53 protein-coding genes and 1 pseudogene (1 of these 54 cut by a window edge) are annotated in these 56547 nt (G+C 68.4%); 30 read left to right on the top strand and 24 right to left on the bottom strand.

Annotation, left to right across the window (positions count from 1 at the left end):
- Positions 1 to 192: 192 nt before the first annotated feature.
- Positions 193 to 690 (bottom strand): cupin domain-containing protein, encoded by a 498-nt coding sequence (locus AAG816_RS09220; protein ID WP_341989309.1) that lies wholly within the window; start codon positions 688 to 690, stop codon positions 193 to 195.
- A 185-nt stretch (positions 691 to 875) separates the two neighbouring features.
- Between AAG816_RS09220 and ettA the strand changes: the two genes are divergently transcribed.
- From ettA to AAG816_RS09205, 3 genes are all read left to right on the top strand, one after another.
- Positions 876 to 2531 (top strand): energy-dependent translational throttle protein EttA, encoded by a 1656-nt coding sequence (gene ettA, locus AAG816_RS09215; protein WP_341989308.1) that lies wholly within the window; start codon positions 876 to 878, stop codon positions 2529 to 2531.
- A gap of 61 nt (positions 2532 to 2592) precedes the next feature.
- Entirely contained in the window at positions 2593 to 3366 is a 774-nt protein-coding gene (gene tam, locus AAG816_RS09210) for a trans-aconitate 2-methyltransferase (protein ID WP_341989307.1), read from the top strand.
- Between the two features lie 131 nt (positions 3367 to 3497).
- Positions 3498 to 3821, top strand: a complete 324-nt coding sequence (locus tag AAG816_RS09205; RefSeq protein WP_341989306.1) for a hypothetical protein — start codon at positions 3498 to 3500, stop codon at positions 3819 to 3821.
- A 91-nt stretch (positions 3822 to 3912) separates the two neighbouring features.
- Here AAG816_RS09205 and AAG816_RS09200 read toward each other — a convergent pair whose 3' ends face one another.
- The 6 genes from AAG816_RS09200 to AAG816_RS09175 all read right to left on the bottom strand — a co-directional run bounded on the left by AAG816_RS09200 (position 3913) and on the right by AAG816_RS09175 (position 11946).
- Positions 3913 to 4692 carry a MetQ/NlpA family ABC transporter substrate-binding protein gene (locus tag AAG816_RS09200; protein ID WP_341989305.1) on the bottom strand — a complete coding sequence of 260 codons (780 nt, stop codon included), beginning with the start codon at positions 4690 to 4692 and terminating at the stop codon, positions 3913 to 3915.
- Between the two features lie 44 nt (positions 4693 to 4736).
- A complete protein-coding gene (locus AAG816_RS09195; RefSeq protein ID WP_341989304.1) occupies positions 4737 to 5414 on the bottom strand; it encodes a methionine ABC transporter permease in 678 nt (225 codons plus the stop codon).
- On the bottom strand, positions 5404 to 6456 hold the full coding sequence (locus AAG816_RS09190) for a methionine ABC transporter ATP-binding protein (protein ID WP_341989303.1): 1053 nt from the start codon (positions 6454 to 6456) through the stop codon (positions 5404 to 5406). The genes AAG816_RS09195 and AAG816_RS09190 overlap by 11 nt, the downstream gene beginning before the upstream one ends.
- Positions 6457 to 6887: 431 nt before the next feature.
- Positions 6888 to 10025, bottom strand: a complete 3138-nt coding sequence (locus AAG816_RS09185) for an efflux RND transporter permease subunit (protein ID WP_341989302.1) — start codon at positions 10023 to 10025, stop codon at positions 6888 to 6890.
- The gene (locus AAG816_RS09180) at positions 10025 to 11236 is read right to left on the bottom strand and encodes an efflux RND transporter periplasmic adaptor subunit (RefSeq protein ID WP_341989301.1); all 1212 of its coding nucleotides are present in this window, start codon (positions 11234 to 11236) and stop codon (positions 10025 to 10027) included. The genes AAG816_RS09185 and AAG816_RS09180 overlap by 1 nt, the downstream gene beginning before the upstream one ends.
- A 92-nt stretch (positions 11237 to 11328) precedes the next feature.
- On the bottom strand, positions 11329 to 11946 hold the full coding sequence (locus tag AAG816_RS09175; RefSeq protein WP_341989300.1) for a helix-turn-helix domain-containing protein: 618 nt from the start codon (positions 11944 to 11946) through the stop codon (positions 11329 to 11331).
- Between the two features lie 228 nt (positions 11947 to 12174).
- Here AAG816_RS09175 and AAG816_RS09170 point away from each other — a divergent pair, with 228 nt between their 5' ends.
- The gene (locus AAG816_RS09170; RefSeq protein ID WP_341989299.1) at positions 12175 to 12639 is read left to right on the top strand and encodes a DUF3574 domain-containing protein; all 465 of its coding nucleotides are present in this window, start codon (positions 12175 to 12177) and stop codon (positions 12637 to 12639) included.
- A 102-nt stretch (positions 12640 to 12741) separates the two neighbouring features.
- Positions 12742 to 13452: a sulfate transporter family protein gene (locus AAG816_RS09165; RefSeq protein ID WP_341989298.1), complete on the top strand. Its 711-nt coding sequence runs from the start codon at positions 12742 to 12744 to the stop codon at positions 13450 to 13452.
- A 26-nt stretch (positions 13453 to 13478) separates the two neighbouring features.
- Here AAG816_RS09165 and nth read toward each other — a convergent pair whose 3' ends face one another.
- Positions 13479 to 14156, bottom strand: a complete 678-nt coding sequence (nth, locus tag AAG816_RS09160) for an endonuclease III (RefSeq protein ID WP_341989325.1) — start codon at positions 14154 to 14156, stop codon at positions 13479 to 13481.
- 333 nt (positions 14157 to 14489) lie between these two features.
- On the opposite strand from nth, the gene AAG816_RS09155 reads away from it, so the two are divergent.
- Entirely contained in the window at positions 14490 to 15011 is a 522-nt protein-coding gene (locus tag AAG816_RS09155) for a DUF2244 domain-containing protein (RefSeq protein WP_341989297.1), read from the top strand.
- A 216-nt stretch (positions 15012 to 15227) separates the two neighbouring features.
- Positions 15228 to 16118: a bifunctional helix-turn-helix domain-containing protein/methylated-DNA--[protein]-cysteine S-methyltransferase gene (locus AAG816_RS09150; RefSeq protein WP_341989324.1), complete on the top strand. Its 891-nt coding sequence runs from the start codon at positions 15228 to 15230 to the stop codon at positions 16116 to 16118.
- Between the two features lie 262 nt (positions 16119 to 16380).
- Here the strand turns inward: AAG816_RS09150 and AAG816_RS09145 are convergent, their stop codons facing one another.
- The 4 genes from AAG816_RS09145 to AAG816_RS09130 all read right to left on the bottom strand — a co-directional run bounded on the left by AAG816_RS09145 (position 16381) and on the right by AAG816_RS09130 (position 21109).
- Positions 16381 to 17400, bottom strand: a complete 1020-nt coding sequence (locus tag AAG816_RS09145) for an esterase-like activity of phytase family protein (protein ID WP_341989296.1) — start codon at positions 17398 to 17400, stop codon at positions 16381 to 16383.
- On the bottom strand, positions 17400 to 19295 hold the full coding sequence (gene cobT, locus AAG816_RS09140) for a cobaltochelatase subunit CobT (RefSeq protein WP_341989295.1): 1896 nt from the start codon (positions 19293 to 19295) through the stop codon (positions 17400 to 17402). The genes AAG816_RS09145 and cobT overlap by 1 nt, the downstream gene beginning before the upstream one ends.
- Positions 19296 to 19402: 107 nt before the next feature.
- Entirely contained in the window at positions 19403 to 20386 is a 984-nt protein-coding gene (gene cobS / locus AAG816_RS09135; protein WP_341989294.1) for a cobaltochelatase subunit CobS, read from the bottom strand.
- Positions 20387 to 20506: 120 nt separating this feature from the next.
- Positions 20507 to 21109: a J domain-containing protein gene (locus AAG816_RS09130; RefSeq protein WP_341989293.1), complete on the bottom strand. Its 603-nt coding sequence runs from the start codon at positions 21107 to 21109 to the stop codon at positions 20507 to 20509.
- Positions 21110 to 21449: 340 nt separating this feature from the next.
- On the opposite strand from AAG816_RS09130, the gene AAG816_RS09125 reads away from it, so the two are divergent.
- Both AAG816_RS09125 and chrA read left to right on the top strand, forming a co-directional pair.
- Entirely contained in the window at positions 21450 to 22268 is an 819-nt protein-coding gene (locus AAG816_RS09125) for a sulfurtransferase/chromate resistance protein (RefSeq protein WP_341989292.1), read from the top strand.
- An 11-nt stretch (positions 22269 to 22279) separates the two neighbouring features.
- Positions 22280 to 23725, top strand: a complete 1446-nt coding sequence (chrA, locus tag AAG816_RS09120; RefSeq protein ID WP_341989291.1) for a chromate efflux transporter — start codon at positions 22280 to 22282, stop codon at positions 23723 to 23725.
- Positions 23726 to 23727: 2 nt separating this feature from the next.
- On the opposite strand, the gene AAG816_RS09115 is transcribed toward chrA, so the two are convergent.
- The 4 genes from AAG816_RS09115 to AAG816_RS09100 form a co-directional block, all read right to left on the bottom strand.
- Entirely contained in the window at positions 23728 to 24687 is a 960-nt protein-coding gene (locus AAG816_RS09115) for a DMT family transporter (protein WP_341989290.1), read from the bottom strand.
- Between the two features lie 105 nt (positions 24688 to 24792).
- Entirely contained in the window at positions 24793 to 25581 is a 789-nt protein-coding gene (locus AAG816_RS09110; protein ID WP_341989289.1) for an ABC transporter permease, read from the bottom strand.
- Positions 25578 to 26402: an ABC transporter ATP-binding protein gene (locus AAG816_RS09105; protein WP_341989288.1), complete on the bottom strand. Its 825-nt coding sequence runs from the start codon at positions 26400 to 26402 to the stop codon at positions 25578 to 25580. The genes AAG816_RS09110 and AAG816_RS09105 overlap by 4 nt, the downstream gene beginning before the upstream one ends.
- A 32-nt stretch (positions 26403 to 26434) precedes the next feature.
- Entirely contained in the window at positions 26435 to 27472 is a 1038-nt protein-coding gene (locus tag AAG816_RS09100) for an ABC transporter substrate-binding protein (RefSeq protein WP_341989287.1), read from the bottom strand.
- 163 nt (positions 27473 to 27635) lie between these two features.
- Here AAG816_RS09100 and AAG816_RS09095 point away from each other — a divergent pair, with 163 nt between their 5' ends.
- Genes AAG816_RS09095 through AAG816_RS09060 form a run of 8 tightly spaced genes read left to right on the top strand, consistent with a single transcriptional unit; the run spans position 27636 to position 35486 of the window.
- Entirely contained in the window at positions 27636 to 29750 is a 2115-nt protein-coding gene (locus tag AAG816_RS09095) for a hydantoinase/oxoprolinase family protein (RefSeq protein WP_341989286.1), read from the top strand.
- A gap of 16 nt (positions 29751 to 29766) precedes the next feature.
- Positions 29767 to 31512 carry a hydantoinase B/oxoprolinase family protein gene (locus AAG816_RS09090; RefSeq protein WP_341989285.1) on the top strand — a complete coding sequence of 582 codons (1746 nt, stop codon included), beginning with the start codon at positions 29767 to 29769 and terminating at the stop codon, positions 31510 to 31512.
- The gene (locus AAG816_RS09085) at positions 31509 to 32369 is read left to right on the top strand and encodes a sugar phosphate isomerase/epimerase family protein (protein ID WP_341989284.1); all 861 of its coding nucleotides are present in this window, start codon (positions 31509 to 31511) and stop codon (positions 32367 to 32369) included. The genes AAG816_RS09090 and AAG816_RS09085 overlap by 4 nt, the downstream gene beginning before the upstream one ends.
- Positions 32366 to 33178, top strand: a complete 813-nt coding sequence (locus tag AAG816_RS09080; RefSeq protein ID WP_341989283.1) for a TetR/AcrR family transcriptional regulator — start codon at positions 32366 to 32368, stop codon at positions 33176 to 33178. Before AAG816_RS09085 ends, AAG816_RS09080 begins: the two co-directional genes overlap by 4 nt.
- Positions 33179 to 33195: 17 nt before the next feature.
- Complete coding sequence (locus AAG816_RS09075) at positions 33196 to 33999, top strand: aldolase (protein WP_341989282.1); 804 nt, start codon at positions 33196 to 33198, stop codon at positions 33997 to 33999.
- Between the two features lie 46 nt (positions 34000 to 34045).
- The gene (locus AAG816_RS09070; RefSeq protein ID WP_341989281.1) at positions 34046 to 34327 is read left to right on the top strand and encodes a BolA family protein; all 282 of its coding nucleotides are present in this window, start codon (positions 34046 to 34048) and stop codon (positions 34325 to 34327) included.
- A gap of 14 nt (positions 34328 to 34341) precedes the next feature.
- On the top strand, positions 34342 to 35070 hold the full coding sequence (gene queC / locus AAG816_RS09065; RefSeq protein ID WP_341989280.1) for a 7-cyano-7-deazaguanine synthase QueC: 729 nt from the start codon (positions 34342 to 34344) through the stop codon (positions 35068 to 35070).
- Positions 35067 to 35486, top strand: coding sequence for a hypothetical protein (locus AAG816_RS09060; RefSeq protein WP_341989279.1), 420 nt, complete (start codon positions 35067 to 35069; stop codon positions 35484 to 35486). Before queC ends, AAG816_RS09060 begins: the two co-directional genes overlap by 4 nt.
- Before the next feature lie 12 nt (positions 35487 to 35498).
- Here AAG816_RS09060 and AAG816_RS09055 read toward each other — a convergent pair whose 3' ends face one another.
- On the bottom strand, positions 35499 to 36035 hold the full coding sequence (locus tag AAG816_RS09055; RefSeq protein WP_341989278.1) for an N-acetyltransferase family protein: 537 nt from the start codon (positions 36033 to 36035) through the stop codon (positions 35499 to 35501).
- Between the two features lie 212 nt (positions 36036 to 36247).
- Between AAG816_RS09055 and AAG816_RS09050 the strand changes: the two genes are divergently transcribed.
- Positions 36248 to 37594 carry an APC family permease gene (locus AAG816_RS09050; protein WP_341989277.1) on the top strand — a complete coding sequence of 449 codons (1347 nt, stop codon included), beginning with the start codon at positions 36248 to 36250 and terminating at the stop codon, positions 37592 to 37594.
- Positions 37595 to 37713: 119 nt separating this feature from the next.
- On the opposite strand, the gene AAG816_RS09045 is transcribed toward AAG816_RS09050, so the two are convergent.
- Entirely contained in the window at positions 37714 to 38475 is a 762-nt protein-coding gene (locus AAG816_RS09045) for a Bax inhibitor-1/YccA family protein (RefSeq protein WP_341989276.1), read from the bottom strand.
- A 236-nt stretch (positions 38476 to 38711) separates the two neighbouring features.
- On the opposite strand from AAG816_RS09045, the gene AAG816_RS09040 reads away from it, so the two are divergent.
- Positions 38712 to 39518, top strand: coding sequence for a hypothetical protein (locus AAG816_RS09040; protein ID WP_341989275.1), 807 nt, complete (start codon positions 38712 to 38714; stop codon positions 39516 to 39518).
- A 62-nt stretch (positions 39519 to 39580) separates the two neighbouring features.
- Here the strand turns inward: AAG816_RS09040 and AAG816_RS09035 are convergent.
- The 3 genes and pseudogenes from AAG816_RS09035 to AAG816_RS09025 form a co-directional block, all read right to left on the bottom strand.
- Positions 39581 to 40357 (bottom strand): annotated as a pseudogene (locus AAG816_RS09035) (PAS domain-containing protein); the annotation flags it as partial.
- Positions 40358 to 40576: 219 nt separating this feature from the next.
- Positions 40577 to 40942, bottom strand: a complete 366-nt coding sequence (locus AAG816_RS09030) for a hypothetical protein (RefSeq protein WP_341989274.1) — start codon at positions 40940 to 40942, stop codon at positions 40577 to 40579.
- A gap of 11 nt (positions 40943 to 40953) precedes the next feature.
- Positions 40954 to 41289, bottom strand: coding sequence for a metalloregulator ArsR/SmtB family transcription factor (locus tag AAG816_RS09025; protein WP_341989273.1), 336 nt, complete (start codon positions 41287 to 41289; stop codon positions 40954 to 40956).
- A 261-nt stretch (positions 41290 to 41550) separates the two neighbouring features.
- Here AAG816_RS09025 and AAG816_RS09020 point away from each other — a divergent pair, with 261 nt between their 5' ends.
- From AAG816_RS09020 to AAG816_RS09010, 3 genes are all read left to right on the top strand, one after another.
- Entirely contained in the window at positions 41551 to 41844 is a 294-nt protein-coding gene (locus AAG816_RS09020; protein WP_341989272.1) for a hypothetical protein, read from the top strand.
- A gap of 30 nt (positions 41845 to 41874) precedes the next feature.
- Entirely contained in the window at positions 41875 to 42855 is a 981-nt protein-coding gene (locus tag AAG816_RS09015; RefSeq protein ID WP_341989271.1) for a hypothetical protein, read from the top strand.
- A 123-nt stretch (positions 42856 to 42978) separates the two neighbouring features.
- Positions 42979 to 43956 carry a helix-turn-helix transcriptional regulator gene (locus AAG816_RS09010; RefSeq protein ID WP_341989270.1) on the top strand — a complete coding sequence of 326 codons (978 nt, stop codon included), beginning with the start codon at positions 42979 to 42981 and terminating at the stop codon, positions 43954 to 43956.
- A gap of 49 nt (positions 43957 to 44005) precedes the next feature.
- On the opposite strand, the gene AAG816_RS09005 is transcribed toward AAG816_RS09010, so the two are convergent.
- Positions 44006 to 44617 carry an arylesterase gene (locus AAG816_RS09005; RefSeq protein WP_341989269.1) on the bottom strand — a complete coding sequence of 204 codons (612 nt, stop codon included), beginning with the start codon at positions 44615 to 44617 and terminating at the stop codon, positions 44006 to 44008.
- 160 nt (positions 44618 to 44777) lie between these two features.
- On the opposite strand from AAG816_RS09005, the gene AAG816_RS09000 reads away from it, so the two are divergent.
- On the top strand, positions 44778 to 45512 hold the full coding sequence (locus tag AAG816_RS09000; RefSeq protein WP_341989323.1) for an ABC transporter ATP-binding protein: 735 nt from the start codon (positions 44778 to 44780) through the stop codon (positions 45510 to 45512).
- Positions 45513 to 45529: 17 nt separating this feature from the next.
- A complete protein-coding gene (locus tag AAG816_RS08995; RefSeq protein WP_341989322.1) occupies positions 45530 to 48100 on the top strand; it encodes an FtsX-like permease family protein in 2571 nt (856 codons plus the stop codon).
- Positions 48101 to 48173: 73 nt separating this feature from the next.
- Here the strand turns inward: AAG816_RS08995 and AAG816_RS08990 are convergent, their stop codons facing one another.
- Positions 48174 to 48641: a cupin domain-containing protein gene (locus AAG816_RS08990; RefSeq protein WP_341989268.1), complete on the bottom strand. Its 468-nt coding sequence runs from the start codon at positions 48639 to 48641 to the stop codon at positions 48174 to 48176.
- A gap of 235 nt (positions 48642 to 48876) precedes the next feature.
- Positions 48877 to 49431, bottom strand: a complete 555-nt coding sequence (locus AAG816_RS08985; protein ID WP_341989267.1) for a MarR family winged helix-turn-helix transcriptional regulator — start codon at positions 49429 to 49431, stop codon at positions 48877 to 48879.
- Between the two features lie 136 nt (positions 49432 to 49567).
- On the opposite strand from AAG816_RS08985, the gene AAG816_RS08980 reads away from it, so the two are divergent.
- The 6 genes from AAG816_RS08980 to AAG816_RS08955 form a co-directional block, all read left to right on the top strand.
- Positions 49568 to 50875 carry an amidohydrolase/deacetylase family metallohydrolase gene (locus AAG816_RS08980; protein WP_341989266.1) on the top strand — a complete coding sequence of 436 codons (1308 nt, stop codon included), beginning with the start codon at positions 49568 to 49570 and terminating at the stop codon, positions 50873 to 50875.
- Entirely contained in the window at positions 50872 to 51732 is an 861-nt protein-coding gene (locus tag AAG816_RS08975; protein ID WP_341989265.1) for an alpha/beta hydrolase, read from the top strand. The genes AAG816_RS08980 and AAG816_RS08975 overlap by 4 nt, the downstream gene beginning before the upstream one ends.
- On the top strand, positions 51729 to 54095 hold the full coding sequence (locus tag AAG816_RS08970; RefSeq protein ID WP_341989264.1) for a xanthine dehydrogenase family protein molybdopterin-binding subunit: 2367 nt from the start codon (positions 51729 to 51731) through the stop codon (positions 54093 to 54095). The genes AAG816_RS08975 and AAG816_RS08970 overlap by 4 nt, the downstream gene beginning before the upstream one ends.
- Entirely contained in the window at positions 54092 to 54946 is an 855-nt protein-coding gene (locus AAG816_RS08965) for an FAD binding domain-containing protein (protein ID WP_341989263.1), read from the top strand. Before AAG816_RS08970 ends, AAG816_RS08965 begins: the two co-directional genes overlap by 4 nt.
- Positions 54943 to 56163, top strand: coding sequence for a 2Fe-2S iron-sulfur cluster-binding protein (locus AAG816_RS08960; RefSeq protein WP_341989262.1), 1221 nt, complete (start codon positions 54943 to 54945; stop codon positions 56161 to 56163). Before AAG816_RS08965 ends, AAG816_RS08960 begins: the two co-directional genes overlap by 4 nt.
- Positions 56164 to 56234: 71 nt before the next feature.
- Positions 56235 to 56547, top strand: partial view of an ABC transporter substrate-binding protein gene (locus tag AAG816_RS08955; protein ID WP_341989261.1) — the beginning only. The gene runs 842 nt beyond the window's last position; only the first 313 of its 1155 coding nucleotides appear in the window; its start codon is at positions 56235 to 56237; its stop codon lies beyond the right edge, outside the window.

The following is a 56547-nucleotide window of genomic DNA, read 5'->3' as shown; positions in this document are numbered from 1 at the left end:
ATTCGCGATTTCTCTCGGGGCAGGGGGCAAAACCCTTGTCCGGCAACAGATCTGCCTGTGGACAGCGGCGCGCCCCGGCGCCGGGGCGATCGGGCCACCGGTGGACGGCTCCGCCCCGCGCGTCCGAGCCGGGATTCGACTGGCCTGGGCACGTGCGCATCCGACCCCCGGGGGCGCGCCGGTGCCGCCGCCTCATGACGTGTGGATGGGGTCGATCCATTTCACCGTGGAGGGGGCCTCCACCGGCGTGATGTCCAGATTGACCACCACCGGCTCCTGCCCCGAGCGCACCAGCACGCATTCCAGCACCTCGTCCGGCGAGGCGTTGATTTCCTGGTGCGGCACATAGGGCGGCACATAGATGAAATCGCCCGGCCCGGCCTCGGCGGTGAATTCCAGATGGTCGCCCCAGCGCATGCGGGCGCGGCCCTTGACCACGAAGATCACGCTCTCCAGGTCGCCATGGTGATGGGCGCCGGTCTTGGCATCGGGGTGGATGTGCACCGTGCCGGCCCACAACTTCTCGGCGCCCGCGCGGGCGCGGTTGATGGCGGTGGCGCGGTTCATGCCGGGAGTCTGGGCGGTTTGCGGGTCGAGATTGTCGCCGGGCACCACTTTGACGCCGTGCTCCCGCCAATCGATGGCGCCGGGCGCCGGATGGGAATGATGGGGGTGATCGTGATCGTCCAAAGGTCTGACCTCCCGAATGGCGCGGGGTGAGCCGCGGTAGCCTCTTGCGTCCCGTGCCGGCGGGGGCGCGAGGCGGCTGCACGTTCAACCAAATGCGCCTTCGCCCAACCGCGCCTTGCCGCCCGCGACGGGGACGGCTAGAAACGGCGCCAAACTCACGCAGTCCTTCTCGGAGCCGGTGGCGCATGGCCTCCTATCAATACGCTTATCATATGCACAGCCTGACCAAGGCCTATCCCGGTGGGAAGAAGGTGCTGGACAATGTGCACCTGTCGTTCTTCCCCGACGCCAAGATCGGCGTGCTGGGCAACAACGGCTCGGGCAAGTCCACCTTGCTGCGCATCATGGCCGGCATGGACAAGGATTTCTCCGGCGAGGCGCGCCCGGCGGAAGGCATCCGGGTGGGCTATCTGCCCCAGGAGCCGCAGCTGGATCCCACCAAGTCCATCCGTGAAAACGTGATGGACGGCGTTGCGCCGCAGGTGGCGATCCTCACCCGCTACAATGACCTCGCCATGAATTATTCCGAGGAGACGGCGGACGAGATGACCCGCCTGCAGGACGAGATCGAGGCGCAGGGCCTGTGGGATCTCGACAGCAAGGTGGATCAGGCCATGGGCGCCCTGCGCTGCCCGCCGGATGATGCCGACGTCGCCTCGCTCTCCGGCGGCGAGCGCCGCCGCGTGGCGCTGTGCCGCCTGCTGCTGGAACAGCCGGAACTGCTGCTGCTGGACGAACCCACCAACCATCTGGATGCCGAGACCACGGCATGGCTGGAAGGGCATCTGCGCACTTATCCGGGCGCGATCCTGATCGTCACCCATGACCGCTACTTCCTGGACAATGTCACCGGCTGGATCCTGGAGCTGGATCGCGGCCGCGGCATTCCCTACGAGGGCAACTATTCGTCCTGGCTGGTGCAGAAGCAGAAGCGCCTGCAGCAGGAAGGCCGCGAGGATGAGAGCCGCGAGCGCGCCATCGCCCGCGAGCAGGAATGGATCGGCGCCTCGCCCAAGGCCCGCCAGGCCAAGAACAAGGCCCGTATCCAGCGCTATGAAGACCTGCTGGAGCGCGCCGCCAACCGGGTGCCCAGCGCTACCCAGATCGTCATTCCCGTGGCCGAGCGCCTGGGCCAGAATGTCATCGCCTTCGATCATCTGAGCAAGTCGTTCGGCGACCGCATGCTGATCGACGATCTGTCGTTCAAGCTGCCGCCCGGCGGCATCGTCGGCGTCATCGGGCCGAACGGCGCGGGCAAGACCACGCTGTTCCGCATGATCACCGGCCTGGAGACGCCGGACTCGGGCACCATCTCCGTGGGCGATTCGGTGAAGCTCGGTTACGTCGATCAGAGCCGCGATGCGCTCGATCCGAAGAAGACCGTTTGGGAGGAAATCTCCGGCGGCACCGACGTGATCTATGTGGGCAAGAAGGAAATCCCCTCCCGCGCTTATTGCGCGGCCTTCAACTTCAAGGGCGGCGACCAGCAGAAGAAGGTCGGCATGCTCTCGGGCGGCGAGCGCAACCGGGTGCATCTGGCCAAGGTGCTGCAGGAGGGCGGCAACGTGCTCCTCCTCGACGAGCCCACCAACGATCTGGACGTGGACACCCTGCGCGCCCTGGAAGAGGCGCTGGAAGATTATGCCGGCTGCGCCGTCATCATCTCCCATGATCGCTTCTTCCTGGATCGCATCGCCACCCACATGCTGTCGTTCGAAGGCGACAGCCACGTGGAGTGGTTCGAGGGCAACTTCGCCGATTACGAAGAAGACAAGAAGCGTCGCCTGGGCATTGATTCGACCATTCCCAAGCGGATTCAATATAAGAAGTTCTCGCGGTGAGCCGGGGCCGCCCGCGCGCAACGGCGCTCGGGCGGCCCCGATCCGCAGCAGGAGAGAGGCCATGGTTGCCGACTGGAATGCGCGCCTCTATCTGAAGTTCGAGGATGAACGCACCCGGCCGGCCCGAGACCTGGTGACCCAGATCCCGCTGGAAGCGGCCAAGCGCATCGTGGACCTGGGCTGCGGGCCGGGCAATTCCACCGAAATCCTGGCCGGACGCTATCCCGAGGCGGAGGCGATCGGCATCGATACCTCGCCGGACATGCTGGCCGTGGCGCGCAAGCGCATGCCGCACACCACCTTCATCGAGGCCGACGTGGCCAGCTACAGGCTGGATGAGCCGGCGGATGTGATCCTGGCCAATGCGGTGCTGCAATGGGTGCCGGACCATGCCGTCCTGTTTCCGCACCTCATCTCCCAACTGACCCCCGGCGGCGTGCTGGCGGTGCAGATGCCGGACAATCTCAATGAGCCCACCCATGTGGGCATGCGCGCGGTGGCGGCGCAGGGTCCTTGGGCCGACGCCCTGGCGGACGCGGCCAAGGCCCGCACCATCCTGCCGTCGTCCGCTTATTATTATGATCTGCTCAGCGTCCACGCGATGCAGGTGGACCTGTGGCGCACCACCTATCATCACCCGTTGGCCAGTCCGGCGGCGATCGTGGAATGGATGAAGGGCACCGGGCTGCGGCCATTCCTTGATCCTTTGGATGAGGCGCAGAAGCAGGACTTCCTGGCCGCCTACGAGGCGCGCCTGACGCAGGACTACCCGCCGCGGGCCGACGGCCGGGTGCTGCTGGCATTTCCGCGGCTGTTTCTGGTGGCCCGCCGCTGAAGGCCAATGGGCCGCTGGGGAAGGTGGCCAGGCGGTCAAAATTCATGCACGGCAAGGGTTCAGCTGTCGCTGCGACGACATAAAGCCTCTGTACACAATGGGGATTGCGCACCGCAACCAGGGTCGCTCCCATGTCCGGACCGCTCTCCTCCATGCCCGTTCACGGCCGTCATGAGCCGCTGAGCGAAGCCCTCGCGACACCAGGTGGCGAGGTTGTCCTCACCCTCAATCATTCCGTGGCGCTGGTGGTGTTCGACCTACTGGCGCGCATGGTCGATCATCAAGATGCCGAAGGCGTCCGCGAACTGCTGGATCATCCCGGCGAAGTGGCGGCGCTGTGGTCGCTGATGGCGGCGTTCGAGCAGGTGCTGAACGAGCCGCTGGAAGCGGACTATCGCCAGCTGATCATGTCCGCGCGGGACGATGTGGTGGCCCGCCTGGGCGCCGGCGCCTGACCACGGCGCTAGGCGCGGCGGCTCCCGCTTTGGGGGCGGTTTGCCGTCTTGAACGGAAGGGCGCGGCCGCCGCGGCCACGCCCCTGAGCACTCACCAGCTGGGCAGAACCGCGCCCTTGAAGGTGTCGAGGATGACCTGCTTCACCTCGGGGGACTGGTAGCTCTTCACCAGCACCGCCACCCACGGCTTGTCCTTGTCCTGGGTGCGCACGGCGATGACGTTCACATAGGGACCCTTGGGATTCTCGCGCAGGATCGGGTCCTTCACCGGGTCGAGGCCCGCTTCCTTGGCATAATTGGTGTTGATGCCGGCGGCGTCCACGTCGGGCAGCGAGCGCGGCAGCTGGGCGGCGTCGATCTCGACGATCTTCAGCTTCTTCGGATTGGCGGTGATGTCGGCGACGCTGGGCTTGAAGCCGACGCCGTCGCGCAGCTTGATGATGCCCTTGTCCTGGAGCAGCAGCAGCACGCGCCCGCCATTGGTGGGGTCGTTCGGGATGGCGATGGTGCCGCCCACGGGCACCTCGTCGAAGGTCTTGAACTTCTTGGAATAGATGCCGATGGGGAAGTTCACCGTGGTGCCCACGGAGACGATCTTGAACTTCCGGTCAGCCACCTGGTTGTCGAGATAGGGCTGGTGCTGGAAGGAGTTGGCCTGCAACTCGCCGGAATCCAGCGCCACGTTGGGCACCACATAGTCCGAGAATTCGGTGATCTGGATGTCGAGGCCCTGCTTGGCGGCGACGGGCTTCACCGCTTCCAGGATCTGGGCGTGGGGGCCGGGGGTGACGCCGATCTTGATGGTCTCGGCGCCGGCGGTGCCGGCGGCAAGGCTGAGGGCGAGGCCCACAGCGAGGGCACGAATGGACATGACGAGTCTCCGTTGAACTGAAACGCTAAAGTAGGGATCGCGCTCTAACCGCGATTGCGCTTGTCGAGGCGACGGGCCAGCAGGTCGCCGATGCTCTGCACGCCCTGCACCAGGACGATGAGCACGATCACCACCGCCGCCATCACGTCGGGCATGAAGCGCTGATAGCCGAAGCGGATGCCGAGATCGCCCAGGCCGCCGCCGCCCACGGCGCCCACCATGGCCGAATAGCCCAGCAGGCTGACCACGGCGAGGGTGAGGGCCAGCGTGATGGCCGGCAGCGCCTCCGGCAGCAGCACCTTGCGCACGATCTGCAACGGGCTGGCGCCCATGGCGCGGGCAGCTTCCACCAGTCCCTGGTCCACCTCGCGGATTGCCGCCTCGATCAGCCGGGCAATGAAGGGCGCTGCCGCCACCGTGAGCGGCACGATGGCCGCATTGGTGCCGATGGAGGTGCCGGCGATGAGCCGGGTGAAGGGGATGATCGCCACCACCAGGATGATGAAGGGTGTCGAGCGGGCGGCATTCACCACCAGGCCGAGGATATGGTTCAGCCACGGCGCGGCGAACAATTCGCCCGAGCGGCTGGTGGCCAGGAACACGCCCAGCGGCAGGCCGATCAGCGTGCCGATGAAGCCGGCGATGGCCACCATATAGAGGGTCTGGCGGGTGGCCTCGATCAAAAGGTCGATGATGGCCGGGGACAGGAAGTCAGGAAACATAGCCGATCACCTCCGTGGCGAGCCCGAGGCGCTCGATGGCCGCCGTCACCGCGCCGAGGGTGGCGGCATCGCCGGGCAGCGAGACCACGATGACGCCGAACGGCTCGCCGGCAATGTCGTCCACCTGGGCCTGGATGATGTTGAGATCGATGGACAAGAGCCGCGACACCCGCGACAGCACCGGGTCGGTGGCATGGGCGCCGGTGAACACGATGCGCAGCACCGCCTGCCCGCCGGGTATGGGGGCCGCCTGGATGCGATCCGCCAGATGCGGCGGCAGGTTGGCGCCGGTGATGGCGGAGATGAAGGAGCGGGTGGTGGGATGCTGCGGCCGGGCGAACAGCTCGAAGGTGCGGCCCTCCTCGACGATGCGCCCGCCGTCCAGCACCGCCACCCGGTCGGCCACCGCCTTGATCACCGCCATCTCGTGGGTGATCAGCAGCACGGTGAGCTTCAGCTCCGCATTCACCTTGCGCAGCAAAGCCAGGATCTGGTTGGTGGTCTCGGGGTCCAGCGCCGACGTGGCCTCGTCCGAGAGCAGCACGCGGGGGCGGGTGGCCAGCGCGCGGGCGATGCCCACCCGCTGCTTCTGGCCGCCGGAGAGTTCGGCGGGGTAGCGGTCGCGCTTGTCGGCGAGGCCCACCAGATCCAGCAGCGGCTCGACCCGGGCCTTGATCTCGCGGGCGGAGACGCCGGCGATCTCCAGCGGCAGCGCCACATTCTGATAGGCGGTGCGCCGGGCCAGCAGATTGAAGTGCTGGAAGATCATGCCGATGGAGCGCCGCGCCTCGCGCAGGCCGGGCTCGGACAAAGCGGTGATGTCGGTGCCGTCCACCACCACCCGGCCCGAGGTGGGCGCCTCCAGGCCGTTGACCAGCCGGATCAAGGTGGACTTTCCGGCGCCGGAGCGGCCGATCACGCCGACGATGGCGGCTTCCGGCACCGTGAGGTTGACGTCGGTGAGCGCCGGCACGGCGGCGGTGCCGGCGCGGGAGGGATAGGTCTTTTCCACGCCTTCAAAGCGGATCACGGCGTTGGTCACGGCCTGATTGTCTCCTCCCGGCCCGGCAAGGGGGGCCGGCGGGTCAACAATAGAGAGAGGAGCGTTCACGTTCACCTCCGGTGTGACACCGGTCTGGCTGGCAACGCACGACGTTCGTCTGAGCGGACTCAACGTATGCCGTTGCGCATAGCGGGAAAAAAGGAAAAGGGCGGATGCGAGTGCGGGTTGCACGGCGGCCATGTCCCCGAAACGGGGCAGAGCATCAACAGGAGCAGCGGCACATCATGGGCATCACCCGGAGGTTGTCGGGCCTCGATGACAGGACATTCGTTCGGTTTGACGAACAAGTCAAGATCGATGCGGTGATAATTTGAAGGCCATCTCCATTCTGTGATTTCCCATACGAGCAACGGCGCGAAGGGCTGCCCCGCCGCGCCGTTGCTCGTAACCGGTCGTGCTTGCGTCAGGCCTTATTCGGCCGCGCGGGGCAGGTGGGGATGTTTCGCCTCCGGCGCATGCTCCCCCGGCTCGTCGGTGGCGCCGATGAAGCGGCCGAACAGCCGGCCGGACAGGCGGCCGAGATCGTCCATCACCGTGAACACCGCCGGCACGAACACCAGCGACAGCACGGTGGAGGCGATCAGCCCGCCGATGACCGCGATGGCCATGGGCGCGCGGAACGATCCGCCTTCGCCCAGGGCCAAAGCTGAGGGCACCATGCCCGCCGCCATGGCGATGGTGGTCATGACGATGGGCTGCGCCCGCTTGCGCCCGGCCTCCATCAGCGCGTCGAACCGGCTATGGCCATGGGCGATGGATTCGATGGCGAAATCCACCAAGAGGATGGCGTTCTTGGTCACGATGCCCATGAGCATCAGGAAGCCGATCACCACCGGCAGCGACACCGAATTGCCGGTGAGCAGCAAGGCGATGAAGGCGCCGCCGATGGACAGCGGCAGCGAGATCAGGATGGTGATGGGCTGCAACACGTCGTGGAACAGCAGGATCAGCACCGCCAGCACCAGCATCACCCCGGCGCCGATGGCCATGGCAAAGCCGGAGAACACCTCGCCCATGATCTCGGCGTCACCGGATTCCTTCAGCGTCACCCCGGCCGGCAGGTTGCGGGCGGCGGGCAGGGCCTTGACCTGCTCCAGCGCCACGCCCAGCGGGGTCGCGCCCACCAGATCCGCCTCCACCGCGATGCGGCGGGCGCGGTCATAGCGATCCAGCGCGGTCGGTCCCTTGCCGAAATGCACCTCGGCCACCGTGGTCAACGGCACCGCGACCCCCGAGGCCGTGGGCACTTTCAGGGCATCGAAGGTGGACAGATGGGTGCGGGCGCGTTCGTCCAATTGGACGCGGATGTCGATCTGCCGGTCCTTGGCGGAGAATTTGGCGAGGTTGGCGGCGACGTCGCCGATGGTGGCGATGCGCACCGTATCGGCGATGGTATCCACCGAGACCCCCAGTTCCGCCGCCTCATCCAGCTTCGGCACGATGCGGATCTCCGGGCGGTCCAGGGAGGCGCTGGACACCACATTGGACAGCACCGGCACGCGGTCGCGCACCTGCTTCTCCAGTTCCAGCGCGGCTTTTTCCACCGCCGCCCCGTCGCTGCCGGACAGGATCACGGTGAAGCCGCGCTGGGTGTTCTGCCCGTCCTGGCTCCAGGTGTAGCGAATGTCCGGGATCGCCTTCAGGGCGGGCGACATGCGGCTCTCGAACGCCTTCTGGCTTTCGGTGCGCTCATCCCGTGGCTTGAGATTGATGACGATGGTGGCCTTGCGCACCTCGCCGGCGATCATGGCAAGGCCGCCCTGGCCGCCGCCGCCGGCGGTGGCATAGACGCTGGCCACTTCCGGTTGCTCCCGCATGGTGCGGGTGATGCGGTCGGCGACCTGCTGGGTTTCCTCGATGGTGGCCCCCGGCGGCAGCTCGATGGACACCATGGAGCGCGAGATGTCGTTGGTGGGCAGGAAGCCGGACGGCAGCAGGGTGGAGAGGAAGATGGTGCCGGCGAACACGCCGAAGCCCATGAGGATGGTGATGAAGCGGTGCCGCACCGACCAGCCGAGGATGCCGATATAATGGCGCATGATGAAGCCGTCGCCGCTCTCGCGATGGCCGGTGTCGCGCAGGAAATAGGCCGCCAGCAGGGGGGTGATCAGCCGCGCCACGGCCAGGGAGAACAGCACCGCGATGGCCACCGTGATGCCGAACTGCTTGAAATACTGGCCCGCGATGCCGCCCATGAACGACACCGGCACGAACACCGCCGCGATGGTCAGCGTGGTGGCCACCACCGCCAGGCCGATCTCGTCCGCCGCCTCGATGGAGGCGCGATAGGGCGATTTGCCCTGCCGCATGTGGCGCACGATGTTCTCGATCTCCACGATGGCATCGTCCACCAGGATGCCGGTGACGAGGGTGATCGCCAGCAAGCTCACGGCATTGAGCGAGAAGCCCAGCGCATCCATGACCCAGAAGGTGGGCAGGATGGACAGCGGGATCGCCAGCGTGGTGATCAGCGTGGCGCGCCAGTCGCGCAGGAACAGGAACACCACGATCACCGCCAGGATCGCGCCTTCGATCAGCGTGTGCATGGCCGACTGATAGTCCGCTTTGGTGTAGCGCACCGTGGTGTCGATCATGGTGATGGAGACGTTGGGATAGGCAGCGAGCAGCTTCTGCACCTCCTCGGCGGTGCGGTCATAGACCACCACGTCGGAAAAGCCCTTGGCGCGATAGACGCCGAACGCCACCACCGGCTTGCCGTCCAGGCGGGCGAACACCCGCTGCTCGGTGGCGCCATCGCTGACCGTGCCCAGATCCTTCAGCCTCACATAGCGCCCGTTGGACAGGACGATGCGGGTGTCGGCCAAAGCCTCCACGGTGGCCGCCCCCGCCAGCGTGCGGATGGATTGCTCCTGGGTGCCCACCTGACCGCGGCCGCCGGAGACGTCCACATTGGTGGCGCGCAACTGGCGGCTGACTTCGGCGGCGGTAACGCCCATGGCCATCAGGCGTTCGGGATCGAGCGCCACCCGGATTTCCCGGTCCACGCCGCCCTCGCGCTTGACCTGCGCCACCCCGCGCACCCCCTGGAGGGTGCGGGCGATGGTGTCGTCCACGAACCAGGACAGTTCTTCCGGCGTCATGGTGGGGGAGGACACCGCATAGGTGACGATGGGCAGGCCCTCGATGTCCACCCGCTGGATCTGCGGCTCCTCGATGCTCTGGGGCAGCTCGGTGCGGATCTTGGTCACCGCGTCGCGGGTGTCGTTCACCGCCCGGTCCACCAGGGTTTCCAGATGGAATTCGATGGTGGTGACCGAGGTGCCCTCGGAGATGGACGAGGTGATGTGCTTCACGCCGGAGACGCCGGCCACCGCATTTTCCACCTTCTTGGTGACCTGGGTTTCCAGTTCGCTGGGCGCGGCGCCGGTCTGGGTCACCGTGACCATGACGATGGGCAGATCGATGTTCGGCATCTGCGTCACCGGCAGCGACCGGAAATGAAAGATGCCGAGCGCGGTGAGCACCACGAACAGGACCAGCGAGGGGATCGGCTTGCGGATCGCCCAGGCGGAGATATTGATGGCCATCAGCGCACCTCGCTCGCGGTCTTGGCCACCTCGACCGGGACCACGCGGTCGCCGTCGCGCAGGAAGCCGGCGGCGCGGGCCACCAACAGATCGTCGCCGGTGACGCCGCTGCGGATCTCGATGCGGCCATCGGCCTTGAGGCCGGTCTCCACCCGCTTCTCAGCCACCACGCCGTCCTTGACCACCAGCACATAGGCGCCGTCGGCGTCGAACATCACCGCCGCCTGAGGCACGGCGAGCCCGTCGCGCCGGTCCAGCTGGACGAGGCCGCGGGCGAAGGTGCCGGGTTTCAGCGCCCGGTCATAGGGCAGCGCGATCTTGGCCCGGCCGAGCCGGCTGGCTTTGTCCACTTCCGCCGAGATCAGGCGCACGGTGCCGGGCACCGGCTTGGCGAAGCCGGCGGGGGTGACGTCCACGCTTTGGCCCACCGCGATGCGCGGCAACGCCACCTCGGGAACTTCCGCATCCAGGTCCACGGCGCCGTCGCGGGCGATGCGGAACAGCGGCTCGCTGCGGGTGGACAAGACGATGGAGCCGATGCGGGCGTCACGGGCCAGCACGATGCCATTGTCGGGCGCGCGCACCTCGGTGCGCTGGAGCTTGAGATCCAGCTCGGAGCGCTGCGCCTGCACCAGCACGGCATCGGCTTCCGCCGCATTCAGGGTTTCGCGGGCGGCGGCCACCTGGGCGCTGGCCACTTTCACCGCGCGCTCGCGCTCATCCAGGGTTTCCTGGGAGGCGACGCCGGTCTTGCGCAGCTGGCGGGTGCGCTCCACCGCCGAGGTGGCTTCCGCCTCCTGCGCCAGCATCTGGTCGAGGGAGGCCTTCTGCTGGGCGATGGTCGCCTTGGCCTTGGCGGCATTGGCGGTGTTCTGGGCCATCTGGGTATCCAGCACCTCCCGCGACAGGCGGGCGAGGATCTGGCCCTTCTTCACCGTGTCGCCCACTTCGGCGAAAATTTCGATCAGGCGATAGCCCTCGATTTCCGGGCCCACCTGGATTTCCTCGCGCGGCAGCAGCGAGCCGGTGACCAGCAGCGTCTCAATCAGGTCCTGGGTCTGCGGGCGGACCACGCTGACGGTGAGGCCCTTGGCGTCGGGCGCGGCGGCGGCCACGGGGCCGGCCAGGCCCAACGCCACGCTCAGCGTCAGGACGAAGCAGGCGCTGCGCAGGCGCTGGCCGATGAATGCGGGCGCCGAGGGGCGTACCATGGTTGCCTCTTGTGACCTTGGGGAATCTTGGCGCGCAAGCTGGAGCGCGACAGCGGCGAAATCAGGACCGGACAGATGCTGCCTCATGGGTCTCATGTGCTCTTTGCCGCGGGGGCGATCATGCGAGTGATCAGCCGCCCGATGGCGGGAAGACGGGCCGGCACGTCCCACGCCGGATGGATCTGATGGTTCAGCAGGATGCCGTCGCCAATGGAGGTGAGGAGGATCAGGAGGTCATCGAGATCGATGGCGGTGTCGATTTCTCCGGCATCGCGGGCGCGGATCAGCATGTCCTTCAGCATGACCGAGGTTTCTTCCTCGAACGGCCCGAGCATCTCCTGAAGCTTCGGATTGCGGGCGCTCTCCGCCATGATTTCGGGGCCGAGCTTGGCGCAACTGGCTTGGTCCTCGCCCATCATCTCGGCCACGCAGGAGATCAGGCCCTCGATCATGCTGGGCGCATTGGCGACACTGTCGAAGATCCGCGCCCGCTCCAGGCGTTCCACCTCAATAATGGCAGCGATGATGGATTCCTTGGAGGGAAAATAGCGATAGAGCGCGCCGGGGCTCATCTGGGCCTCGGTGCAGATCTTCTGCATGGAGGTGCCGTGAAACCCGTCGCGGGCAAAACAATGCGCGGCCGCCGCCAGGATGCGATGGCGCTGCTCGGCCCGGTGATCGGCAGGAATGCTGGTTTCGGCGGCAGCCAATGAACAATCTCCCGGCGTCTGCCGTAAGGTGCGAATGAACGTTCGCTCTCATAAGGTGGTGCTGGGCCCAGATCAAGAGCGAATGTTCATTCGCAGCATCGTCGGTCGCCTGGACGCGTGCGCGGTCCCGTCCATTTCAGGACCGAAGCCGTGCATGGCGGGGCAATAGCCGCGCGCCGCGCCGCCAGCTTTGGTACAAGGCAGTGCATTCTGCCGGAGGGACACCCGATGACCGCGCGCCGCCACCTCGTTCCGCTGCTTCTGGCGACGCTCACGCTGCCGCTGGCGTCGGCTTTGCCCGCCGGTGCCCAGACCGCGCCGGCGACCCCCATCCCCGGCTGGCAGGCGACGCCCTGGGCGGACAGCGTGATGATCCAGACCCAATTGTTCTTCAGCCTCGCCACCGGCGACGGCAAGGGCGTGAGCGAGCAGCAGTTCGCCCAATTCCTGGAAGAGGTGGTGCGCCCGCGCTTCTCCGACGGCATGACGGTTCTCGATGCCTATGGCCAGGGCAAGGGCACCAATGTGGACCCGGTGGCGATGCTGCATGCGGGCACCAAGATGCTGATCCTGGTGCACCCCAACACTCCCGATGCCCAGTCGAAGCTCGGGGAGATCAAGGCCCAGTTTCGCACCCGCTTCGGGGGAACCAATGTGTTCCATCTGGACTTTCCCGTCCGCATCGGGGGCTGAGAGGCCCGCGCCCTTGAGCGCGGGCGGGGCACGCCCCACCTGATGCGTCGCCACCCGATGCGTCCTGGGCCGAATATTCCGTATCCGGCCCGCTGAAATGGAATGACCATGATCTCTGCCGCGCTGACCGCTTTCGGACAGGTGTTCTCGCCACTGCTGCGCGGGGTGCTGCTCAAGTCCGTCGCCCTGGCCATCGCCTTGCTGGTGGTGATGGCCATCGCCCTCAATGCCGCGCTTCAGCATATGGCGACGCTGCCCTATCACTGGCTGGACACGCTGGTGTCCATCGTGGTGGGGCTCGGCTTCGTGTTCGGCGCGCTTTATCTGACGCCTGTGGCCTCCTCCGTGGTGGCGGGGCTGTTTCTCGATGACGTGGCCGAGAAGGTGGAGCGCACCAGCTATCCCGGCGATCCGGTGGGCACCGCCCAGCCGGTGGTGCGCTCAATCCTTTATTCGCTGCGCTTCTTCGCCATCGTGCTGGCGGTCAATCTGGGCGCGCTGATGCTGCTGCTGGTGCCCGGCGTGAATGTGGTGATCTTCTTCCTCGCCAACGGCTATCTGCTGGGGCGGGAATATTTCGAATTGGCAGCCATGCGCTACAACTCGCCCGAGGAGGCGCGGGCGCTGCGGCAGGCCAATGCGGTGACGGTGTTCCTCGCCGGCCTGCTGATCGCGCCGCTCCTGCTGGTGCCGGTGCTCAATCTCATCACGCCGGTGTTCGGCACCGCCTTCATGGTGCACCTGCACAAGCGCTTGGCATCCAAGGCTGGCCCTCGCTTGCTGGAGACGGAGCCTGCCCGTCTGTCCCGATAAACGGGAGAGCGGATGTTGTGGGGGGCCTAAAGCGGCTTGTCGGTCCAGCGGCACAGGTCGTTGATGGGGCAGATGGGGCAGTCCGGCGCGCGGGCCTTGCAGATGTAGCGCCCGTGCAGGATCAGCCAGTGGTGGGCGTGCAGCTTGAAGCGCGCCGGCACCCGGGCCTCCAGCGCCAGTTCCACCTCCAGCGGCGTGGCCCCCGGCGCCATGCCGGTGCGGTTGGCGACCCGGAACAGATGGGTGTCCACCGCGATGGTGGGCAGGCCGAAAGCGATGTTCAGCACCACATTGGCGGTCTTGCGGCCGACGCCGGGCAGCGCTTCCAGCGCCTCCCGGTCCGCCGGCACCACGCCGCCATGGTTGGCGAGCAGCAGCCGGGAGAGTTCCACCACATTCTTCGCCTTGCCGCGGAACAGGCCGAGGGTGCGGATGTGCTCCGCCACACCCTCTTCCCCCAGCGCCACCATGCCGGCGGGTGTGGGCGCGGCGGCGAACAGGCCGCGGGTGGCCTTGTTGACCCCCACGTCGGTGGCCTGGGCGGAGAGCACCACCGCCACCAGCAAGGTGAAGGCGTCGGTGTAATCCAGCTCGCCCTTGGGCTCGGGATTGAGCGCCTCGAAGCGGCGGAACGCTTCGGTGATCTCCGCGTCCGTCCAGGCGGTGACGGTGCGCCCATGCACGGCGGCAGCCGCATTGGCCACGGCGCGCCGCTTGGGGGCGGCGGCTTTGCCGACCGTCCGGCCTTCCGGCGCCACGAGGCCTGAGCGCTGCGGGGCGGGCGCCTTGCGCGGCTTGGCCGTGGCGTTCACGGGTTTGGACTGGGCCGGCTTTGAGGCGGCACGTGTCGATCGGGCAGGCTGCGATGGGGCAGGTGTGACGACGACCTTGCTGACCGATGCCTTGGTCGCGGCGGCGACCTTGCGTCCCGCGGCGACGACCTTCGCCCCGGCCCCGGTGCGGGGCGCGGCGGCGGCATCGGGGGGCGGCATGTTGCCTGTCGTCTTTCGCGCCATTTTATCCCTATACTTGGCCCCATGACCGACGCCAACGACCCGCCCGTCGTTCCGGACGAGGAACCCACCGTTTTCGCGGCCACCCTGGCGCCGCACCGATCACTGTCGCAGCGGGGCTTCCTGCTGGTGATGCTCATTGTGGGCGGCATCAGCTTCGCCTCCGGCGTGGTGTTCCTGGCCATGGGCGCCTGGCCGGTGTTCGGCTTTTTCGGCCTCGACGTGCTGCTGATCTATTGGGCCTTCCGCGCCAATTACCGTGCCGCCGACGCCCGCGAATATATTCGCATCACCCCGACCCTGGTGGAGGTGCGCCATGTGCCGGTGCGCGGCCGCCCGTGGGAGGCGCGGATGAACCCGTTCTGGACCCGGGTGAAGCGCCACGACGACGAGGACCACGGCACGCTGGAACTGTCGCTGGAATCCCAGGGCAAGTCGGTGCCGGTGGGCCTGTTTCTCGGGCCGGTGCAGAAGGGCGAACTGGGCGACGACCTCAGCGCCGCCTTGAGCGAAGTGAAGCGCGGCGTCACCCGCACGGTGTTCTGAGCGCACCTACCGATGTAAAGCCGCGTGGTGGGACACTCCGGCGAAATCGGGTGGTCGCGGAAGCGGGAGGGTGATGGGATGGCGCAGACTGCTGCAAAAGGACATACGCCCGTGCTCGTCCAGGATCCCCGCCAAGCGTCGCTCGCTCTCCAAGCGCCCCAGGAGCCGACCCGGCCGGATCTGGCCAAAGCGGATCTGGCCCGCACGCTGGCCGGTGTGCTCCCCGGCACGCTGGCCGGGCCGATCGCCCAGCTGGAGATTGGCGCCGCCGATTATGACGTGGTGCGGCGGGCGGTGGCCTATGTGACCACCCACATGCGCGCCCAGCCCGAGGTGGAGGCCATCGCCCTGGCCGCCGGCGTCACGCCCCGGGCGCTCACCGATCTGTTCCGCCGCTGGTGCGGCCTCACCCCCAAGGGTTTCTTGCAGGCGGTGACGCTGGATCGCGCCCGGCAGGTGCTGGCGGATTGTCCCAATGTGCTGGATGCGGCGCTGGAGCTGGGCCTGTCCGGCCCCGGCCGCCTGCACGATCTGTTTGTGGTGCATGAGGCCATGTCGCCGGGGGAATGGAAGACCGGCGGCGCCGGGCTGGTGATCCGCTTCGGACTGCATCCCTCGCCGTTCGGCGTGGCGCTGGCCATGTCCACCGCCCGCGGCCTGTGCGGGCTGGCGTTCGCCGATCCCGGCGAGGAGGAGGCCGCGCTGCTGGACATGCGCCGCCGCTGGCCGCACGCCACTTATGTGGAAGACCCCGAAGCCACCGCGCCGCTGGTGGCGCAGATCTTCCATTCCCAGGCCCGCTGCGAGGCGCAGCCGCTGCGCATCGTGTTCATCGGCACCGACTTTGAAATCAGCGTCTGGGAGACGCTGCTGCGCATCCCCATGGGCCGGGCCACCACTTATTCCTCCATCGCCGGCCATGTGGGGCGGCCCAAGGCGGCTCGCGCCGTGGGCGCGGCGGTGGGCAAGAACCCCATTTCCTTCGTGGTGCCGTGCCATCGGGTATTGGGCAAGAATGGCGATCTCACCGGCTATCACTGGGGCCTGACCCGCAAGCGCGCCATACTGGGCTGGGAAGCGGGCAAGCTGGCGCCGGAGGCGGGGTGAGGACGGCAAGGGCAGATCGACGCTTAAGGCCGGTCAGACATGCCAAAGACTGCCGTCATCCCCGGACTTGATCCGGGGATCCACGCGGCGCCGCTTGGTCAAGCCCCAAGAAGGTCCGCGCCAACGGCGGGGCATGGATGGCCGGGGCAAGCCCGGCCATGACGACCGGTGAGGTGCCGGTTCAGTGGCCCGGCGGCATCACGCGGCAGAGCGAGTGAACGTCGCGCGCCATGATGCCCCTCGTGGGGAGAAACGTTGAGGTCTAATCCACCACCGCGAAGCGCAGCAGGATGGTGCGCTGGAGCGGGTTGAAATTGTCGTCGGAGATCACTGTCAGCAAGGTCTCCCCGGCGGCGTTCCGGGTCACCGCCAGCCCCTCCATATTGTCCACCTCATAGGCCATGTTGGCGGTGAACAGGATGTCGCCGTCCAGACGCGCGCCGGGCTTCACGTCGGCGAGGCGCATGCGGCGGATCTGCATCGACACGCCGGTGGTGACCGCATAGTGCCGCTCCAGCAGGAACAGTTCGCCGTCCGGGCCCAGGGCCACATCGGTGGCATCGAACAGGCCGCTCTTGGCGATGGTGAACAGCCCCGGCGTGCGGCCGCCAATGATGAAGCCGGGCAGATCCGACGGCGCTGTCGCGCCCTCCTCGCCGATGCCGATCAGCGCGCCGGCCAGCGGGCCGGCGGGCACATGGACCAGGCTCTCCAGGCCGGTGTTGCGGCGCAGGGCCTTCACCTCCGGCGGCACCGCGACGCGCCGCCCGGGCTTTCCCAAGGGATCGGGCGCCGGGTACAGCCAGATTTCATTGACCGTTTCCAGGCCGATATAGATGCCCTCGGGGGCGATGGCGATGGATTCGCTGTCCTCCCGCCCCTGGGCGGCGAGCAACTGGCCGGTATCGTCCCGCAGCGCCGCCGCCATCATGCCCGACAGGCCCACGGGCCGGTCGCCGTCGGTCTCCAGCGTGCCGCGCAGCAGCACGCTGGCGTCGGTCACCGCCAGGAACGTGCGTCCGGTTGCATCCAGGGTGAAAGCGGAGAGGCCGCCGAAGCCGGAAAAAGGCGAGGTCAGCAGCAGGCCGCCGCGAAACTCGAGATGGCCGAAGCGGGTGTCGTCGGCGCCGACACGGAAGCGGGCGATGGGCGTGGCCCGCACCTCCACCGCCACCGGCTCCAGCGGCAGGTCGCGCGGCTTGGAAAAGGCGCGATGCGCCACCAACGCGCCGCCGCCCGCCACCAAACCGGCCAGCAGCGAACGGCGCGTCAGCAGGCGCATCAGTGCAGCCGGCGTCCGCGCGGGGCGGGGGCGGGCTTGTCCTCGAACAGTTCCGCCAGCTTCTCGGTCATGGCACCGCCCAGCTCCTCGGCGTCCACGATGGTCACGGCGCGCTTGTAATAGCGGGTGACGTCATGGCCGATGCCGATGGCGATCAGTTCCACCGGCGAGCGGTCCTCGATCTGCGAGATGATGTGGCGCAGGTGACGCTCCAGATAATTGCCGGCATTCACCGACAAAGTGGAATCGTCCACCGGCGCGCCGTCGGAGATCATCATCAGGATCTTGCGCGCTTCGGGCCGGGCCAGCAGGCGCTTGTGCGCCCAATCCAGCGCCTCGCCGTCGATATTCTCCTTCAGCAGCCCCTCGCGCATCATCAGCCCGAGATTGCGCCGGGAGCGCCGCCACGGGGCGTCGGCGGACTTGTAGACGATGTGGCGCAGATCATTCAGGCGGCCAGGATTGGCCGGCTTGCCGGCGGCGAGCCAGGATTCGCGCGATTGCCCGCCCTTCCAGGCGCGGGTGGTGAAGCCCAGCACTTCCACCTTCACCGCGCAGCGCTCCAGCGTGCGGGCGAGAATGTCGGCGCAGGTGGCGGCCACCGTGATCGGGCGTCCGCGCATGGAGCCGGAATTGTCGATCAGCAGCGTCACCACGGTGTCGCGGAAATCGGTGTCGCGCTCGCGCTTGAAGGAGAGCGCCTGCATGGGATCGGTGACCACGCGGGACAGGCGCGCTGGATCAAGCACGCCTTCTTCCAGGTCGAATTCCCAGGCGCGGTTCTGCTGCGCCAGCAGGCGGCGCTGCAAGCGGTTGGCGAGGCGCGCCACCACGCCCTGGAGGTTGCTCAGCTGCTTGTCCAGATAGGAGCGCAGCCGGGTCAGTTCCTCGGTGTCGCACAATTCCTCGGCGAGGGTCTCCTCGTCGAACTTGGTGGTGAAGGCGTGATATTCCGGGCCGCGATGATCGTGCGCCTGCGGGTTGCGCGGTTGCCAGGGCTCGGAGGCTTCCTCGCTGTCGCCCATGTCGGCGTCGTCGGGCATCTCGGCCGGCGGGCCGGCTTCGCTCTCCACCGCGCTGTCGGGCAATTCGTCCTGGGCCATCTCGGCTTCCACCTCGGTGGCGCTCTGCTGGCTCTCGTCCTCGGAGGTTTGGCCTTCCTCGCCGCCCTGCTCGTCGCGGGTGGAGGAATTCTCGTCGCCCTCGTTCTCCTCGTCGCTTTCCAGGCCGCTTTCCTCGCCCATCTCCAGGGAGGAGAGCAGGTCGCGGGTCAGCTCGCCGAACTTCTTCTGGTCGTCCAGCGTGTCGGCGAGGCGGTCGAGCTGGGTCTCGGCCCGGCTCTCGATATAGTCGCGCCACAGCTCCACGAGCTTGCGGGCGGCGGCGGGCGGCGCCTGTCCGGTGAGGCGCTCGCGCACCATGAGGGCGACGGCCTCCTCGATGGGGGCCTCGGCGCGCTCGGTGATGTCCGCATAGGGGCCGCGATGGTAGCGGTCGGTGAGCATGGCGGTGAGATTGCGCTGGGTACCCAGCATGCGGTTGCCGCCCAGCGCCTCCACCCGCGCCTGCTCCACCGCCTCGAACACCGCCCGCGCGGTATCGCCGGTGGGCAGCATGCGGCGGTGGACCTTGGGGTCGTGGCAGGCGAGGCGCAGCGCCAGCGAATCCGCGTGGCCGCGCACGATGGCGGCGTCCTGCGGGGTGAAGCGGCGCGGCGGCTCGGGCAGGCGCACCCGGTCCGGACCCAAAGACGGGCGCTCGGACGCGAAGGTCACCTCGAACTCGCCCACCCCGGCGATCGCCTTGAAGCAACTGGCCACCGCCCGCTTGAACGGTTCGGCGGGGGCTTCCTTGGGGGCGGTCTTGACGGTCTTGTTGGTCGGGGGAGGAGCCATGGCTTCAGCCTGTCAGAGACGCGAGGGCACCGGGGGATGGCGCCGGTGGAGGGCGCCGGTCCGGTGCGTGCGGAGCGGCCCTCTCCCCGGGGGAGAGGGCGGCCCGATCAGGAGAGCGCGACGTTCACCGAGCTTTCAGTCAGTTCCTGGCCGAAGCAGCGCTGGTAGAATTCCGCCACCAGCGGGCGCTCCAACTCGTCGCACTTGTTCAGGAATGTCACGCGCAGGGCGAAGCCGAGGTCCTTGAAGATCTCGGCGTTTTCCGCCCAGGTGATGACCGTGCGCGGGCTCATGACCGTGGACAGATCGCCATTGATGAAGGCGCTGCGGGTCAGGTCGGCGAGGCGCACCATGCGGCCCACCGTGTCGCGGCCCGGCGCGTTCTGATAGTGCTTCGCCTTGGCGAGCACGATCTCCACTTCCTTGTCATGGGCGAGATAATTCAGGGTGGTGACGATGGACCAGCGGTCCATCTGGCCCTGATTGATCTGCTGGGTGCCGTGATAGAGGCCGGTGGTGTCGCCCAGGCCCACGGTGTTCGCGGTGGCGAACAGGCGGAACGAGGGGTGCGGGCGGATCACCCGGTTCTGGTCCAGCAGCGTCAGGCGGCCGGAGACTTCCAGCACGCGCTGGATCACGAACATGACGTCCGGGCGGCCGGCATCATATTCGTCGAACACGATGGCGACGTTGTTCTGCAGCGCCCAGGGCAGGATGCCGTCACGGAACTCGGTCACCTGCATGCCGTCGCGCACCACGATGGCATCCTTGCCGATCAGGTCGATGCGCGAGATGTGGCTGTCGAGATTGACCCGCACCAGCGGCCAGTTGAGCCGGGCCGCCACCTGCTCGATATGGGTGGACTTGCCGGTTCCATGGTATCCCGTGACCATGACGCGCCGATTGTGCGCGAAACCGGCGAGGATGGCCAAAGTGGTGGGACGGTCGAACAGATAGTCGGGATCGAGATCGGGAACATGGCTGTCGGGCTCGGAAAAAGCCGGGACTTCCATGTCGATGTCGATGCCAAACACCTGCCGCACCGAAACCTTCATGTCGGGGGTAGGTGCCGTGGTCTCGGTGCTCATCATGCCTCCGTATGCGCGGGCCACCGCGCTCAAGTCTGCCGAATATCGATCCGCGGCCACCTTAAAGGTTTTCCGCGCGTGCAAAAACCGCCATGACGCCGCGCCGGACGAGGCGCGCCGCCCCTAGCAGAAACCGGCCTGTTTCAGGCAATTGTACGCCTGGATGACGTTGCGCAGCCGCTCCTCCGCGGAGCGGTCGCCGCCATTGGCGTCGGGATGGTGCAGCTTCACCAGTTCCTTGAACCGGGTCTTGATCTCCGCCCCCTCGGCGGACATCTCCAGGCCCATCAGCTCCAGGGCCTGACGCTCGGCGGTGCGGATGGTGCGGCCTTCCGGCTGGCGCGGCTCGAAGCCTGAGGCATGAGCGCCCATATCGGCGGTAAATCCGAACGGATCGCGAAAACCGTCCGCGGGACCCTCAGCGCCCTTGCCGCCGCGCACGCCCATGCGCCACGTGGGCCGGTGACCGGTCAGGGCGTCCTTCTGGTAGGCGGAGACGGCGGAATCGTTCATGCCCGCGAAATAATTGTAGGAGCTGTTGTACTCCTTCACGTGATCGATGCAGTAGAGCCAATACTCACCCTCTGCCATCCGGCCCTTGGGCGCGCGATGGGTTCCGGGCTGCTTGCAGCCGGCCCACTGGCAGGTGGGGCAGGTGGGTTTCCGCAACCGATCCTCGGCGGGCTTCACCCGGATCCGGTCGAAGAAGGGGGAGTCGATCTTCATAGCCAACAGAGTATGCGGGCCGCGCCACCGCGCGGCAAGGCAAGGGAGAGGAAATCGGGCGGGAAGACGATGCCCATCGGAAGCCTGGGCGCGACCTCACATATACGTCGCGGACCCTCTGATGCAAGATACGCCCGCCACCCGCCGGGGGATCACCATGGGGTGAATGGGCTGGTGCAGGCCTTGCGCGGGCAACGCTGCGCGGCAGGCTTGCGAGGGACCATGCGCTGCCGCTAGAGTGGTGCCCAAGGGGTTATTCGCGATTACCCCGTGAGGCGGCAGCCTGAAGATCGCGTCCTGGCCTCCCCATGGGAGCCACCCGTATGAGGGATGGACGCATATGCCGTCGAACACCGAAATCACCGTGACCCAATTGTCCCGCCTGATCGGCTTGCCCACCGCGCCGGCACTCATCGACGTGCGCACGGCGGAGGATTTTGCCGCCGATCCGCGCCGCATTCCTGCCGCCCGGCGGCGGGATGCCGCCACGCTGGCGGATTGGGCGGCGGCCTATGCCGGGCGCGATGTGGTGGTGGTCTGCCAGAAGGGGTTGAAGATCAGCCAGGGCGTCGCCGCTTGGCTGCGGCTGGAGGGCGTCCGCGCCGAAACCCTGGACGGGGGATTTGAGGCCTGGCGTGCCGCCGGCGGGATGCTGGTAAATACCGGCGCGGTGCCGGCGCCGGACAGCACTGGCCATACCCTGTGGGTCACGCGCGCCCGTCCGAAGGTGGACCGCATCGCCTGTCCGTGGCTGGTGCGGCGCTTTGTCGATCCCGGCGCCCGGGTGCTGTTTGTTGCTCCCGCCGAGGTGCCGGCAGTGGCCGAACGGTTTGGTGCCACCCCCTTTGATATCGACGGTGTGCCGTTCAGCCATCACGACGAGCGCTGCACCTTCGACACCATGCTGGAGGTGTTCGGCCTGGACAGTCCGGCGCTGGCGCGCCTCGCCCTGATCGTGCGGGCGGCGGACACCGATCGCCTGGATCTAGTGCCGCAGGCCGCCGGGTTTCTGGCGGCGGCGCTGGGATTGTCACGCATGTATCGGGACGATCTGGAGCAATTGGAGGCCGGCTTGCTGCTCTATGACGCCTTCTATCGCTGGTGCCGGGATGCGGTGGACGAGACCCATACCTGGGTCGGCGCACCGGCCCAGGCCTGAGGAGCATCGCCATGTCCGCGCCCCGCTCCGGCCCCGCCATCGCGGTCTTGCCCGACCCCGCCGACGTGCCACGCACAGATGCGGCAAGCCCCGCCCATCCCCCCGCCAAGCCCACCTTCGGGGACGCCGCCAAGGTGTGGGCGCGCATCGGCCTGCTGAGCTTCGGCGGGCCGGCGGGGCAGATCGCCCTGATGCACAAGGAACTGGTGGAGGAGCGCCGCTGGATCGGCGAGCAGCGGTTCCTGCATGCGCTCAATTACTGCATGCTGTTGCCCGGCCCCGAGGCGCAGCAACTGGCCACTTACATCGGCTGGCTGCTCCACCGCACCGCCGGCGGGCTGGTGGCCGGGGGGCTGTTCGTGCTGCCCGGCGCTATGGTGATGCTGGCCCTGAGCACGCTCTATGTGCTGTTTCACGACGTGCCGCTGGTGCATGCGCTGTTCTTCGGCGTGAAGGCGGCGGTGCTGGCGGTGGTGGTGCAGGCCTTATTGCGCATCAGCCGCCGGGCGCTCACCAACCGGATGCAGATGGGGCTCGCCGGGGCGGCGTTCCTGGCCATCTATGGGGCGCAGGTGCCGTTTCCGCTGATCATCCTGGCGGCGGGGCTGGTGGGGTGGATTGGCAGCACCCGCGCGCCGCATCTGTTCGGTGGGGCCGGCCATGGCGGCGGCGGTGGGGCCGATGCGGTCGGCGTGGTGGACATGATGTTCGCGCGCGGCGAGATGCCCCATGCGGAGCCGTCGCTGGGGCGGGCGCTGCGGGTGCTGGCGGTGTGGCTGCCGCTGTGGCTGGGGCCGGTGGCGCTGCTGTGGGCGCTGACCGGCTCCACCAGCGTGTGGACCCAGATCGGCAGCTTCTTCAGCACCATGGCGGTGGTCACCTTTGGCGGCGCCTATGCGGTGCTGGCCTATGTGGCCCAGGCGGCGGTGGAAACCTTCGGCTGGCTGAAGCCGGCGGAGATGGTGGATGGGCTAGGACTGGCGGAGACCACGCCGGGGCCGCTGATCCTGGTGCTGCAATTCGTCGGCTTCCTGGCGGCCTTCCGATCGCCGGGGGCGCTGCCGCCGCTGGTGGCGGGGGGGCTTGGTGCTTTGCTCACCTTATGGGTGACGTTCGCCCCCTGCTTCCTGTGGATCTTCCTCGGCGGGCCTTATGTGGAGGCGCTGCGCGGCAACAAGGCGCTCTCGGCGGCGCTCAGCGCCATCACCGCGGCGGTGGTGGGGGTGATCCTCAATCTGGCGTTGTGGTTTGCGCTGCATGTGGTGTTCCGGCAGGTGGCGAGCCTGGAGGTGCTCGGCCTCTCGCCCGATGTGCCGGTGCTCTCGTCCCTGGATTGGCGCGCCGCCGTGCTGGCGCTGGCGGCGCTGGTGGCCATGCTGCGGTTCAAGGCCGGCATGCTGCCGACGCTGGCAGCCTGCGCGGTGGCGGGCGTCGCGGTGTCTTATTTGCCGGGCTGAGGTCAGGCGCCCGGTGGAGGGGGCGGGGCCTTGGCGCCGGAATTGGAGATGGCAAGGCCGCACAGGATCGCCACCGCGCCCACCACCTGGAACGGGGCCAGCGGCTCGCCCAGCAGCGTCACCGACAGCACCAGCGCCGCCACCGGCGACAGATAGAGGAACGGCCCCGACCGGGCCGCGCCCAGCCGCGAGGCGCCATAGATCCACAGCAGGTTGCCCAGCAGGGTCGGGCCGATGGCGATGTAGAGGACCACCAGGGTGGTCTGATGCGACTGCGCGCCGGTCAGCACCGGATCGGTGGCCCCGGACAGCAGGAACAGCGCATAGACCGGGGCGATGATGCTGATCATTCCGGTCCAGGCGGTCATCGCGGTGGCGGTCAGCGCGGACAGGCCCAAAGGCTTGGCCCCGAGCAACATGGTGTACCAGGCGAACACGATGGCCGCGAGCAGCGACCACAGGTTGCCGATGCGCAATTCCATGCCGGCCAGACTGGCCAGCGAACCCTTCAGCACGATGATCAGCACGCCCACCAAGGCCAAGGCGATGCCGATCTGCTGCCGCCGCCCCACCATGGGCGCCCCGGCCAGGGTCGCCATCAGCACCACCCAGATCGGGGTGGTGGAGGTGAGCAGGCCCACCTCCAAGGCGAGGCTGTAATAGGCGCCGGCATAGAGGAACACCGAGAACAGGCCGATGCCGGAAATGCCCAGCGCGAACAGGCGCGGAAGGCGCGGGCGGACCTGCGGCCATTCGCGGATCAGGCCGGGCAGGGCGATGGGCGTGAGCAGGCCGAGCGCCAGCAGCCAGCGCCAGAAGATCAGCGAGGGCAGGGGCAGCGCATTGTGCAGGGAGCGGGCGGCCACATGGTTGCTGCCCCACAGCAAAGCGGTGACCGCCAAGGCGGCGGCCGCCACCAGGGCCGCATGGCGCCCGCGGCTTGGCCCGGACGGGGCCGTCATCGACATAGGGTCATGCGCGCTGCCCTTCGCGGCCTTGGCGTGTGGCCGGAGCGGTTCTTGATGTCACCGGGCCGAGCGCTCGGTCACAGCGCCGTGCCGCAGGGCTCAGTGCTGCGGCCCATGGGCCGACCGCTGGGAGACGTGCCACGGCAGCAGGAAGGTTTCCAGCGCCTCGACGATATAGAACAGCACCGTCCCCAGAAGCCCGAGGAGAATGAGGCAGACGAATACCCGAGGGGTATCGAACTGCCCCTGGGCGGTGAGGATGGCAAAGCCCAGTCCCTCGGAGCCGGCCACGAACTCGCCGACGATGGCGCCCACCAGCGCGAACGAGATCGCCACCTTCAGCCCCGCGAACACGCTGGGCAGCGCATTGGGAAAGCGGATCTTGCGCAGGATGTCGAACGAGGAAGCGCGGCTGGCGCGGGCCAGATTGATCATGTCCGGGTCCACGGTGCGCAGGCCCAGCACCGCATCGATCACCACCGAGAACAGCGCCAGCATCAAGGCGATGGCGATCTTCGGCTCGATGCCGGTGCCCATCCAGATCACGAACAGCGGCGCCAGCGCCACCTTGGGCACCGAGTTGAGCGCCACCAGCAAGGTATAGACCGTGCGCTCCATGAATTTGGAATGCACGATGCCCACCGCCAAGGCCAAGCCCAGCACCACCGCCAGGAGGAAGCCGGCCAGCGTGGTGTAAAGGGTGAAGCCCGCCATGCGCAGGAAATAGGCGGGGGAGAGCAGGAACTCGGTCCAGATGTCGGTGGGCGCCGGCAGGATGATCGGCGGCGGGCGGAACGCCCACACCGCCCCTTGCCAGAGGAGCGCGACGGCGGCGAGCAGCGCCACCACCATGGCCGCTTCGCGCAGGGCTGACAGGGTGCGGGTCATGCGCCATGGCCTCCGGTGGCGAGCTTCGCCGGGATGGGGTCTGCGGGAGTGTCGTCCTTGAGCACGCCCAGGCTCGCGAACAGGTGGCGGATATGGGCCACGTAGCGCCCGAATTCCGGGGTCTCGCGGATCGACAGCGGGCGCGGGCGCGGCAGATCGATGGGGACGATCTCGACGATGCGGCCGGGGTTGCGGTCCATCATCACCACCCGGTCGGAGAGGAAGATGGCCTCCTGGATGCCGTGGGTGACGAACACCACGGTCTTGCGCGTTTCCTGCCAGATGCGCGCCAGCTCCAGATTGAGGTCGTCGCGGGTCATGGCATCGAGCGCGCCGAACGGCTCGTCCATGAGCAGAAGCTTGGGATCGCACAACAGCGCCCGGCAGATGGCCACCCTTTGGCGCATGCCGCCGGACAGTTCCCACGGATGGCGGCCCTCATAGCCGGCAAGGCCGAAGCGTGCCAGCAGCGCCCGCGCGCGGGGCTCCACATCGGCCCGGCGCAGGCCGATGAATTCCGCGGTAATGAGCACATTGTCGAGAATGGTGCGCCAATCCAGCAGCACGTCGCGCTGGAACACCATGCCCATTTCCCTGGGCGGCCCCTTGAGGGGCTGCCCGTGGACGGTGATGGTGCCGGCGCTGACCGCCTCCAGGCCAGCGACGCATTTGAGCAAGGTGGACTTGCCGCAGCCGCTCGGCCCGAGGATGGAGACGAATTCCGCCTCGTTCACATCCAGGTTGATGTCCTGCAGGGCGTGCACCGGCCCGCGCGGGGAGCCGTACGCCTTGCGCACGTGGTCGATGGAGACATAGGCCATGGCGCGTCCCGTCAGGAGAAAAGCCGGGGCATTCAGTTCACGAATTCATTCGTGAAGTAAGCCTGCGGCGTGGCCCCGGGCTTCAGGGCATTGGCCGCCTCCAGCGACTTGATCGCCTTGGCCCAATCCTCCTCCGACTGCCAGCCGATGGGCTTGCCCTTGGTGGCGGGGGTGTCGAAGAAGTCCACGGTGAGGCGGATCTGCTCGGCCAGCACCGCCTTGTTGAGCTTGGCGTCAGGACGCTGCTTGATGATGGCGTCCGCCGCCTCGTCCACATGGCCGTCGCGAATATAGGCCCAGGCCTTCTGCTGCACGGCCACCAGCTTCTTGAGCGCGGCCTTGCGGCTCTCCAGCGTCTTCTCGGTGGCGATCAGGCCGTAGCTGGGAAAGGCGATGCCCACGTCCTCGGCCAGGATCGCCTTGGAGGGGCGGGCGGCTTCCGCCACCGGCAAAGCGGAGGGCGAGGTGGACATCAGTCCGTCGGCGCGCTTGGCGGTATAGGTGCCCCACAAGGCGGCGGGGTCCACGAAGGTGACAGTGACCTTGGTGCGGTCGAGGCCGCCCTGCTTGAGATAATAGTCGATGAACGGCGCCCAGGGGCTGGCGGCGAACACCACCAGGGTCTTGCCGGCGAAGTCCGAGACCTTGGTGATCGGGCTGTCCTTGTCCACCAGAACCGCCAGATCGGTGCGCTTGTCGAAGCCGGCGAAGGACTTCACCAGCGAGCCGTTGTCCCGCGCCTGCGGCAGCAGGCCAAGCTGGATCTGGCCCACATCCACCTGGCCGGCATTGACCAGTTGCAGGGTGTTGCCGGAGCCGCGGCCGTCCTGGACGTCCACCTCCAGGCCCGCCTCCTTGAACCAGCCTTTCTCATTGGCCAGATGCATGCCCGCATGCACGCCCCAGGGCGAGAAATCCAGCCGCACGGAGATCTTCTCCGGGGCGGCGGCCTTGTCCTGCGCGCGGGCCGGCATGGGGCCGAGGCTCGTGGCGAGCAAGGTGGTGGCCACAAGGGTGAGGGCGGCGGCGCAAGCGCCCGCGGTTCGAGCGCCGGAAGCGAACAATGCCATGCGATGGATCCCCCGTCTGATTTGAGAATGAGACTACATGGTCCAATACGGCCTGCAAGATGAATTATGCGGCGCCAGGAGCAAACAGTTCGTGCAGATGGTCTCTTGACGACATATGGATCCATAACTAACCATCTGGTCCAATAGATGCCGGAGAGATCGCGTGACCAGCTTCCAAGGCAATGACGGCGGCGGGACCAGCCAGGGCGCCGGGGCGGGCGTGCGGATCGGCGTCGATATCGGCGGCACCTTCACCGATCTGGTGCTGGCCGATGGGCACGGCGGCATCTTCCATCGCAAGGTGTCCTCCACGCCGTCTGCCCCCGAGGCGGCGGTGCTGGAAGGGGTCAAGGCGATCATCGCCGACGCTGGCGTCGCTGCGAGCGCGGTGCGCGAGGTGGTGCACGGCACCACGGTGGGCTCCAACACCCTGCTGCAGAAGGTGGGCGCGCCCACCGGCCTCATCACCACCAAGGGCTTCCGCGACGTGCTGGAAATCGGCCGTCTGCGCACCCCGTCCATGTTCGATCTGCAGTGGGAGAAGCCGTTGCCGCTGGTGCCCCGCCGCCACCGGCTGGAGGTGCATGAGCGCATTGCCGCCGACGGCCAGGTGCTGGTGGCGCTGGATGAGGCGGAACTGCTGAACGTGGCAGGCGAACTGGTGGCGGCGGGCCTCACCTCCATCGCCATCTGCTTCCTGAACTCCTATCGCAACCCGGTGCATGAGCGCCGGGCGGAGGCGCTGCTGGCGCAGCATTTCCCGCAGGTGCAGGTGACCTCCTCGGTCTCCGTTCTGCCCGAGGCCAAGGAATATGAGCGCACCAGCACCACGGTGGTGAATGCCTATGTGCGCCCGGTGCTGGAACGGTATCTCACAAATCTTGAGCAAGGACTCAACGCGGTCGGCGTGTCGGCGCCGCTGCTGGTGTGCAATTCCAACGGCGCGCTGGCCTCCTCGCTCACCGCCCGCGAGAAGCCGGTGTTCTTCATCTCCTCCGGCCGCGCTGCCGGCGTGGTGGGCGGGGCGCGGCTCGGTGAGGCGGTGGAGATCGGCGATCTGGTGGTGTTCGACATGGGCGGCACCACCGCCTCCGCCTCGCTGGTGCAGAAGGGCGAGTTGATGCGGGTGAGCGAATATGAATTCCGCGCCGGCATCTCCACCCCCAGCCGCTTCATCAAGGCCGGCGGCTATATGATGAGCGTGCCCACGGTGGATGTGGCCGAAGTGGGGTCCGGTGCCGGCTCCATCGCTTATGTGGACGATGGCGGGTTGATGCGGGTCGGCCCCATCTCCGCCGGCGCCGATCCCGGCCCCGCCTGCTATGGCGCCGGCGGCGCGCGGCCGACGGTCACCGACGCCAATTTGCTGCTGGGCTATCTGCCCGCCACCTTGGCGGGCGGGGCGCGGGCGCTCTCCATCGAGGCGGCGCGCACCGCCATCACCCGCGATCTCGCCGCCCCGTTCGGGCTGGAGGCCCGCGACGCCGCCTTCGGGGTGCGCGAGGTGGTCAATGCCAACATGGCCCGCGCCATCCGCGCCGTCACCGTGGAGCGCGGCGTGGACCCGCGCGACTTCACCCTTGTGGCCATCGGCGGCTCCGGCCCGGTGCATGCGGCGGATATCGCCCGGCAATTGTCCATGCCGCGGGTGCTGGTGCCGGCCTCGCCGGGGGTGTTCACCGCCATGGGCATGCTGGCGGGGGATGTGGAGCGCTATTTCATCCGCCCGCTGCCCGGCCGGCTGGATGCCCTCGACACCGAGGCGGTGGCGGCGCTGCTGGAGGAGATGCAGACGGAAGCCCGCGCGGCCTTGCGCGCCGAAGGGCTCAGCGATGCGGACATGGTGCTGGCGCCGGAAATGGACCTGCGCTTCCGCGGCCAGGAAATGGCGCTGGCGGTGCCTTATCGCGCCGCCGATCCGGCGGCGGTGCGGGCCGCTTTCCTCGCCGCTTATGAGGCCACTTATTCCTATGTGTCCGCCGACATCATCGAGACCGTGAGCCTGCGGCTGATCGGCCGCGGCCTGCGCCCCGGCAAGCTGGATTTCCGCACCGGGGCCCGGGTGGAGGGCGGCGCCGAGCTGCCCATCGCCATGCGGGCGGTCTATTTCGGCGCCGCGCGCGGCACGCTGGAGACCCCGGTCTACGACCGGCTGCGCTGCCCGGCGCAGCTGGTCGGGCCAGCGATCATCGAGGGGGCCGACAGCACGGTGGTGATCCCCCCGGACACCAGCGCCGTCATGGACGCCCATCTGAATTTGCTGCTCACCCTCGCCTGAGCCGGAGATCGCCGCCGTGACGCAAGACCCGCACAAGCCGCTCGATCCGGTCACCTTCGCGGTGCTCAAGAGCGCGTTCGAATCCATCGTCGACGACATGGCCTATACGGTCATGCGCACCGCCCGTTCGCCCATCGTCCGCGACGTGCTGGATTATTCCGCCACCATGTGCGACGCGCAGGGCCGCATCCTGGCCCAGGCCAAGACCGTGGCCCTGCATCTGGGCGCGGTGCCCGACGCCATGGCGGCGCTGCAACGCCATTATGCCGATGATCTCAATCCCGGCGACGTGATCATCTTCAATGATCCCTATGACGGCGGCATGCATCTGCCAGACATCTTCATGTTCAAGCCGATCTTCGCCGGGGCGCGGCACATCGGCTATGCGGTGGTGATCTGCCATCATTGCGACGTGGGCGGCCGGGTGCCGGGCTCCAATGCCTCGGATTCCACCGAGATCTTCCAGGAAGGCCTGCGCATCCCGCCGCTGAAGCTGTTCGACAAGGGCGTGCGCAACAAAACCCTGTTCGATATCATCACCAAGAATGTGCGCCTGCCGGATCTGGTGATCGGCGATCTCGAAGCCCAGCTCGCCACCTGCGCCTTGGGTGAGCGGGAATATCTGCGCCTCGCCGACCGCTATGGCATCGATCTGCTGGAGAGGTTTCTGGCCGAGTTCCTGGACTATGGCGAGCGCCTCACCCGCCGCGCCTTCGCCGCCTGGCCGGACGGCGCCTACAGCTTCACCGATTATATTGACGGCGACGGCTTCGATGAGGCGGCGATCCCCATCCATGTGGCCATCACGGTGACGGGCGACCAGATCGGGGTGGATTTCGAGGGCTCGGCGCCGCAGGTGAAGGGGGCGATCAATTCCACCCTCTCCTTCGTCAAGTCCGCCACCTATCTGGCGGTGCGCTGCGTGCTCGATCCCGACGTGCCCAACAATGCCGGCGTCTATCGCTGCATCGATGTCTCCGCGCCCTTGGGCACCGTGCTCAATCCGCATTTCCCCGCCCCGGTGGCGGCCCGCGCGCTCACCGGCTACCGGGTGGTGGATACGGTGCTGGGCGCGCTGGCGGCCATCGTGCCGGAGCGGGTGGCGGCGGCGGGGGAGGGCGGCAATACGGTGGTGTGCCTCGGCGGCTACGACGCGGATACCCGCGAGCCCTTCATCATCGTCGACATGATCAATGGCGCGCTGGGCGCCCGCGCCACCAAGGACGGCATCGACGCGGTGACCAATCCGTCGCAGAACATGTCGAACATGCCGGTGGAGATCATGGAAGCCACCTATCCTTTGATGATCGAGGAATATGCCCTGCGGCCGGATTCCTGCGGCGCCGGGCGCAATCGCGGCGGCCTGGGCGTGGTGCGACAGTATCGGCTGCTGGCGAAATCCGCGGTGATGCAATTGCGCGCCGACCGCTATGCCCATCCGCCCTACGGCCTGTTTGGCGGGGGACCTGCGGCGTCCTCGCGCAACTGGCTGGCAGAGCAGGCGGGCGAGGACTTCACCTTGCTGGACAGCAAGGTCACCCGCAACGTGTTCCGTGGCGCGGTGATCCGTCATGAGCAGGCGGGCGGCGGCGGCTATGGCGATCCGCTGGAGCGCGATCCCCAGCGGGTGCTGGCGGATGTGCTCGATGGCAAGGTGAGCGTCGATTATGCCCGGAGCGGTTTCAGCGTGGTGGTGCGCGAGGGGCAGGTGGACGAGGCCGCCACCGCCGCGTTGCGCGCCGCCAAGGCGGCCGCCGCATGAGCGCGGCGGCCCCGGCACGCGACCTCTCGCGCTTTGCCATCAACCAGATCACTACCCCGTCGCTGGATCTGCGCGCGGCGGTGGAGATGTATGCCCGCGCCCGCGTCGGCGGCATCGGCGTCTGGATGCAATATCTGGAGGGCATGAGCGGGGCGGCGGCGCGGCATCTGATCCGCGATGCCGGGCTGTTCGTGCCCTGCCTGTGCACCAGCGCCTGGGTCAATCTCACCGACAAGGCCGCCTATGGCGCGGCGCTGGACGAGAACCGCCGCCGGCTGGATCTGGCGGCCGACATCGGCGCCGCGACCCTGGTGGTGGTCCCCGGCGGCCTTGCCACCGGCGAGACCGACATCGCCGCCGCCCGCTGCCGGGTGGAGGATGCGCTGGGCGAGCTGCTGCCCCATGCCCGCGCCACCGGCGTCGCTCTGGGGCTGGAGCCGCTGCATCCCATGTATGCGGCGGAGCGCTCGTGTCTCAACACCTTCGCCCACTGCCTGGATCTGGTGGAGCGCCTCGGCGCCGGCACCGGCATCGTCGCCGATGTCTATCATTGCTGGTGGGACGCGGACTTTGCCGCCGGCCTGCGGCGGGCGGGGCCGGAGCGCATCCTGAGCTTCCATCTGTGCGACTGGCTCACCCCCACCCGCGATGTCTATCAGGACCGCGGCATGGTGGGCGACGGGGTCATCGACATCGCCTTCTACCGGCAGGTGCTGGATGAGATCGGCTATGACGGTCCGTTCGAGGTGGAGATCTTTTCCAAGCTGGACTGGTGGCTGCGCGATCCGCAGGAGACCACGAGCATCAGCGTCGAGCGCTGCGCGCCGTTCGTGGCACCCCGGCAGGTGCGCTTGTGACGCGCACGCCGCGGGCGGTGCCCCGCGCCGACCCGCTCTCCCCGGTGGACACCGGGGCGCCTCGGCGCAAGGGACAGTTGACGGCTCCCGTACCGGGCGTGCTCATGGGGCCGCAGCCAGCGGAGCCCGTGGGACCAGTGAGCGAGAAGCCGCGCAAGCGCGACAGCATCGGAACCCAGGAGAAGATCCTGGCGGCGGCGCAGGCGGAATTCGCCCGCCACGGCTATGACGGCGCCCGGGTGGATGCCATCATCGCCCGGGCCAAGATCAGCAAGAACCTGCTCTACCACCACTTCCGCTCCAAGGAAGACCTCTATGTGAAGGTGCTGGAACGCACCTATGAGACCATGCGGCGGCGGCATGAGGAGGTGCCCCTGGTGGGCCTGGAGCCGGTGGCGGCCATGCGCCGGCTGTGCGAGAGCACGTTCCAGACCTTCATCGAGGAGCCCGATGTCATCGTCATGATGAACACCGAGAACCTCCACCGCGGCAAGCATGTGGCGAAATCGCCCATCATCCGCCAGCTCTACAGCCGCCTCTCCAGCACCATCCAGACCATATTGGAGCAGGGCGAAGCGCGTGGGGTGTTCCGCTCCGGCATCGATCCGGTGGAGCTGTACATTTCCATTTCGGCGCTGGGGTATTTTTACCTCTCCAACCGCTACACCTTGTCGATGATCTTTGACCGCGACCTCAAAAGCCCGGACAATTTGGCGCGGCGCAAGGCGCATATCGTCGATATGACCCTGGCCTACCTGACTGCGGGACTGCCCCCGGCCGGCCCCCTGCTGCCGGCCGAAACCCTGTGACCTGAACGGAGACCGACGTGGCCCATTCCCTGAACCCGCTGGGCGGCGCCGCCGCGCCGGAAACCGCGACCCTCAACCGTCCGGCCCTGGACAGCGACGAGGTGTGGAACGCCCGCGTGGACCTGGCGGCCTGCTTCCGCTTTGCCGCCCGGCTCGGCATGCAGGAGGGCATCTGCAACCATTTCTCGGCGGTGCTGCCGGGCTATGACGACCTGTTCCTGGTGAACCCCTACGGCCTGGCATTCGAGGAGATTTCCGCCTCCGACCTGCTGGTCTGCGACTTCAACGGCAATGTGGTGGCCGGCGAGGGTACGCCCGAGGCGACGGCCTTTTTCATCCACGCCCGCATGCACTTGAACGTGCCGCGGGCCCGCGCCGCCTTCCACACCCACATGCCCTATGCCACCGCGCTGACCATGGTGGAGGGCGAGCCCTTGGTGTTCGCCGGCCAGACCGCGCTGAAATTCTACGGCCGCACGGTGGTGGACCGCGACTATAATGGCCTTGCCCTGGACGCCACCGAGGGCGACCGCATCGCCGGGGCGGTGGGGGACGCGGACATCGTGTTCATGAAGCACCACGGGGTGATGGTGCTGGGCCGCACCGTCGCCGAAGCCTGGGACGATCTCTATTATCTGGAGCGGGCCTGCCAGGTGCAGTGCATCGCTCTGTCCACCGGGCGCCCGATCATTCCGGTGAGCCATGAGATCGCCGCCGCCGCCGCCCGCCAGATGCGCGAGGGCGATGCGGAATCCGGTCGGCTGCACCTGGAAAGCGTCAAGCGCATCCTCGACCAGCAGGAGCCGGCCTATTGCCGCTGAAGCCGGCGCATTGACGGGAGGCCTGCGGCGGCAGTACCGATAGAGCATGTCGCAGGCCAATCTCTCCGAAATCCGCACCACGCTCGAAGCGGGCCTCTCGCCCCTCTCCCTGAAGGTGGAGGACGAAAGCCATCTCCATGCGGGCCATATGCACAATGAGGGACGCGCCGATGGCGGCGTCACCCATGTGCGGGTCTCCGTGGTGGCGGAGGCGTTTGCCGGCAAGAGCCGGGTGGAGCGTCACCGTCTGGTGAATGCGCTCCTCGCCGGCGAGATGGCCAAGGGCCTGCACGCTTTGGCCATCGATACCAAAGCTCCCGGCGAATAAGCGGGGCCGATCTCATGACGGACACGGCACGCGTTGCCGCCTCCGGGGCGCTGGTGCTGTTCTCCGGCGGGCAGGATTCCACCACCACCTTGGCCTGGGCGCTGGAGCGGTTCGAGCGGGTGGAGACGGTGGGCTTCGATTATGGCCAGCGCCACCGGGTGGAACTGGACTGCCGCCAGCATCTGCGCCCGGCCCTGGCGGCGCTGAAGCCGGAATGGGCCGCCCGTATGGGCGAGGACCACACCCTCTCCCTGGAGGCGCTGGGCGCGGTGTCGGACACAGCCCTCACCCGCGACGTGGCCATTGAGATGACCGAAGGCGGCCTGCCCAACACCTTTGTGCCCGGCCGCAACATCGTGTTCCTCACCTTCGCCGCCGCGCTGGCCTATCGCCGCGGGCTGCGCCACATCGTCGGCGGCATGTGCGAGACCGATTTCTCCGGCTATCCCGACTGCCGCGACGACACCATCAAGGCGCTCCAGGTGGCGCTGAACCTGGGCATGGACCAGCGCTTCGTGCTGGAAACGCCCCTGATGTGGATCGACAAGGCCGACACCTGGGCGCTGGCCGAGGCGCTGGGGGGCAAAGCCCTGGTGGACCTGATCGTGGAAGAGACCCATACCTGTTATCTGGGCGAGCGCGGCGCGCGCCACGACTGGGGCCATGGCTGCGGCACCTGCCCGGCCTGCCGCCTGCGGGCGGACGGCTTTCGCCGCTATGGGGAGACGAGGGCAGCGCCATGAGCACGAATCTCTTTGTGAAACGATCGCGCCATCCGGTCCGGTCGCCGCGTGCGAGCAGCTTTCTGCGCCACGGGCTTGCGGCCTTGGCGCTTATGGCGCTGTTCGGCGCGGCGGGCGCAGCACCGGCCGCCGCCGCCAGCTTCGATTGCACCACCGCCAAGGCGCGCGATATGCGCGCGGTGTGTGTGAACCGCGAACTGTCCGATCTGGATGTGCGCATGGCCACCCTCTATGAGGTGCTGACCCATCTGGTGGCCATGGGCCAGCGCGGCGAGATCCAGGACGCGCAGAAGGCGTTCCTGGCGTTCCGCGCCACCTGCGGCGGCCGGGTCGCCTGCATCCGCGGCGCCTATCAGAACCGCATCACCCAATTGGAAGCCGGCCTCCAGGCGATCTACGCCCGCGGGCCGTTCTGATCCGGGGACGCGTCAGGTGCCGGGCGTGCGGTCGCCCTCGCCCAGGTCGCGCTGCATCAGCACCGTATCGATCCAGCGGCCGAACTTGAGGCCGGTCGCGCGCAGCACGCCCACATCATAAAAGCCGCAGGCACGGTGCAAGGCGATGGAGCCGGCATTGGCGCTGTCGCCGATCACCGCTACCATCTGGCGGAAGCCGCGGGCCTCGCATTCGGCCAGCAGGGCTTCCATCAGCGCCCGGCCGACGCCGCGCTGCTGGGCGGTCTGCGCCACATAGATGGAATTCTCCACCGTATAGCGATAGGCGATGCGCGGCCGGAAGGCGCCAGCATAGGCATAGCCCAGCAGCGTGCCGTCGCTGTCCACCGCCGCCAGATAGGGATGGCCGCCCTCGGTCAGGGCCGCGAACCGCCGCGCCATTTCCGCCGCTCCCGGCGGCTCCAGCTCGAACGAGGCGGTGCCGGTGCGTACGGCCGCGTCATAGATCGCGGCAATGGCTTCTATGTCTTCCAGGGTCGCGGGGCGGATATGGACCGGGGCGTGGGGCATGGCGGGGCAGGGCCTGACAGGATGAGGCGGCACGGTTCCGCTTCATAGCCGCCTGCGCCGGGCTTTTGAACCCCGTGCGCCGGTTCCCACGCGGGGCCGCCGCCCGGACGGTTGAAGCGGAGCGGACGGAAACCGGGCCAAAAAGTGCCGGTTGGCGGGGCCGCCCGCGCGCGCCATAGCAGAGCTGTCGCTTCACACGCCTGGAGGGTGCCGTGGCCGGTCTTCGCCGCAATCTGTCTTCGCTTGAGGCGGTGGGCCTCTCGATCTCGATCATCGCGCCGACGGTGGCCATGGCCTTCAACGTCACGCTGGCGGCGGGGGCCGCCGGCAAGGCGGCGCCGCTGGCCTTCGTGTTCGGCACCGTGGCCCTGTTCGTGGTCGGGCTGTCCTTCGTCTTCTACTGCCGCCGCGTGCCCAATGCCGGCTCGGCCTATGCCTATGTCTCGCAGGCGTTCGGGCCACGCGCCGGCTTCCTGGCCGGCTGGCTGCTGATGCTCACCTATCTCCTGGCCGGCAGCGGCATCGTCGCCTTGATGGGGGATTTCGTCAGCGCCGCCTTGGGCAATTACGGCATCGTCATTCCCGGCCTGTGGATGATGGTCGCGCTGGCCGCGCTGGTGGTCGCCACCGCGCTCGCCTATCGCGACATGAAGGTGGCGGCGCGGGTGATGCTGATGTTCGAGGCCGCCGCGGTGTTCGCCATCATCATCCTCGGCGTCCTGATCCTGGCGCGGGTCGGCGCGGCCGGCCAGCTGACGCTGACCCCGTTCGTGCCCGATCCGGCCTTCGGCTGGTCCGGCGTGGCGCATGGCATGGTGTTCGCGGTGCTCTCGTTCGTGGGGTTCGAGGGCGCCACCACCTTGGCCGAGGAAATGGGCGCGCCGCGCCGCTCCATCCCCATCGCGGTGCTGGGCACGGTGGCGGGGGCGGGCGTGTTCTTCGTGTTCGCCTCCTATGTCCAGGTGGTGGGGTTCGGCCTGGACGACATGAAGGGGCTGGCCGCCGACGGCGCGCCGCTGAACACGCTGGCGCTCAAGTTCGGCTCGCAGAGCTTCGCCACGCTGCTGGATGTGGCGGCGGCGGTGTCGGGCTTTTCCGCGGCGCTGGGGGCGCTGAGCGCGGGGGCACGCATGCTGTTCGCCTTGGGGCGCGGCGGGCTGGCGCCGGCGCTGGGGGTGGCCCATCCGGTCCATGGCACGCCGGCGCGGGCGGTGCTGGTGATGAGCGCGCTGATGGTGCTGGGCCTGGTGGCCTGGGGGCCGTTCGTCGGCGCCACCGACTATTTCGGCGACGTCGCCACCATCGGCACCCTGTGCGTGATCGTGGTCTATCTGGCGGTGACGGTGGCGGTGGTGGCGTTCGGGTTCCGCACCCGCAGCCTGGCCTATGGGGCGATCGGCGCGGCGGGCACGCTGGCCATGGTGTGGCCGTTCCGCAATTCGCTGTTCCCGGTGCCGGCCTATCCCGCCAATCTGTGGCCCTATGTGGTGATCGGCTTTATCGTCATCGGCGTCATCATCCTGCGGCTGCGCCCGAACCTCGGCCTGACCCACGAGTGAGCGCCACGCGGGCGCGCCGACGCCCGGCCGGCAAAGGCACTGGCATGCTTCGCCCACAAAAAAAGGCCCCGGCTTGCGCCGGGGCCCGTTCTGCTCGCCCGCGGTGACGCGGGGCTGGATCAGTTGCTGTTGCGGTTGCCGAACAGCTGCAACATCATCATGAACAGGTTGATGAAGTCGAGGTACAGCGTCAGCGCGCCCATGATGGCCTTCTTGCCGGCCACCACATCGTCGTCGCCTTCGAAATACATCTCCTTGATGCGCTGGGTGTCGTAGGCGGTGAGGCCCGCGAACACGACCACGCCCACCACGGACACGATCCACTGCAGCATCGAGCTGGCGAGGAAGATGTTCACCAGCGAGGCGATGACGATGCCGATCAGGCCCATCATCAGGAAGGTGCCCATGGCCGAGAGGTCACGCTTGGTGGTGTAGCCCCACAGGCTCAGCGCGCCGAACGAGGCGGCCGAGATGAAGAACACCCGCACGATGCTCTCACCGGTATAGACCAGGAAGATCGTGGAGAGCGACAGGCCCATCAAGGCCGCATAGCCCCAGAACACCGCCTGTGCCGTGCCCACGTTCATGGACTGGATGCGGAAGCTCAGGAACATGACCGCGCCCAAGGGCGCAAACATGATGACCCACTTCAGCGGGCTGTTGAACAGCGTGGCGCCGAAGGGCGTGAGCTGCATGGCTCCGCCGGAACGATCCACGGAGAGCATGAAAATGCCAATGGCGGCCGCGCCAGTGATGGCAAGGCCCAGAGCCATATAGTTGTACACGCGGAGCATGTACGTACGGAGGCCCTGGTCGATCGCGGCCTCCGAGCGCGTCACCGAGCCGTAACGCGCGGCGACGTTGCGATCATAATCGGACATCGTCGGTTCCTTTCCTCAATCCATCGGCGGATGGGCACGGCCCACACCTTACCCGATGCATGTCCAATATGGTGGGTTCAAAATGGGGCGGCAAGACATCCTTTGATGAAATTTCCGCAAGGTCATGTTGTTTTTCCGCTGCTTTCCCGAGCGGTATCGATCTAAGGTTGTGGGTCCGTTGGGGCTGGGCGCGCATGGTCGGGGGGCGATGCAGGCACGAAAAGACGCTCCGCGGCGTGCCCCGGTGGGCGTCGCGGCTCGGCGGTGCCGTTTTCCTTTGGCTGGCCGGCGCGCTAGCGGCGCTCGGGGGCGCCTGGACGTTGCCGCAGGGCGGCGCCGACCTATGGGGCCAGACCTCCATCGCCGCCGCCGGCTCCGCCTTCGGCCCGGGCTACGCCCTGCAATCGGGCACCAGCTATCACAAGGTCGAGCAGAATGTGCTGCTGGAATATGGCGTCAGCGATGGGCTGACCGCCATTCTCGGTACGCAATTCCTGGCGGTCACCGTCACTGGGGCCGCGCCGGCCCAATATGCCGGGCCGGGCTATAGCGATTTCGGCGCGCGGCTCAAGCTGGGGCAGGGCGCGGATTGGGTGGTGTCGGTGCAGGCGGTGGGCCGGGCGCCGGGCGCAGGCGGTTCCAGCAGCCGGGCGGCGGTGGGCTATACCGATTGGGAGACCGACCTGCGCCTGCTGGCGGGACGCGCATTCCCGCTCTGGGGCCTCGCCGCCTTCATGGACCTGCAGGTGGCGCAGCGGGACCGCTACGGCCCGCCCCCCAGCGAGCTGCGCTTCGATGCGACGCTGGGGGTGGAGGTGATGCCCGGCTGGCTGATGCTGCTGCAATCCTTCAACGTGATCTCGGAAGGGGCGGGCGAGGGGCCGGATTTCGACCTGTCCTATGAGTATTTCAAGCTTCAGGCCGGGGCCTTGGTGAATGTGGATGCCCACCTCACCGTGGAGGTTGCCGCTTTCACCACCTATCTGGCGCGCAATTTCCCGCAGGAAAACGGCATCGTTCTGGCGGCACGCTACCGCTTCTGAGCCGCCGGGCTGCCCCGCCCTCACGGGGATGGAGGCGCTCCCGGGTCGGCAGTCTTGCCGGAGCGATCGCTGATGTCGCGCATCACCCCGGCGAAGCCGACCACCGCGCCGTCGGTCCCGCGAATGGCATCGATGACCACATGCGCCCGCAGCACCGTGCCGTCCTTGCGCACCCGCCAGCCTTCCAGGGCGACCCGGCCGTCGCGGGCCGCCGCGGCCAGCACCGCCTGGGGCACGCCGGCATCGCGCTCTGCCTGGGTATAGAAGTGTGCCACGTTCATGCCCATGACTTCAGACGCGTCATAGCCGCTGATGCGCGCGGCGCCGGGGTTCCAGGTGGTCAGCCGGCCGTCGATGTCCAGCATATAGATGGCGCAGTCGGTCACGCTCTGCACCAGGATGCGGAACTGCTCCTCGCTGCGCCGCAGCGCTTCTTGTGCCGCCCGCAGTTCGGTAAGGTCGCGGGTGACCTTGGCAAAGCCCACCAGGGTTCCGAGCGGCGCGCGGATCGCATCGATCAGCACATGGGCCCAGAACCGGCTGCCGTTCTTGCGTACCCGCCAGCCCTCGCTCTCGAACCGCCCCTCTTTCGCGGCCAGGCTCAGGGCCTGTTCCGGCAGGCCGGCGCGGCGGTCTTCCTCGGTATAGAAGCGGGAGAAGTGGTCGCCGATGATCTCGGACGCCTGATAGCCCTTGAAGCGCCGGGCGCCGGGGTTCCAGCTCATGATCACGCCGTGCGGATTGAGCATGTAGATGGCGTAGTCGGAGATGGCCTCCACCAGCATGCGGTAGTGGCCCTCATCGGTGAGCGAGGCGTGATAGCGGTCCGCGCGCTCCATGACCGGGTCTCCCGCGATCGCCATGCGCCGGCCGTCCGCGTTCGCGGAGTAAGGGGCGACGCCGCCAGACTGAGCGGCGGCTTGAATCCCAGATCGTGCACAAGGCTAACACAGTTGTAGCACGGAGGGTCCACACGCGGGTACGGCGCCGCAGGGCGCCGCAAGCTACAGGCAAGCCGACAGGGGCGGCGCGGCGCCGCGCCCTGCCGTGTCCCGGCGTCAGCTGTTGGCGGTCACCACTTCCAGCGGGCCGTGGTCATCGCAATGGTCGCCATGGGGATGGTGAAGATGGCCATTCACCAGATAGTCGATGTGATCGCCATGGGGCACCGCTTCATGGCCGCAGCCGGGGCCATGGACATGCCCCGCTTCGTGGCCGCCGCAGTTGTGCTGCGGGGTGCAGGTGTCGGGATTGGTGGCGCTGATCTCGATCACATGCTCATCCACATGGTCGCCATGGGGATGATGGAGATGGCCGTCATGCAGATAGTCCACATGGTCGCCGTGCTTGACCGCGGTGTGTCCGCAATCGGCCCCGTGCGCATGGGGGTGGTCCGCGTGAATCTTGCAAGCATGATCAGACATGGTCGCTTCCCTTATTTATGGTCTTCATCAGTGGCCGGGTCGTGGCCCGGGTGGTGTTCGCAGGCATGGTCGATGGCGTTTTCGATCAGTTGCAGCACATGCTCGTCCGCCAATCGGTACAGGATGCTCTTGCCCTGCCGCTGCCGGGTGATGAGGCGGGCAGCGTGGAGGATCTGCAGCCGGGCGGAGACGGTGGACAATTTCTCCCCCTCCGCCTCGGCGATCGCCGAAACCGAAAGCTCGCCCTTTGACAGCAGGATCAGGGTCTTCAGCCGATAGCCGTCCGCCAGCGCGCTGAACATGCTCGCCGCCATTTCAATCTGCTGTTGGTCGGGATGAGCGTGCATCTCCTCGCCTTCTCAATCCAACAATCCATAGATCTATGGATTGTTGGAGTCAAGTCCTATGCGAGCCGCACCACCCGTCGTGCCCCTGTCACCAACCACGCGCAGGCCAGAGAGGCCTGCGCGTGCGGGAGCGTCTGCGCGCAACAGGAAGAAAACCGTCCGCCGGCGGGACAGGATCCGTGGCGGAACCGATCGGTTTCGAAACCGCAGGTGTGCGGCGGTTTTGGTCGCTTGGGAGAGCGGAAATTGGAGGAGCGGATCATGTCCATCATTGCCACGTCCTGCGTCACGTCCGCCTTGGGTGCGGTCCTGCTGCTGGTGGCCGGTGCCGGCACCGCCGGCGCCCAGCAGTCTTCGGACGATGTGAAATGGATCAGCCAATGCGTGAAGGACAACAAGGATGAGGGCCCATCGGCGCCGGTGATCCTCGCCTATTGCACCTGCATGAACAACAAGATGCCCGAGAGCGAAACCCGCTCGATCACGCAATGGGAAAAGGCCAATCCACGCACCATGGAGGCGTGCAGCGCCGAAGCCGGCTGGAAGGGCAAGTAGGCCCCGGGGGGCATGGGCTGGGGACGGTGGATGTCCGCGATATCACAGCCTGTGGCGGCGGAGCCGGCGGCGCCCCCGCCGGCGCCGAGCGCGAGCCAGACGCAGTCCGGCGCCGTGGAGGATCTGATGGCGCAGGTGCAGGGCGGCGCCGTGGAGGCGACCCGTGCCCTTGATCTATTGGCCGACCTGTCCCGCCCGGCCGGCGCATCCCTGGCGACCCTCAGCACGGTGGCGCGGGCCATCGCCGTGCTGCGCGATGCGGGCGAGATCAGCGACCGCCAAGTGGTGCGCGCGCTGGCCGGGCAATGTCTGGTCGCCGCCATGCTGATCGATGCCGACGATCCGGCCGGCACCGCCGCCATGTTCCGCGAGGCGCTGTGCGAGCGCGTGCGGGCCGAGGGCACGCCCGTCCTGGCTTCCGTCAGCGCGGCGGTGGTCGGCGCCGTGGCGGCGGGGCGCGGCGAATTGCGCCTGGATCAAGCCGTGTACGCCTTGGCCAGCTTCGCCCATCTGGGCCATCCCTTCTGTCTCGATGATGTGGCGCGGTCGCTGGCCCGGCTGCCGCTGAGCGATCGAACCGCCGTCCATCTCCTGCGGCAGGTCATTCTTCGCGGCCCCGCCGAGCACCGCCCCGGCGCCGGCGCCCTGCTGCTGACCTTCGCCCGCGCGCGGTCCATGTCCGACGCCCAATTGCTGGGCGCGCTGGCGGACCCGGATCCCTGCGCCGCGGTTCGGCTCCTGGTCGCGCTCCTGGGGCAGAACGATGCCGCCACCGCCAATCCCGGCCGGCCGCCGCTGGGCTGGGATGTCATCGCCATTGGGCTGCATTGGCTGGTGGCCGAGGGCGTCAGCCCCGATCGCCTGCTCGCCGCCGTGGCGGCGGAGACCGTGGGCCTCCCCGGCCATCTGTCGGCGATCCTGACCGGCATGGCCCGGAAAATCGCCATGCCATCGGCGCGGCCAGCGCATGCCCCGTGGCATCCCCATGGCTGGCCGACGCCTCCCGCCTGACGCCCCCCAGGCGCCGCACGGTAACGACGGTGGCCGCACGCCTATGGGCATGTGGCGGCTGGCAGCTGCCCCAAGGGCAGAAACGGTATATAGGTCGCTGAGGATCTCTTCAGCGGCGTGCCCATGCTCACCTTCAGCACCGAAGATCTTCGCGTGCAGGATCGCTTCGACCATTGGTGCGAGGTGCGCGGCAGAAGCCTGTTCGGCGTCACCATCGAACTGGAGCGGGAGCGCCGCGCCGCCTTCCACGGCCGCTTCGTGGCGCGGGCGTTCGGCGGCGCCATCGTGTCCGAAATGCACGCCTCGTGCTATCGCATCCGCCGGACCGAAGCGGACATCGCGCAGCGACCGGGGCAGAGCCTGTGCATCGGCCTTCAGGTGCGCGGGCCGGGCTGGCTCGAAACCGGACGGGTGCCGGTGCAGAGCGTCGCGGCCAGCGAACTGACCATCGCCCATTCCGACATGGCGTTTCATGCGGTGCCGGCGCACTGGGGCAGTTTCGAATATCACATGCTGAAGATCCCCATTTCCGGCGAGATCCTGCTGGATGCGCGAGCTCACGATCTGCATGCGGCCAAGCTTCCGGCCAGCGCGCCGGCGGCGCGGGCGCTCCGGGCGCTATTCGGGGTGGTGGTGCGGGGCCATGCCCCGCTGCGGGATCCGGTGGCCGATGTGGCGCACGCGGCCCGTCTGGCCCTGATCGCCCGCGGGCGCCTGCCGGCGGGTTCACCCGAGGGCCGCGCCGCCCTGCGGGCCGGGCTGCTCTATGCGGCCCGCGACATCCTGGTGCGTGACATGGCCCAGCCGAAGCTCTCGCCGACGCGGGTGGCGCAGGAACTGGGCATCTCCCTGCGCCAGGTGCATGTGCTGTTCGAGCCGACCGGCCGGTCATTCTCGCGCACCCTGACGGATATCCGGCTGGAGGCGGCGCGGCGCCTGCTGGGCAGCGCCCCCGCGATGCCCATCATCGCCCTTGCCTACGCCTGCGGGTTCGAGAGCCTGTCGGTGTTCTATCGGGCGTTCCAGGCCGCCTACGGACTCACCCCGCGCGAGCTGCGGCGCGCGCCGGCCGAACCGGCGCACCGCGACGCCCACCCCTGACTGCGCCGCAGCGCCCTCCGCCAGCGAAGGGCGCTACGGCGGCCTCGGTCTATTTCCGGCTTCCGCCGGCCTGGGCGATCAGCTTTTCCACGTCCGGCAGGATGCCGGCGACGATGCGGTCCACCCCCGCGGCGGTGGGGTGCAGGCCGTCCGGCTGGATCACCGCGCGGTCTCCGGCCACGCCCTCCAGGAAGAAGGGATAGAGCAGCAGGGCGTTCTGCCGCGCCAGATCGGGGAAGATGGCGTCGAACGTGCGCTGATAGTCGGCGCCGAGATTGGGCGCCGCCCGCATGCCGGCCAGCAGGATCGGCAATTGGCGCGCCTTGAGGCGGGCGATGATCTCAGTCAGGTTCTTGCGGGTGAGGGCGGGATCCTGGCCGCGCAGCATGTCGTTGGCGCCCAGTTCCACGATCACCGCATCGGTGCCGGCGGGCACCGACCAGTCGAGGCGGGCCAGCCCGGCGCTGGTGGTATCGCCGGAGACGCCGGCATTGGCCACGCTCACATCATAGCCGCGGGCCTTGAGGGCGGCTTCCAGCTTGGCGGGAAAGGCGTCCGGCCGGGGCAGGCCATAGCCGGCGCTGAGGCTGTCGCCGAAGGCGACGAGGCGCAGGGTCTTGGCGCTCGCCGGCAGCGCTGACGCGAACGTGACTGCGATCATCAGGGCCAGAAGCCTTCCCGTTGCCTTGATCCATGCCGCATATGACGGAACGGGAGACCCGCGCCGCGCCCCATGGGCGGGGCCGACCGGCTTGTGGTCCGCCGGCGGCGGCGCCACGTATCCCTCAACACGTCTCTTACCCATGGCGAACGCCTCCGGCATGAACAGCTTCTCCTTCCCGGCCCCTGCGGCCGCAGCGCCCGTCTCCCCCGCCATCGACCTGCGCGATGTGGATCTCTCCCTCGGCAGCGGGGCCGCCCGCGTGCATGTGCTCAAAGGCGTCAGCTTGTCCATCGCGCCGGGCGAGACGGTGGGGCTGGTGGGGCCTTCGGGGTCGGGAAAATCCACGTTGCTGATGGTCATGGCCGGATTGGAACGGGTGGACAGCGGTTTGGTTCGGGTCGCTGGCGCAGATGTGACAACGCTGAACGAGGATCGCCTCGCCCGCTTTCGTGGAGCGCATGTGGGTATTGTGTTCCAGTCTTTCCACCTCATCCCCACCATGACCGCGCTGGAGAATGTGGCCATCCCGCTGGAACTGGCCGGGCGGGCCGATGCCTTCGCCCGCGCCGCGGTGGAACTAGAGGCGGTGGGGCTGGGCCATCGGCTGAGTCATTATCCGGCGCAGATGTCGGGCGGCGAGCAGCAGCGCGTGGCGGTGGCCCGCGCTTTGGCCCCCGAGCCGCCGATCCTGGTGGCGGACGAGCCCACCGGCAATCTGGACGAGGCCACCGGCCAGCAGATCATGGATCTGCTGTTCGCGGCCCATCGGGCGCGCGGCACCACTCTGGTGCTGGTAACCCATGATGCGGGCCTGGCGCGGCGGTGCAGCCGGGTGGTGCGGCTGCGCTCCGGCGTGATCGAGGGCGAGCCGGCGGAACGGGTGGAGGCATGAGCCCGCCCGTCTCTCCGATGCCGGTGACGTCTGCCCCGGGCCTGTCCGGTGCGGGCACGCTCCGGGTGGCGCTGCGGTTCGCGGCGCGCGAATTGCGCGGCGCCAAGCGCGGCTTCGGCATTTTCCTGGCCTGCCTGGCGCTGGGGGTGATGTCCATCGCCGGGGTCGGCTCGTTCGCTCGCGCCCTCACCGATGGCCTTGCCCGCGAGGGCCGGGCGATCCTGGGCGGGGATGCCGCCTTCACTTTGATCCAGCGCGAGGCGAGCCCGGCGGAGCAGGCGGTGCTGCATGCGGCCACCGGCAGCGTCGGCCGGGTGGCGCTGCTGCGGGCCATGGCGCGGGCGCCGTCGGGCGCCGCCACTTTGGTGGAAATGAAGGGGGTGGACCGCACCTATCCGCTGGTGGGCACGCCGGAACTGGCGCCCTCTCTGCCGCTGGCCGATGCCTTGGCCGAGCGGGCCGGGGTCTATGGGGCGGTGGCAGACGAGACCTTGTTCTCGCGCCTCGACCTGAAGGTGGGCGACCGCATCCAGGTGGGCGCCGCCACCCTGGAACTGCGCGCGGTGCTGGCCAGCGAGCCGGACCGGCTGTCGTCCGGCGTCGGCTTCGGGCCGCGCCTGCTGATCTCGGATGCGGCCTTGCCGGCCACCGGATTGATCCAGCCCGGCAGCCTGGTGCGCTGGAGCTATCGGGTGGCGTTGGCGGACAGCAGCCCCGCCGCGCTCACCGCTCTCGTGGAAAAGGTGCGGGCCGGGGCGCCGGAGGCGGGCTTCGAAGTGCGCACCCGCGATGCCGCCTCGCCGCAGCTGGAGCGCAACGTCAAGCGCATCGCCCAATATCTGACCCTGGTGGGCCTCACCGCTTTGCTGGTGGGCGGGGTGGGGGTGGCCAATGCGGTCTCCTCCCATCTGGCGGAAAAGCGCGAGGTGATCGCCACCCTGAAGGCGCTGGGGGCCACGCGCGGCACCATCTTCGCCACCTATTTCCTGGAAGTGGCCATGATCGCCGCCTTGGGCATCGGCCTCGGGCTGGTGCTGGGCGCGGCGGTGCCGTTCGTGGCGGCCGGCGTGATGGCGGCCTACATCCCATTCCCCCTGTCGCCGCATCTCGATCCCTGGGCCTTGCTGTTCGCGGCGCTCTATGGGGCGCTGGTGACCATCGCCTTCACCTTGTGGCCGCTGGCGCGGGCGCAGGAGGCGCCGGTCTCGGCCCTCTTCCGCGATGAGATCGGCACCCGCCGGAGCTGGCCCTCGCTGGTCTATGTGGCCGGTTGCGCGCTCGCGGTGGCGGCCCTGGTGGCTCTGGCGCTGGCCACCGCCGAGGATCTGCGCTCGGCGCTGATCTTCCTCGCCGCGGCGGCGGCGGTGTTCGTGATGCTGCGCGGCGTGGCGGCGGGGATCATGGCTTTGACCCGGCGGCTGCCGCGCCCGCGCAACACCATGGCCCGGCTGGCCCTGGCCAATATCCACCGGCCCGGCGCGCTCACCCCCACGGTGGTGCTGTCGCTGGGACTGGGGCTGTCGCTGCTCACCGCCATCGCCTTGATCGACCGCAGCCTGACGGCGGAGATTTCCGGATCGCTGGCGGAGAAGGCGCCCAGCTTCTTCTTTGTGGACGTGCCCAGCGAGGACCAGGCGGCGTTCGCCGCCTTCATCGCCCAGAACGCCCCCGGCGCCGATTATCGGGCGGTGCCCATGCTGCGCGGGCGCATCACCGCGCTCAACGATATCCCCTCCGAGGAGGTCAAAGCCGCCCCCGATGCCGCGTGGGTGCTGCAGAGCGACCGCGGCATCTCGTTCGGCGACGACATGCCGGAAGGCTCCAAGCTGGTGGCCGGACGCTGGTGGCAGCCGGGGGAAACCGAGCCGCAGGTCTCGTTCGACCGCAAGCTGGCGGAGGGGCTGGGGCTGAAGCTCGGGGACAAGGTGACGGTGAACGTGTTGGGTCGCCCCATCACCGCGACGCTCGCCAATTTCCGCGAGGTGAAATGGGAGCGGCTCGGCATCAATTTCGTGATGCAATTCTCCCCCGTCACCTTTGCCGGGGCACCCTATTCGGTGCTGGCGACCCTGACCTTTCCCGAAGGCGCGGGCTCGGCGCCGGAACTGGCCTTCATGCGCCAGGTGGCGCAGGCCTATCCCGGCGTGACCACGGTGCGGGTGAAGGAGGCGCTGGACCAGGCCAACAAGATGATCGGCGATCTGTCGTTCGGCATCCGCATCGCCAGTCTGGTGACGCTGCTCACCTCGGTGCTGGTGCTGGCCGGGGCGCTGGCGGCGGGGCATCAGCACCGGGTCTATGATGCGGTGATCCTGAAGACCCTGGGCGCCACCCGCGCGCGGCTGGTGGGGGCCTATGCGCTGGAATATGCCGGGCTGGGATTGGCGACGGCGGTGTTCGCCATCGCCGCCGGCACGCTGGCCGCCTTCTTCGTGGTGACGCGGGTGATGGACATCGCCTTCACCTTTGCCCCCGGAGCGGCGGCGTTCGCGGTGGCCCTGGCGCTGGCCTTCACCGTGGGCTTCGGCCTGCTGGGCACCTGGCGGGCGCTGAGCCAGCCGCCGGTGCGGGTGCTGCGGCATCTGTGAGCAGCACGGGGCGCGCCGATCCCCGTCCGCCGCCCGGGTCAGGCGGGCGGGGGCCGCCGCCCGGTTGCCGCGCTCACTCGACGAGCGCCGGGCCGAGGAACTCCACCCCCCAGCGGGCGCCATAGGCGCTGAGGTCGGGTGACTTCCAGCCGCCGCCGGCGCCGGCCACCATGCGGATTCCGCCGAAGAAGGCGCTGGCATCCATGCCTGGCACATACATGGTGCTCAGCATGGCGGGGTCGGACCCGACGTTGAGATAGGCGCTGGTGGCCCGGCGGGGCACATGCACCACGTCGCCGGCTTTGGCGTAAAATCGCGTGTCATCAACCGCGAACAGAAAGCGGCCGGACAGGATGCGCAGCACTTTGGCTTCTCGGAAGCGGTGCAATGGCGGGCCGAAGCCGGGGGCGCAGATGGAGTCCACCACCGTAATCGCCCCGTCGGACAAAGGCGGCGGCAGCCGGATCCGCAGTTCCATGCCCATTTCAGGAACGATAATGGGCGCCTCGGTGCCACCGGAGTGCCAGAGGGAAGACGTCAAGACCAAAACTCCCGAGCCGCCGCGGTACCGCGCGGCGTGAATACGATCGGCGGCACCTTGGCGCCCGGAGCTTGCGCCAGACAGGCCTGGGGCATGCGTCCGGCGCTGATCGCAAAGGCGATCACCCTGGGCGGTAGCACAGTGTCGATGCCGTTACGTCACGTGTGCGCGGGTGACGCTACAGTGCCGCCGCCCGATATTTGTCCTTGATTTGGATCAATTCTAAGGCGATCGCCTAGAATGCGGGCAGCGTCGGCGGCTCGCCCCGGTCGCCGAAAGCCGCCACCACCCGCTTCAGCAGCGCCACCAGCGCCGCGCCGTCCTCCACCCCCAGCGGCGCCAGGGTTTGCGCGTGGGCGCGGCGGGCGTCGGCCTCCATGGCGCCATGCAGGGCGCGGCCGGCGACGGTGAGCCGGCAGCGGTGCGAGCGCCGGTCCTCTGCCGATTTGCCCCGCTGCACCAGCCCGCGCGCCTCCAGCCGTTTCAAGGCGCCGGTGGTGGTGGTGCGGTCCAGCGCCACCATGGCGGCCAGCGTGGTCTGGTCGGCGCTGTCGCAGGCGCACAGGGCCGAGAGCAGGCTGTATTGCAGCGGCGTCACCTTGTGGGCGGCGCAGATCTCCGCGAACAGCGCCACATGGATCTGGTGCAGCCGGCGGATGAGGAAGCCCGGGCGATCCTCCAGCGGCCAGGGATGCAGCAATGCCAACGCGTCATCACCGGGGGCCGCCGGCTGGTCCGCGGCCGTGTTCGGGCCGGTGGTCGCGGTTTTCTCGCCTCTGCCGATTGCCATCGCGTCCTCGTCCGATCGTCCTGCCACCATTCCTGGCATGCCTCATGCAAGGAGGCAAATACGAAGCATGCTTCGCTTTTTCGAGGCCGTCGTCCATCGAAGGCCTCACCAAGCGCATAACAGGAGGCACGACCCCATGACCGACGTAACCGGAACCGAGGCAGCCGGCATCCACGCATTGGGATATGACCTGCTGCTGCGCGGCGGGCGGGTGATCTGCCCAACCTCGGGCATCGACGGCCTGTACGACGTGGCGGTGCGCGACGGCCGCATCGCAGCGGTGGCTGAAACCATTCTGCCCTCCAGCGCCGCCGAGGTGATCGATGTCTCCGGCAAGCTGGTGCTGCCGGGCATGATCGATACCCATGGCCACGTCTATCAATATGTCACCGGCCGCTTCGGCCTGAACCCGGACATGGTGGGCGTGCGCTCCGGCGTCACCACCGTGGTGGACCAGGGCGGCCCCTCCTGCATGACCCTGCCGGGCTTCCGGCACTTCATCGCCGAGCCCGCCGAGACCCGCATCTATGCCTTCCTCTCCGCGTATCTGGTGGGCGGGCTGGAAGGGCATTTCTATCCCAATCTCTACAGCCCGGACGGGGTGGACATCGACGCCACCGTGCGCGCGGCCAATGCCAACAAGGATCTGGTGCGCGGCATCAAGGGCCATGCGGAGATCGGCGGTTTTGCCCGCTGGGGCATCAAGGTGATGGAGATGGCCGCCGAGATCGGCCGCCAGACCAATCTGCCGCTCTATGTGCATTTCGGCACCCTGTGGGGCCTGCCGGAAAGCGGCGCCAATGGCGAAGACGCCGACACCATTATTGAGCGGGTGATCCCGCTGCTGAAGGAAGGCGACGTGCTCGCCCATCCCTTTACCCGCCATCCGGGCGGCTTCGTGAACCAGCAGGGCGAGGTGCACCACATCATCCAGCGGGCGCTGGATCGCGGCCTGAAGGTGGATGTGGGCCACGGCAGCCACTTCTCCTATCGCCTGGCCAAGAAGGCGCTGGCGGCGGGCGTGGTGCCGCACACCTTGGGCGCCGACATGCACGGCTACAACACCGAAGTGCCCCCGCCCGCCGGCACCCCGCCGGAGCACTATGACGACGAGAACCACCCCTTCAAGGGCCAGGCCCGCTTCAGCCTGACCCAGGCCATGAGCTCCATGCTGGCGCTGGGCCTGCCGCTGGAACAGGTGGTGCCCATGGTCACCTCAAACCCGGCCAAGATGCTGGGCCTGACCGACCGCATCGGCGCCCTGACCCCCGGCTTTGCCGCCGACATCTCGGTGCTGCACGATGATCGCGGCCGCTTCCTGCTGCGCGACAATGAGGACACCCGCGTGGTGGCCGAGCGCCTGTTGCGCCCGGCCTTCTGCCTGCGCGCCGGCCGCCGCTTCGACGCGGACTCGCCGATCCTGCCGGCGGCGGTGGCGGCGTGAGCGCGCAGGCGGCCGCGCCGACCCCGCAAACGGTCTGGGGCAGCTTGTCCCAGGCCGAGCGGGATGCGGCCTATAACAACAATCTGGCGGTGCCCGACAGCGCCGCCTGGGTGACGGCGCGCGATGAAGCCGCCAGCGCCTATCGCGCCGCGCATGCCGCCCATCTGGACGTGCCTTATGGGCCGGGCGCGCGGCAGAAGCTCGATCTCTATCCGGCGGCGGACCCCGCCGCGCCGTGTCTCGTCTTCATCCATGGCGGCTATTGGCAGCGCAATTCCCGCGTGCTGTTCGCCGCTTTTGCCGAGGGCGCAGCGGCGGCGGGCTGGTCGGTGGCGATGCCCAGCCATACCCTGGCCCCGGAGGCGTCGCTTGCGGCCATCGTGACCGAGATCGGCAGCGCGCTGGACGTGCTGAAGGCGGACGGGCCGGCGCACGGCATCGCCGGGCCGCTGGTGGTGTCCGGCTGGTCGGCGGGCGGGCATCTGGCGGCGCTGCATCTGGCCCATCCGGCGGTGACGGCGGGCCTTGCCATTTCCGGCGTGTTCGAGCTGGGGCCGCTGCGCGACACCTTCCTCAACACCGCGCTCAAGCTTACCGACGATGAGATCGCCACTCTCTCGCCGCTGCGGCTGCCGGTGGTGAAGAAGCCGCTCGCCATCGCCTATGGCACGGCGGAAGTGCCGGCTCTGGTGGCCGATGCCCGCGCCCTCCATGCCCTGCGCGCCGGTGCCCATGCGCCGGGGCCGCTGGTTCCGGTGGTGGGGGCCAACCACTTTTCCATCCTGGAGGAATTGCGCCGCCCCGGCGGCCTGCTGGTGCGCACCGCCCAGGCCATTCTGGGAGATGCGCTGGCATGAGCGCGCGCTCATCATCGGGCGAGGGCGTCGGCGCCCGCCTGCCGCGCAAGGAGGACGACCGCCTCATGCGCGGGCGCGGCCAGTTCGTGGGCGACATCAAGTTGCCGGGCATGCAGGACGTGGCCTTCGTGCGCAGCCCGCTTGCTCATGCGCGCATCCGCGGCATTTCCATTCCCCCGGCGGATCGCCACCGGGTGTTCATCGCCGCCGATCTGGAGGGGGTGAAGCCCATCCGCGCCGTGTCCGGCCTGCCGGGGTTCAAGGTCTCCGAGCAGCCGGTGCTGGCCACCGGCAAGGTGCGGCAAGTGGGCGAGCTGATCGCCATGTGCGTCGCCCCCACCCGCGCGGAAGCCGAGGACATCGCCGCCCGCGTGACGCTGGATCTGGACGAACTGCCCGCCGTCTCCGACATGATCGCCGCCCGCGCGCCCGGCGCGCCTTTGGTGCATGAGCACTGGGGCGACAATGTCTTCCTGGAGACCTTGGTCGACATCAATATGGCCGCCGCTCTGGACGCCCCCATCAAGGTCTCGCGCACCATCTCCACCGCCCGCCAGTGCATGGCGCCCATCGAGGGCCGCGGCGTGGTGGTGCATCTGGATCATCGCGCCGACCAGATGGTGTTCCATACCGCCAGCCAGATGCCGCATATCGTGCGCACCGGCCTCGCCGAATGCCTGGGCCTGGAGGAAGGCCGCATCCGCATCGTCTCGCCCGACGTGGGCGGCGGCTTCGGATACAAGGCCATATTGCTGGCGGAGGAGGTGTGCCTGGGCTGGCTGGCACAGCGCTGCGGCCATCCTCTGCGCTGGCTGGAGGATCGCCGCGAGCATCTGACCGCCAACGCCAATTGCCGCGAGCACCATTACGAGATCACCCTCTATGCCGACCGCGACGGCACCTTGCGCGGCGTGGAGTGCGAGGCGACGGTCGATAGCGGCGCCTATTCCGCTTATCCCTTTTCCGCGTGTCTGGAAGCGGCGCAGGTGGCGAGCATTCTGCCCGGCCCCTATGACTTTCCCGCCTTCCGCTGCCGCACCTGGTCGGTGGCCACCAACAAATGCCCGATCCTGCCCTATCGCGGCGTGGCGCGCACCGGCGTGTGCTTCGCTTTGGAACTGGCGCTGGACGCGGTGGCCGCCGCCGCCGGCCTTGCCCCCGAAGTGGTGCGGCTGAAAAACCTGGTGCGGCCCGAGCAGATGCCGTTCAACAACATCACCGCCAAGCATTTCGACAGCGGCGATTATCCCCAGGCGCTTGAGCGGGCGCTCATTTCCATCGATGCGGCCGGCGTGCGCGCCCGGCAGGCGCGCGGCGAAGACGACGGCCGGCGCATCGGTCTCGGCCTCTCCATCTATTGCGAGCAGGCGGCGCACGGCACTTCGGTCTATTCCGGCTGGGGCATTCCCATGGTGCCGGGCTTCGAGCAGGCCGGCGCCCGCTTCACGCCCGATGGCGGCCTGGAACTGCGCATCGGCGCCCATTCCCACGGCCAGGGGCTGGAGACGACGCTCGCCCAGGTGGCGCATGAGATCCTCGGCGTGCCGGTGGCGCGCACCCGCCTGGTCCATGGCGACACCGCCATGACGCCGTATTCCACCGGCAGCTGGGGCTCGCGCGTGATGGTGATGGCCGGCGGCGCGGTCGCCACCGCCTGCACCGAATTGGCCGAGCGCGCCCGCCGCATCGGCGCCCATCTCTTGCAAGCGGATCTCACCGACGTGCGGGTAGCCGACGGCCGGGTGATCGGCCCCACCGGCGACGTATCGCTCTCGCAGATCGCGCACATCTGGTATCGCCGGCCGCAGGACCTGCCCCCCGGCGTGGATGCGGGCGGGCTGGAAGTCACCGCCGGCTACAAGCCGGTGCGCGACAGCGGCACCTTCAGCTATGCCGCCCATGCGGTGGTGCTGGCGGTGGACCCGGCATTGGGCGCGGTGGAGATCCTCGACTACGTCATCGTCGAAGATGGCGGCACCCTGGTGAATCCCCTGGTGGTGGACGGCCAGATCTATGGCGGCCTCGCTCAGGGGCTGGGCACCGCGCTCTATGAGGAGATGCGCTTCGATGCCGCCGGCCAGCCCTTGGCCTCGACGCTCGCCGACTATCTGCTGCCCGGCGCCGCTGAGGTGCCGGAGCCGCGCATCGACCATATGGAGACGCCCTCGCCCTACACCCGCTTCGGTGTGAAGGGCATTGGCGAGGGCGGCGCCATCGCCCCGCCGGCGGCGGTGGCCAATGCCATCAATGACGCGCTGCGCCCGCTGGGCGTGGAGATGCTGCACTCGCCCGTCACCCCGCGCCGCATCGTCGACGCCATCCTGGCGGCGCGCGCCGCCCTCAGCCGGAGGGACGCCGCATGAAGCCCGCGCCCTTCGCTCTGCATCGCCCGCGCGATCTCACGGAAGCCCTCGCGCTGCTCGCGCCCGGCGGGGCGGTAAAGATCATGGCCGGGGGCCAGTCTCTGGGTCCCATGCTCAATCTGCGTCTCGCCGAGCCCGATCTGGTGCTGGACATCGCCGGTCTCGCTGAATTGCGCACTTGCGCCCGCGACGGCGAGGCGCTGGTGCTGGGCGCCTTGGTGACCCATGCGGACATCGAGGATGGCCGCATCGCGCTCGGCGATGACAGCGACCCGCTCGCCGCGCTGCTGGCGCGGGTGGCGGGGGGCATCGCCTATCGCGCCGTGCGCAATCGCGGCACCATTGGCGGGAGCCTGTGCCATGCGGACCCCGCCGCCGATTGGGTGAATTCGCTCAGCGCGCTGGATGCGTCCGTCGAGCTGGCCGGCCCCAACGGCCGCCGCCGTCTGGCGCTGGGCGATTTCCTCACCGGCGCCCTCTCCACCGCGCTGTGGCCGGGCGAGATGCTGGTGGCGGTGCGCCTGCCGGTGCCCGCGCCCACCGCCCGCTTCGGCTATGTGAAGCATGCCCGCAAGGTGGGCGAGTTCGCCCATGCCATCGGCGTGGCGCTGATCGACCCCGCGCGCGGCACCGCTTGTCTGGTGATGGGCGCGCTGGATCGTCCGCCGGTGGTGATCGCGGACGGTCGGGCCTGCCTGGGGGCGCATTTCGCGCTCGACATGAGCGCCGCCGATGCCGCCTTGCGCGCGGCGGGCGTGACGGACGCCACCGACCGCCATGTGCATGGGGAAGTGCTGCGCCGCGCTGTTGTGCAGGCGTTGCAATCGGATCAGGAAAGGGCCGCCGCATGAGCGTGCATCAGCTCATCGCCCCCGAGGCGCAGACGGTCGCACTCACCGTCAACGGCAGCGCCGTCTCGGCCTTGGTGGAGCCGCGCACCCATCTGGCGGATTTCGTGCGCGAGGACCTCAACCTCACCGGCACGCATCTGGGCTGCGAGCATGGGGTGTGCGGCGCCTGCACCGTGTTGCTGGATGGCGAGCCGGCCCGCGCCTGCCTCACCTTCGCCGGTAGCTGCGGCGGGGCAAGCGTCACCACCATCGAGGGTCTGGATGACGATGAAGTGGCGGGCGAATTGCGCGCCGCCTTCAATCGCGAGCATGCGCTGCAATGCGGCTTCTGCACGCCGGGCATGCTGGTCTCCGCCCGCGATCTGGTGCTGCGCCTGCCCGAGGCGGACGAGCGCCGGGTGCGCCTGGGGCTGAGCGGCAACCTCTGCCGCTGCACCGGCTATGTGGGCATCGTGCGGGCGGTGCTGGCGGTGATCGCCGATCGCCGTGCGCGCGGCATTCCCGCGCAGATCGCCGGACGAGGGCTTGGTCCGGTGGGCGCCCATGCAAGCACGGGGGAGGGGGCGCCCGTCGCCCCCCTGGCCGTTAGCATCGCACCCGTTGTGCGGTTGAGCCCGATCCCGGCGCCGCTCATCGACGCCGCATTCGTCCCCGCCCACAGCTTCGAGCAAATGCTGACGCTCGCTCAACCGCCGGACGCGGTGTTCGCCGTGTTCTCGCGCATCCCCGAGGTGGCGGCCTGTCTGCCCGGCGCCTTCGTGGAGGCGATGCCGACGCCGGAGCAGGTGGTGGGCGGCATGCGCATCCAGATCGGCCCCATCGGCGCCACCTTCCGCGGCGCGGCGCAGGTGACGCGGGATGAGGCCAATCTGAGAGGCCGCATCGTCGGCGCGGGCGCCGATGCCGGCGGGCGTTCCGCCACCCAGGGCGAGGTGCGCTACCAGGTGCGTCCCGGCGCGGCGCCGGGCACCAGCGAAGTCCTGCTGTCCGTGGGCTACACGCTGAAGGGGCCGCTGGCGCAGTTCGGCCGCCCCGGCCTGGTGCGCGACATCGCCGGGCGGCTCACCGCCGATTTCGCTCGCAATCTGGAAGCCCTCATGGCGGGGGCGCCGCCTGCCGCCGCAACGCGCACCGGGCTCAATCCGCTGCGTCTGCTCCTCGCGCTGGCCGCCGCCCGGCTGGCCCGCTGGCGAACGCCGCGCGTCGGCCCGCCCTAGCCCGTTTTTACCGCCCACGCCTGCTTGCGCCTGCCCCTTCACCCGTTTCACGTTCACCCCAGGAGACCGCGATGACGACACCGTTCCGCTTTGCCTCGCTTGCCGCCTTGTCGCTGACCCTTTTGGCCAGTGCGGCCTCCGCCCAGACCATCAAGATCGGCGTCAACGAGCCGCTCACCGGCCCGTTCGCCGCCTCCGGCACCTATGTGGTGAACGGCGCCAAGATCGCCGCCGACGAGATCAACGCCAAGGGCGGCGTGCTCGGCAAGAAGATCGAATTGGTGATCGAGGACAATAAGAGCAACCCCACCGAGGCGGCAGCCGTTGCTGAAAAGCTGATCACCTCCGACAAGACCCCGGTGATGATGGGCGCCTGGGGCTCCA

Source organism: Azorhizobium sp. AG788, from assembly GCF_943371865.1.
GTDB lineage: Bacteria > Pseudomonadota > Alphaproteobacteria > Rhizobiales > Xanthobacteraceae > Azorhizobium.
Note: the sequence above shows the minus strand (reverse complement) of the source record. Positions and strands in the feature narration are given on the sequence as shown.

Coding starts and splice junctions, on each gene's coding strand:
- AAG816_RS09000 (WP_341989323.1), top strand. CDS start 44,778: ATGAACAGCTTCTCCTTCCCGGCCCCTGCGGCCGCAGCGCCCGTCTCC.
- AAG816_RS09015 (WP_341989271.1), top strand. CDS start 41,875: ATGTCCGCGATATCACAGCCTGTGGCGGCGGAGCCGGCGGCGCCCCCG.
- AAG816_RS09130 (WP_341989293.1), bottom strand. CDS start 21,109: ATGAAGATCGACTCCCCCTTCTTCGACCGGATCCGGGTGAAGCCCGCC.
- AAG816_RS09025 (WP_341989273.1), bottom strand. CDS start 41,289: ATGCACGCTCATCCCGACCAACAGCAGATTGAAATGGCGGCGAGCATG.
- AAG816_RS08985 (WP_341989267.1), bottom strand. CDS start 49,431: ATGGCAATCGGCAGAGGCGAGAAAACCGCGACCACCGGCCCGAACACG.
- cobT (WP_341989295.1), bottom strand. CDS start 19,295: ATGGCTCCTCCCCCGACCAACAAGACCGTCAAGACCGCCCCCAAGGAA.
- AAG816_RS08995 (WP_341989322.1), top strand. CDS start 45,530: ATGCCGGTGACGTCTGCCCCGGGCCTGTCCGGTGCGGGCACGCTCCGG.
- tam (WP_341989307.1), top strand. CDS start 2,593: ATGGTTGCCGACTGGAATGCGCGCCTCTATCTGAAGTTCGAGGATGAA.
- AAG816_RS09115 (WP_341989290.1), bottom strand. CDS start 24,687: ATGACGGCCCCGTCCGGGCCAAGCCGCGGGCGCCATGCGGCCCTGGTG.
- AAG816_RS09170 (WP_341989299.1), top strand. CDS start 12,175: ATGACCGCGCGCCGCCACCTCGTTCCGCTGCTTCTGGCGACGCTCACG.
- AAG816_RS09070 (WP_341989281.1), top strand. CDS start 34,046: ATGTCGCAGGCCAATCTCTCCGAAATCCGCACCACGCTCGAAGCGGGC.
- AAG816_RS09105 (WP_341989288.1), bottom strand. CDS start 26,402: ATGGCCTATGTCTCCATCGACCACGTGCGCAAGGCGTACGGCTCCCCG.
- AAG816_RS09085 (WP_341989284.1), top strand. CDS start 31,509: ATGAGCGCGGCGGCCCCGGCACGCGACCTCTCGCGCTTTGCCATCAAC.
- AAG816_RS09030 (WP_341989274.1), bottom strand. CDS start 40,942: ATGTCTGATCATGCTTGCAAGATTCACGCGGACCACCCCCATGCGCAC.
- AAG816_RS08970 (WP_341989264.1), top strand. CDS start 51,729: ATGAGCGCGCGCTCATCATCGGGCGAGGGCGTCGGCGCCCGCCTGCCG.
- AAG816_RS09155 (WP_341989297.1), top strand. CDS start 14,490: ATGACCGACGCCAACGACCCGCCCGTCGTTCCGGACGAGGAACCCACC.
- AAG816_RS08960 (WP_341989262.1), top strand. CDS start 54,943: ATGAGCGTGCATCAGCTCATCGCCCCCGAGGCGCAGACGGTCGCACTC.
- AAG816_RS09100 (WP_341989287.1), bottom strand. CDS start 27,472: ATGGCATTGTTCGCTTCCGGCGCTCGAACCGCGGGCGCTTGCGCCGCC.
- AAG816_RS09125 (WP_341989292.1), top strand. CDS start 21,450: ATGCCGTCGAACACCGAAATCACCGTGACCCAATTGTCCCGCCTGATC.
- AAG816_RS09145 (WP_341989296.1), bottom strand. CDS start 17,400: ATGCGCCTGCTGACGCGCCGTTCGCTGCTGGCCGGTTTGGTGGCGGGC.
- AAG816_RS09005 (WP_341989269.1), bottom strand. CDS start 44,617: ATGATCGCAGTCACGTTCGCGTCAGCGCTGCCGGCGAGCGCCAAGACC.
- queC (WP_341989280.1), top strand. CDS start 34,342: ATGACGGACACGGCACGCGTTGCCGCCTCCGGGGCGCTGGTGCTGTTC.
- AAG816_RS09060 (WP_341989279.1), top strand. CDS start 35,067: ATGAGCACGAATCTCTTTGTGAAACGATCGCGCCATCCGGTCCGGTCG.
- AAG816_RS09055 (WP_341989278.1), bottom strand. CDS start 36,035: ATGCCCCACGCCCCGGTCCATATCCGCCCCGCGACCCTGGAAGACATA.
- ettA (WP_341989308.1), top strand. CDS start 876: ATGGCCTCCTATCAATACGCTTATCATATGCACAGCCTGACCAAGGCC.
- AAG816_RS09045 (WP_341989276.1), bottom strand. CDS start 38,475: ATGTCCGATTATGATCGCAACGTCGCCGCGCGTTACGGCTCGGTGACG.
- AAG816_RS09110 (WP_341989289.1), bottom strand. CDS start 25,581: ATGACCCGCACCCTGTCAGCCCTGCGCGAAGCGGCCATGGTGGTGGCG.
- AAG816_RS08965 (WP_341989263.1), top strand. CDS start 54,092: ATGAAGCCCGCGCCCTTCGCTCTGCATCGCCCGCGCGATCTCACGGAA.
- AAG816_RS09010 (WP_341989270.1), top strand. CDS start 42,979: ATGCTCACCTTCAGCACCGAAGATCTTCGCGTGCAGGATCGCTTCGAC.
- AAG816_RS09020 (WP_341989272.1), top strand. CDS start 41,551: ATGTCCATCATTGCCACGTCCTGCGTCACGTCCGCCTTGGGTGCGGTC.
- cobS (WP_341989294.1), bottom strand. CDS start 20,386: ATGATGAGCACCGAGACCACGGCACCTACCCCCGACATGAAGGTTTCG.
- AAG816_RS09180 (WP_341989301.1), bottom strand. CDS start 11,236: ATGGTACGCCCCTCGGCGCCCGCATTCATCGGCCAGCGCCTGCGCAGC.
- chrA (WP_341989291.1), top strand. CDS start 22,280: ATGTCCGCGCCCCGCTCCGGCCCCGCCATCGCGGTCTTGCCCGACCCC.
- AAG816_RS08980 (WP_341989266.1), top strand. CDS start 49,568: ATGACCGACGTAACCGGAACCGAGGCAGCCGGCATCCACGCATTGGGA.
- AAG816_RS09205 (WP_341989306.1), top strand. CDS start 3,498: ATGTCCGGACCGCTCTCCTCCATGCCCGTTCACGGCCGTCATGAGCCG.
- AAG816_RS09165 (WP_341989298.1), top strand. CDS start 12,742: ATGACCATGATCTCTGCCGCGCTGACCGCTTTCGGACAGGTGTTCTCG.
- AAG816_RS09195 (WP_341989304.1), bottom strand. CDS start 5,414: ATGTTTCCTGACTTCCTGTCCCCGGCCATCATCGACCTTTTGATCGAG.
- AAG816_RS09185 (WP_341989302.1), bottom strand. CDS start 10,025: ATGGCCATCAATATCTCCGCCTGGGCGATCCGCAAGCCGATCCCCTCG.
- AAG816_RS09200 (WP_341989305.1), bottom strand. CDS start 4,692: ATGTCCATTCGTGCCCTCGCTGTGGGCCTCGCCCTCAGCCTTGCCGCC.